We start from the raw sequence: 53,344 nt of genomic DNA on the forward strand, positions 1-53,344 counted from the left end.
GGCGACGGGGTGAAGGACCTGCTCAGCGTCGGCGAGCAGGGCGGCGACCCCGTCGACGGGGCCGACGACCAGGTCGAGGTGCACTTCTTCCGCGGCAACGCGGACCTGACCTTCGAGGCGCCAGTGGCCCTCGCCGACGTCGGCGGCAGCCTGCCCGTGGTCCACGACGTCGACGGGGACGGCGACCCCGACATCGTCAGCTCGCAGTACTTCGACGTCGGCACCGGCCCGGAGTCGGCCGGCAGGGCGACGTTCCTGTGGCTGGAGAACACCCGCGACGCCTCCGCCCCCGGCGGCCTCACCGCGGAGGACTTCACCGCCCACACCATCGCGACCCTCGCGCAGACGGCGGCCGGGCGCGGGATCGGCATGGGCTTCCAGATCCGCCCGGTCCCGGGCTTCCGCGGCCCGGGCACCCTGTCGTGGATCGGCACCAACCACATGAACCGCTGCCTGCAGCCCTACCTCCCGGCCGAGCAGGTCGTCGAGCTGACCCCGCCGGTCGACCCGCGCCAGCAGTGGTCGCTGACCACCCTGTCCACCCCGACCACGCCGTCCGCCTCGCCCACCTGCCCCGCGGACTACACCGACGGCAGCGTGCCGATCTTCCCCGGCGACGAGATCACCTCGCGGCCCACCTACGGCCAGGGCGCCCCCGGCGTCTTCGGGTACGGCGACGTCGACGGTGACGGCGACCTGGACCTCGCGATCTCCGGCGACGGCGACCGCCGGCTGTTCTGGATCGAGCAGCTCTCGGACGGCACGACGCGCCAGCACACGCTCACCAGCCCCGGCGAGGAGTTCGGGCAGTCCGGCGGCGGCGCGGTGGCCGACCTCGACGGCGACGGCGTCAACGAGATGGTCTTCAGCTCCTTCGACCGCAACACCGTCGCGATCTGGAAGCGCCGCCCGGCGGGCACGACCACGCCGCCGGTCACCCGCACCGTCGTCACCTCGGTCCTGCGGGTCACGCCCCCGGCCGGTCGCGTCGTGGGCCGCAAGGCCACCTGGAAGGTGCGCCTCAGCGGTGCCCGGGGCGGCGACGCACGCCGGGTCACCGTCACCTTCGAGCCGCGCCGCGGCACGGCGCGCACCCTGCGCACGCTGCGCCTCACCCGGGTCGGCCCGAGCGCCCACCGGGCCACGCTGACCTGGCGACCGACCGGGCCTGGCCGGCTGCGCCTCGACTACGCCGGCACCGTCGTGAGCCCGACCCTGCGCGACACCGCGGCGCGGGCGCGCGCCCGGCTCACCGTCCGCTGAGCACGGCCGCGGCGTGCTGCGCGGCCCGGCGCTGGGCCGCGTAGCGCGCCGCGAGCAGCAGGTGCACCCCGATCGTGGCGAACATCAGCACGGTCAGCCAGGTGTGCAGCGGCTCGCGGTCGAGGTTGGTCTGGGAGGCCCAGATCAGCACCCCGAGCAGGTAGCCGAGGTAGATGTGCAACACCTTGAGGCTGCGGCGCGGGGCGACGAGCCCGAACACGTAGACCGACAGGGCGATGTGCGCGGTGTTGAGCGCGACGACCGCGCCGACCAGGTACGGCACCCAGGCCTGGAGCGTCGCTCCCCCGGCGTAGTGCGCGGCCGTGGAGGCGACCACGAGCGGCAGCAGCACCCATCCGACCCGGCGTCCCAGCACCCCGGCACGCTGGCGCCGGCGCAGGGCCAGCAGGGCCGGGTGCGGCGCGGTGACGGCCACGGCCAGCGCCCTCAGGCGCCGAAGTGGTCGTCGCCGAGGTCCTCGACGGCGCGGGTCACCTGACGCCACACCGAGCGCGCCGCGGTGACCGCGCTCTCGGCGTCGCGGTCCGCCGCGGCCGCCACGACCGCGGACTGCAGCGAGCCCTGGAGCGCGAGGTAGCCGAAGGGGTCCAGCAGCCGCACCAGGCGCTGCAGCTGCGGCAGCAGGGCGCGGAAGGCGTGCGCGAGCTCGGGGCTGCCGCAGCGCTCCAGCAGCGCGGCGCCGAAGCGGTCGGCCTCGGCGTACGCCGTCGCGACGTCGCCGCTGCGGTAGGCGAGCTCGAAGTCCAGGCTGGTACGCCGCAGGGCCGCGACGTCGCCCGGGGTGTAGCCCGGGACGCCCCAGCGCAGCACGTGCTCGAGGAACAGCGCGCCGAGCCGCAGCACGTCGTGGGCGCCGGCGCGGCTCAGCGGGGCGACCGAGGCGCCGCGGTTGCGCTGCACGACGACGAGGCCCTCGCTCGCCAGCTGGGCGAAGGCCTCGCGCAACGGGGAGTTCGAGACCCCGAAGCGCTGCATGATCGCCTCGGTGCGCAGCGGCTCCCCCGGCTCCAGGCGTCCGTGGATGATGTCGGCGCGCAGCGCGGCGACGACGTTCTCGCGCAGAGAGCCGTGCTCGCGGGTCACCGAGCCCATCGTGGCCTCCTCCTCGGGCGCCGGGCCGGACGGCCCGCCGGGTGCAGGATAGTGCCGGGTGACCGGCTACCGCGCCGGTTCCGGCGCGACCCCGACCATCGCGAGCACCAGCCCGCGGTAGTGCGCGGCCAGGTCGTCGGGCCCCCAGCTGCGGCCCTCGCGGTACCACCGCGCCAGGTCGATGCCGAGGGAGAGCACGGCGGTCGCGGTCATCGCGGGGTCGGGCGTGCTGAGCACCCCCGCCTCGACGCCGCGGCGCAGGACGTCGCGCACCCGCGCGTCGATCGCCGCGCGGAGCCGGTCGATCTCGGCGCGGTGCTCGGGCGCGAGCGCGCCCAGCTCGTAGTTGAGGATCCGGGCGGTCGTGTGCTGCACCGCGTGCCAGCGCACGTAGTCCTCGACCAGCCGGGCCAGCTGCCGCACCGGGTCCGCGGAGGTGGCCACCGCCGCCTCGCACAGCGCCAGGGTCTGCTCGTGGCCGACCAGGGAGATCCGGAACAGCAGCTCCTCCTTGGAGCGGTGGTGCACGTAGAGGGCGGCCGGGCTCATCCCCGCGGCGGCGGCGATGTCGCGCGTCGTGGTGCCGTGGAAGCCCTTGGCCGCGAAGGCCGCCACGCCCGCGGCGAGCAGCCGGTCGCGGGCGTCGCGGCGCGGTGCGCGCACCCCCGTGGGGCCGTTGACGTCCTCGGTCATGGCAGCCATAGTAAGCGAGCGCTTAGTAACCCGGGTCACACCGGACCGCTCGCGGGCCCCGGGCCCCACGGGCCACCCGGGAGCACCCACCGGGCCAGAGCACCGGAGCACAGACGGAGGACGCATGCAGGGTCTGCAGGGCAAGGTCGCGATCGTCACCGGAGCGAGCCGGGGCATCGGCCTCGGCGTCGCGGAACGGCTGGTGGCCGAGGGGGTCCGGGTCTGCGTCACCGCGCGCAAGGCCGAGGCCCTCGAGGAGGCGGTCAAGACCCTCGGCGGGGAGGACCACGCGATCGGGGTCGCCGGCAACGCCGGGGACGCCGCGCACCGCGAGGAGGCGGTGGCGCGCACCCTCGAGGCCTTCGGGAGCGTGGACCTGCTGGTCAACAACACCGGCATCAACCCGGTCTTCGGCCCGCTGGTCGAGATCGACCTCGACGCCGCCCGCAAGATCGTCGAGGTCAACGCGATCGCGGCGCTCGGCTGGGTGCAGGCCGCCCACCGCGCCTGGATGGGCGAGCACGGCGGCGCGGTCGTCAACGTCTCCTCGGTGGCCGGTGTGAAGCCGGCCCCCGGCATCGCGATGTACGGCGCGACGAAGGCGATGCTGGCCAGCCTCACCGAGAGCCTGGCCGTCGAGCTGGGCCCGACCGTGCGCGTCAACGCGGTCGCCCCGGCCGTGGTGAAGACCCGCTTCGCCAGCGCCCTGTACGAGGGCCGCGAGGAGGAGGTCGCGGCGTCGTACCCGCTCAAGCGGCTCGGCGTCCCCGACGACATCGGGAGCGTGGTCGCCTTCCTGCTCTCCGAGGAGGCCGCCTGGCTCACCGGGCAGGTGCTGGTCGTGGACGGCGGGCTCACCCTCACCGGCGGGGTCTGAGGTGGGCGGCTCCCCGCTGGCGGGCGCCGGCGCGGTCGTCACCGGCGCCGGGAACGGCATCGGGCGTGCGCTCGCGCGCCGCCTGGCCGCCGAGGGGGCCCGGGTCGTGGTCAACGACCTCGACGCCGCGGCGGCCACCGCCGTGGCGCACGAGATCGGCGGGCACGCCGCCCCCGGCGACTGCGCCTCGAGCGCCGGCGTCGCCGCGCTCGTCGAGCAGGCGAACGACGCCCTGGGGCGCATCGACGTGTTCTGCGCCAACGCCGGCATCGACGCCGGCCACGCCGCGGACGGGCCGGGCGGCCTCGCCGACCCGCTCGGCGTCCCCGACGAGACCTGGGCGCGGATGCTGGAGACCAACGTGATGGCGCACGTCCGCGCCGCGCGCGCCGTCGTGCCGGGCTGGCTCGCCGACGGGCGCGGCGGCCGGTTCGTGGTCACCGCCTCCGCCGCCGGGCTGCTGACGATGATCGGCAGCGCGCCGTACTCGGTCACCAAGCACGCGGCGGTCGGCTTCGCGGAGTGGCTCTCGGTGACCTACGGCGACCGCGGGGTCGTCGTGCAGGCACTGTGCCCGCAAGGGGTGCGCACCCGGATGCTCGAGGACGCCGGTCCGCTGACCGCGCTGCTCTCCCGCGACGCCGCGCTGGAGCCGGAGGACGTCGCCACGGCCTGGGTCGACTCCCTCGTCGACGACCGGTTCCTGGTGCTCCCCCATCCCGAGGTCGCGGACTACTACCGCGCCCGGGCGCGCGACACCGACCGCTGGCTGGCCGGCATGCGCCGGCTCCAGGCCAAGGTCGACGCGGCCGTCAGCACGCCCGCCACCACCCCGACCACCGGGAGGGACGCATGAGCACCGACCCGAGCACCCCCCTGCCGGCGAGCGGGCTGCCCGGCCTGGACCTGGCCGCCTGGCGACGCTGGTACGACGCGCAGCGGCCCGCTGAGATCGACGGCGAGCTGAGCGGCACGCTGATCGCAGGTGGGAAGTCCAACCTGACCTACGAGGTCAGCGACGGCACCCGCTGGTGGATCGTGCGCCGCCCGCCGCTGGGCCACGTGCAGGCCACTGCCCACGACATGGGCCGCGAGTTCACGGTGATGAGCGGGCTGGCCGACACCGACGTGCCGGTGCCGCGCACCTACGCCCACTGCCCCGACCCCGACGTCCTGGGCGCGCCCTTCTACGTCATGGAGCGCATCGTCGGCACGCCGTACCGCACCGCCGCGGAGCTGGAGGCGATCGGCCCGCAGCACACCGCGGAGCTGGGCGCGGCGATGATCGACGTGCTCGCCCGCCTGCACGCCGTCGATCCCGCCGCCGTCGGGCTCGCCGAGCTCGGCCGCCCGGCCGGGTTCCTGGAGCGCCAGGTGCGCCGCTGGGGCCGGCAGCTGGAGGGCTCGCGCACCCGCGAGCTGCCCGATGCGACCCGGCTGCTGGAGCGGCTGGCCGCGACCGTGCCCGCCGAGGACGGCCGCGCGGCCGGCATCGTGCACGGCGACTACCGCCTCGACAACCTGCTCGCGGTCGCGGGCGACCCACAGCCGGTGCGGGCGGTCGTGGACTGGGAGATGGCCACCCTCGGCGACCCGCTCACCGACGTGGCGCTGCTGCTGGTCTACGACAGCCTCGGCTCGATCAGCGGCGGCGCCGCCGTCGCCGACGCGAGCACCGCCCCGGGCTACCCCTCGGCCGAGAGCCAGCTCGAGCGGTACGCCGCGGCGAGCGGGCGCGACCTGGGCCGGATGGACTTCCACCTCGGCCTGGCCCACCTCAAGCTCGCCGTGATCCTCGAGGGCATCCACCACCGCCACCTGCTCGGCCAGACGGTCGGGGAGGGCTTCGACACCGTCGGCGAGGCCGTCGAGCCGCTGCTCGCGGCCGGGCTCGCCGCCGTCACCGCCGACTCCTGAGCCGACCGCTGAGAGGAACCCCCATGGACTTCGAGTTCGACGAGCGCACCCGCGAGCTCCAGCGCACCCTGCTGGACTTCATGGACAGCCACGTCCACCCGGCGGAGGAGGTGTTCGAGGACCAGCTCGCCGGCCTCGAGGACCCCTTCGCCTGGACCCGCACCGCGGTGCTGAAGGACCTGCAGGCCGAGGCGCGCGAGCGCGGGCTGTGGAACCTCTTCCTGCCCGGGGACACCGGCGGGCGCGGCGCGGGGCTGAGCAACCTGCAGTACGCACCCCTCGCCGAGATCAGCGGACGCAGCGGCAACCTCGCCCCCGCGGCGATGAACTGCGCGGCGCCCGACACCGGCAACATGGAGGTGCTGCACATGTTCGGCACCGCCGAGCAGCAGGAGCGCTGGCTCGACCCGCTGCTGGCCGGGGAGATCCGCTCGGCCTTCGCGATGACCGAGCCCGACGTCGCCTCCTCCGACGCGACCAACATCGCCACCTCGATCGTGCGCGACGGCGACCACTACGTGCTCAACGGGCGCAAGTGGTGGATCACCGGCGCGATGAACCCCGACTGCGAGGTCTTCATCGTGATGGGGCGCACCGACCCCGACGCGCCCCGGCACCGCCAGCAGTCGATGGTGCTGGTCCCCCGCGACACCCCGGGCCTGCACGTCGTACGGCCGATGCACGTGCTGGGCTACGACGACCACGAGCACGGCGGGCACGCCGAGCTGCTCCTCGAGGACGTGCGGGTCCCGGTGACCCACCTGGTCGGCGAGGAGGGCGCCGGGTTCGCGATCGCCCAGGCCCGGCTCGGACCGGGCCGCATCCACCACTGCATGCGCGCCATCGGCGTCGCCGAGCGGGCGATCGAGCTGATGTGCCAGCGCGTGGAGACCCGGGTGGCGTTCGGCCGGCCGCTGTCGCGCCAGGGCGTGATCCGCGAGTGGATCGCCGAGGCCCGCGTCGCCGTCGAGCAGCTGCGGCTGCTGGTGCTCAAGACCGCGTGGCTGATGGACACGGTGGGCAACCGCGGCGCGCACACCGAGATCCAGGCGATCAAGATCGCCACCCCCAAGGTCGTCCAGGAGATCCTGGACCGGGCGATCCAGGCCCACGGCGCGGGTGGGCTGTCCCAGGACTTCCCGCTGGCGAGCAGCCTCGCCGGGATCCGCACCCTGCGCTTCGCCGACGGCCCCGACGAGGTGCACAAGAACTCCCTCGCCAAGGCCGAGCTGGCCCGCCACGCCACCGGGTCCTGAGCCGTGGACCTCACGCTGAGCGGGGAGCAGGTCGCCTTCCGGGGCGTCGTGCGTGACCTGCTGGAGCGCGAGGCCGTCCCGCACCGCCAGGAGTGGGACCGCCGCGAGCGCGTCGACACCGCGATCGTGGGGCGGATGGCGGAGCTCGGGCTGTTCGGCCTCACCATCCCCGAGGAGTACGGCGGGGTGGGCGGCGACCAGCTGACCTCCGTGCTCGCGATGGAGGAGCTCGGTCGCGCCGACTCCGCGCTGCGCGGGATCGTCTCGGTCTCCGCGGGCCTGGTCGCCGGCTCGGTGCTGCGCGCCGGCAGCGAGGAGCAGCGCCGCGAGTGGCTGCCGCGCCTCGCCTCCGGGAGCAGCCTCGGCTGCTTCGGGCTCACCGAGCCCGGCACCGGCTCCGACGCGGGCAGCCTCACCACCCGGGCCCGGCGCGACGGCGCGGACTACGTGCTCGACGGCGAGAAGCTGTTCATCACCAACGGCACCTGGGCCGACCTCGCGCTGGTCTTCGCCCGCACCGGCGGCGAGGGCCCGCGCGGGATCTCCGCGTTCCTGGTGCCCACCGGCACCCCGGGCTTCGAGGCGCGCGAGATCACCGGCAAGCTCGGCCTGCGGGGCCAGGCCACCGCCTCCCTGCACCTGGACGGCGTACGCCTGCCCGCCTCGGCGCTGCTCGGCGAGGAGGGCGAGGGTTTCCGGATCGCGATGACCGCCCTCGACAAGGGCCGGGTCTCGGTGGCCGCGGGCTGCGTCGGCATCGTGCAGGGCTGCCTGGAGGCGGCGGTCTCCTACGCCACCGCGCGCACCCAGTTCGGCAGGCCGATCGCCTCCTTCCAGCTGGTGCAGGACCTGATCGCCGACATCTCCGTGGACGCCGACGCCGCCCGGCTGCTGGTGTGGCGCTGCGCGGACCTGCTGGACCGCGGTGAGCCGGTCGGCGTCGCGGCGTCCAAGGCCAAGCTGTTCGCCTCCGAGGCGGCGGTGCGCGCGGCCAACAACGCCCTGCAGGTGCACGGCGGCTCGGGCTACGTCGAGGACTACCCGGTCGCGAAGTACCTGCGCGACGCGCGCGTGATGACGCTCTACGAGGGCACCAGCCAGATCCAGAAGCTGCTGATCGGTCGCGCCGAGACCGGCATCAGCGCGTTCGTCTGATCCGAGAGGACCACCGTGACCCAGCTCGACCCCCGCCTCGACCCCGAGATCGCCGCGCTGCTCGCCTTCCTCGAGAGCACCGGCAACCCGCCGATGCACGCCGGCACCGCCGAGCAGGCCCGCGCCGCGTTCCGCACCCTGAGCGTCGACCTGCGCGACCCCTCCGTGCTGCCGCAGGTCGCGGAGGTCTCCGAGACCGCCGTGCCCGGCGGCGACGGCGAGCGGCCGGCGCGGCTCTACCGGCCCCGCCCGCGCGACGCCGGAGCACTGCCCACCGTGGTGCTCTTCCACGGCGGCGGCTGGGTGATCGGCGACCTCGACACCCACGACCTGATGGCGCGCACCATCGCCACCGCCTGCGACGCGGTGGTGCTCAGCGTCGACTACCGCCTCGCCCCCGAGCACCCCTTCCCCGCGGCCGTCGACGACGCCCTGGCCGCCGCACGCTGGGCCGCCGCCCACCTCGCCGACCTCGGCGGCGACGAGCGGCTCGGCCTGGCCGGCGACAGCGCCGGCGGCAACCTCGCGGCGGTCGCCGCGCAGGTGCTGCGCGACGAGGGGGCGCCGGTCGCCGCCCAGCTGCTGCTCTACCCCGCCACCGACCTGCTGGGCGAGGGCGCCTCGCGCACCGAGAACGCCGAGGGCTACTTCCTCGACCACGACACCATGGTGTGGTTCGCCCAGCAGTACGTCGGCCACGTGCCGACCGACCGGCTCGCGGACCCGCGACTGTCCCCGCTGCACGGCGACCCGTCCGGAGTCGCCCCTGCAGTGGTGGCGGTCGCGCAGTTCGACCCGCTGCGCGACGAGGGCACCGCCTACGCCGAGGCCCTGCGCGCCGCCGGGGTCCCGGTCCGGCTCGCGTCGTACGACGGGCTGATCCACGGGTTCGTCGACATGGGCCGGTTCTCCGCCGCGGCCCGGGCAGCCGTCGAGGAGACCTGCGCCGCCTTCCGCGACCTCCTGCACCCCTGACCCCCGCGAGCCGGCTCTTGTGGTTGCGCGAGTCGGCCCGTGTGGTTGCGCGAGTCGGCCCGTGTGGTTGCGCGAGTCGGCCCGTGTGGTTGCGCGAGTCGGCCCGTGTGGTTGCGCGAGTCGGCCCGTGTGGTTGCGCGAGTCGGCCCGTGTGGCGGAGCCGTCCACAGGCGACTGGGGAGAGCCCCGCCACAAGCGCCGACTCGGCGCACCATTACCGCCGACTCGGCGCACCATTACAGCCGACTCGGCGCGCCATTAGCGCCGACTCGGCATCAGCGTCCGCCGGCCATCAGCGCGAGGGCGAGGAGCATCTTGTCGCGCGGGTCGGCGAGGCTGCGCCCGGTGAGCTGCTCGAGCTGCTTGAGCCGGTAGATGACGGTGTTGCGGTGGCAGAACAGTTCCGCGGCGGCGTGCGTGGGCGAGCCGTCGTGGCGCAGCAGCGCGGCGAGGGTGTCCAGCAGCGTGCGCGCCTGCCCGCCCGGCAGCGCCAGGACCGGCCCGAGGGTCTGGGCGACCAGCAGCGGAGCGACCTGCGGGCTGCCGGCGAGCAGCACCTCGGGCAGCCGCTCGGAGACCGCGACCGCGCCGCGCGCACCCCGCGGCAGGGTCTCCGCGGCCCGGTGCGCGAGCTGGAAGGCGGTCGCGAAGCCGGCGATGCCGTCCTGGCTGGCCGCCACCCCGGTGCGGCCGGGGCCGTTGTGGGCGAACAGCTCCACGATCCCCGGCTCCCCGGGCAGGTCGCCGGAGAGCAGGGCGTAGGAGACCCCGGAGCGCACGTGCCAGCGCGCGGAGATCCGCAGCCGGTCCAAGCGGTCCTCGGCCGCGCCGAGCGCGTCCACGCCGTCGATCCCGTCGACGAGCACCACCACGCAGGCGACGTCGTCGTCGGGTCCGACCCCGAGCACCGCGCGGGCCTCCTCGGCGAGCTCCGGGTCCGCCCCGCGGCCCTCCAGCAGCGCGTCCAGCATGCTCTGCTGGCGCTGGAGGTCGTGGCGCTGCAGCCGCGCGCTCTCGCGGCGGTAGGCGTCGATGAGCACGCCGTTCTGGACGTCGAGGTTGGCCCACACCCGCCGCGCCGCGGCCAGCAGGATCCCGTCGTCGACGCCCGCGGCGGCCTCGGAGCGGGCCCGGGTGACCAGTGCCTCCCACAGGATCCGGGCGCCCAGCGTGTAGGCGTTGAGCACCACCTCCAGCGGCACCCCCTGCCGGGCCCGGCGGCGCCCGGTGTCGCGCCAGAGCTCGACCGCGGAGGAGCGCCCGTCGCCGTCCTGCCGGCGCCCGGAGAGGATCCGCAGCCCCCGGCGGATGTGCTGGCGGGTGCTCGCCCGCACGTCGGCGCGCAGCTCCGGACCGACCCGTTCGTAGATCTCGGCGTCGCGCTCGAAGAGGGTCAGCGTGATGCTGTCGGCGATCGCGTCCGCGGAGTCCATGAGCAGCAGCCACGCGCGGCGCAGCGCGTCGTCCTCCTCGAGGGGTTCCGCGGCCATGGCGCCACGTTCGCACTCCGCGCACAACGCTGACCAGAGCCGACGGCGTTTCGGGTCCCGCGGACCAACGAGATTTGTGCACTCCGCCCCATGACCAATCTGTGCGGCCACACCAAGGTGGTGCAGGTCACATCGCCCAAATCGCCGCACCACCGCTGGAGGTCCCGTGCCCCGCTCGGTCGCCGCCCCTGCGAGCACCTCGACGTCGACGCCGGTGAGCGTCCTGGAGCTCAGCGACGTGACCGTGACCTTCGGCGGCCTCACGGCGCTCGACGGCGTCGGCCTCGCCGTGGCCCCGCACCAGGTGCACGGTGTGATCGGCCCCAACGGCGCCGGCAAGACCACGCTGTTCAACGTGGCGTGCGGGTTCGTGCGGCCCGACAGCGGCACCCTGCACCACCACGGCACCCCGGTCCGCCGGCTGCGCCCGACCGACCTGGCCGGGCTCGGCGTGGCCCGCACCCTGCAGGGGCTCGGCCTCTTCGACCGGGTCACCGTCCTCGAGAACGTCATGATCGGCGCCGACCGCCACGCCCGCACCGGGTTCCTCGGGAGCCTGCTGGCCCTCCCCCGGGCCCACCGCGAGGACCGGGCGCTGCGCGAGCGGGCGCTGGCGGTGCTCGAGGAGCTCGGCGTGGCGCACGTGGCCGCGCTCCTCCCGCCGAGCCTCCCCTATCCACTGCGCAAGCGGGTCGCGCTCGCCCGGGCGCTCGTCGCCGAGCCCGAGCTGCTGCTGCTCGACGAGCCGGCCAGCGGGCTCTCCGCCGACGAGATGGACGAGCTCGGGACGCTCGTGCGCGGCCTGACCGACCGGATGTCGGTGCTGCTGGTCGAGCACCACATGGACCTGGTGATGCGGGTCTGCGACGAGATCACCGTGCTCGACTTCGGCCGGGTGATCGCCAGTGGCCCACCCGAGCGGGTCCGCGAGGATCCGGCCGTGCTCGCGGCGTACCTCGGGGAGACGGTGTGAGCGCCGCGCCCGCGGCCCTCGCCGTACGCGGCCTGAGTGCGGGCTACGGGCCGGTCACCGCCCTGCACGAGGTGACCTTCAGCGCCGGGCGCGGGCGGATCACCGCGGTCCTGGGGGCGAACGGCGCCGGGAAGACCACCCTGCTGCGCACCCTCTCGGGGCTGCACCGGGCCCGCGCCGGCAGCGTCGAGCTGCACGGGCGCGCCGTCACCGGGGTCCCCGCCGAGCAGATGGCCGGGCTCGGGATGGCCCACGTGCCGGAGGGGCGCGGGGTGATCACCGAGCTCAGCGTCGAGGAGAACCTGCGCCTGGGCGCACTGGGTCGGGGCCGAGGGGTCCGGGCGGACAAGGCTGGTGGACGCGGAGCAAACGATCTGGACCGCGCCTACGCGCTGTTCCCGGTGCTGGCCGACCGGCGCCGCGCCGCCGCGGGCACCCTGTCCGGCGGCGAGCGCCAGATGCTCGTCCTGGCCCGTGCCCTGATGGCCCGCCCGCAGCTGCTGCTGCTCGACGAGCCCTCCCTCGGGCTGGCCCCGCGGATCGTCGCCCAGATCTTCGCGCTGGTGCGCGACCTGGTCCGCGAGGAGGGGCTCAGCGTCCTGCTCGTGGAGCAGAACGCGCGCAGCGCGCTCTCGGTCGCCGACCGCGGCGTCGTCCTCGACCTGGGCCGGGTCGTCGCCGACGAGGACGCCGACGTGCTGGCCCGCGACGACCAGCTCCGCCACGCCTACCTCGGGTTCTAGCCGCCCACGAACTGGAGACCCCGTGCAACAGCTGCTCAACACCTCCCTGGTGGGACTGACCCTCGGGTTCGTCTACGCCGCGTTCGCGCTGGCGCTGGTCCTGGTCTGGCGCTCGACGCGGGTGGTGAACTTCGCGCAGGCCCCGATGGCGATGGTGACCACCTTCGTCGCCCTCGTCGTGATCGAGGGCGGCGCGTCGTGGTGGCTGGGCCTCGCTGCGGCGCTGGCCTCCGGGCTGGTGCTGGGCGCGGTGCTGGAGCGCGCCGTCGTACGACCGGTGCAGGGCGGGTCCCAGATCAACGCGGTGATCTTGACCCTCGGCCTGTTCATCGTGCTGCACGCGCTGGCCGCGGTGGTCTTCGGCAACCGCTACCGCTCCTTCCCCGCGCCGTTCGGCATCCGCGGCCTGGAGGTCGGCGACCGCACGGTGGCGCTGACCCCCACCGGGGTGTTCACGATCGTGGCCGTGCTGGTGGTGATGGCCCTGCTGGTGGCGCTGTTCCGGTTCACCGACCTGGGCCTGCGGATGCGGGCCGCGGCGTTCAACCGCGAGGTGGCGCGGCTGCTCGGTGTCCGGGTCGGGCGGATGCTGACCCTGGGCTGGGCGCTCGCCTCGCTGGTCGGCTCGCTGGCCGGCGTGCTGATCGCCAGCGGCAGCCTGGTGCACCCCGGGTTCATGGACTCGGTGGTGGTCTTCGGCTTCGTCGCCGCCGTGCTCGGCGGCCTCGACAGCCCCGTCGGCTCGGTCGTCGGCGGCCTGGTCCTGGGGCTCTCGCTCAGCTTCGTCAGCGGGTACGTCGGCTCCCAGCTGGTCCCGCTGGCGGCGCTGCTGATCCTGGTGCTGGTGCTGCTGGTGCGCCCCGGCGGGCTCTTCTCCACGACGACGGCGAGGCAGGTCTGATGCGCGCACCCACCCCGGCCCTGCCCGACGCTCCGCTGGCCCGGCACCTGCTGCTGGCCGCCGTCGGGCTGGTCGCGGTCGTCCTGGTGCTCCAGGGGGTCAGCGAGTTCCGTCGCTTCCAGCTCGCGGAGATGGCCTACCTCGGCATCGCGGCCGGCGGGCTGACCGTGCTCACCGGGCTCAACGGCCAGGTCTCCCTCGGCCACGGGGCGCTGATGGCGATCGGCGCCTACACCGCGGCGCTGCTGCTGCCCGACCGCGACGCCTCCGTCCCGCTTCCGCTGGTCCTCCTCGCCGCCACCGTCGTCGCACTCGCCGTCGGCGCGGTCGTCGGTGTCGCCGCCGCCCGGTTGCACGGCCCCTACCTCGCCGGGGCCACGCTGGCGCTCGCGGTCGCGGTCCCCGGGATCGCCCTGTACTTCAAGGACACCCTCGGCGGCGAGCAGGGGCTGCCGGTGGTGCTGCCCGAGCCGCCGGCCTGGGCGCTCGACACGGCGTACTTCCTCACCGGGCAGGAGCTCACGACGAGCGGGTACGTCGCGCTGATCGGGTGGCTGGTGCTGACGGTGACCTACGTGCTGCTGGCGAACCTCTCCCGCAGCCGGGTCGGGCGGCGCTGGCGGGCGGTGCGCGACGACGAGGTCGCCGCCCAGCTGGCCGGCATCGACCTGGGGCGGGCCCGTGTGTCGGCGTTCGTGGTCAGCGCCGCCGCGGCCGGCGCCGCGGGCGCGGTGCTGGCGTTGAGCGTGCGGCTCGCCGCCCCGAGCAGCTTCACGCTGACCCTCAGCCTCACCCTGCTCGCCGCGGTGGTGCTCGGCGGGCTCGGCAGCCTCACCGGGGCGCTGCTCGGCGCCGCCCTGCTCACCTTCCTGCCGCAGGTCGCCACCGGCCTCGGCACCGACGCCGGCCTGAGCGACATCCAGGCCGCGGAGCTGGCCCCGCTGGTCTACGGGCTGGTGATGGTCGCGGTGGTGCTCCTCGCCCCCGCCGGCCTCGCCGGCAGCCTGCGCCTGCTCGCCGTACGCCGCCGCACGCGCGGGGCGCTCTCCACCACCTCGAAGGGAACAGCCAGATGACACCCAGGACAGGGACACCGGTCCCCCACCGCGGGCCTGCAACGCTCGCCGGACTCCTCGCCACGGCGCTCCTGCTGGCGGGCTGCGGCGCGGGCGGGCGCGAGGACGACGGCGAGGACGGCGGGGGCGCCTCCGACACCGGCGTCACCGCCGACACCATCACCATCGGGGCACACTTCCCGCTGACCGGCGTCGCGGCGCCCGGCTACAGCGAGATCCCGACCGGGGCGCAGGCGTACTTCGACTACGTCAACGCCAACGGCGGCGTGCACGGGCGCCAGATCGAGTACCTCGTCAAGGACGACGGCTACAACCCCACCAACACCAGCAAGGTCACCAACGAGCTGGTGCTCCAGGACGAGATCTTCGCGATGGTCGGCGGGCTCGGCACCCCGACGCACAGCGCGGTCGTGGACTTCTTGAACGGCGAGGGGGTGCCGGACCTGTTCGTCTCCTCGGGCTCGCTGATGTGGGGCGACGACGTGGCGGCGCGGCCGATGACGTTCGGCTGGCAGCCCGACTACGAGATCGAGGGCAAGATCATCGGCCAGTACGTCGCGGAGAACCAGCCCGGCGCCCGGGTCGGGCTGTTCCTGCAGGACGACGACTTCGGCGAGGACGCCGAGCAGGGCGTGCGGCGCTACCTCGACGACCAGATCGTGGAGGTGCAGCGCTACACCTCCGGCAGCACCGACGTCGGCCCGCAGATCGCCGCGCTCCAGTCCGCGGGCGTCGACCTGGTGCTGTCGTTCAACACCCCGTCGTACACCGCGCTGAGCCAGCTGGTGGCGCTCAAGCTCGGCTACGACCCGGCGTGGTTCTACTCCAACGTCGGCTCCGACCCGGGCCTGGTCGGCGCGCTGCTCTCGCAGATCTCCGAGGGCGCGGTGCAGGGCGGCACCAACGCGCTCGACGGCGTGCTCACCACCGAGTACATCCCCGGCGTCGACGCCCCCGACGACCCGTGGGTCCAGCTGTGGCAGAAGGTGTGGGACGAGCACGGCGAGAAGGGCGAGCTCACCAACTACCGCGTCTACGGCATGTCGCACGCCTACGCGTTCGTGCAGGCCCTGCAGGAGGCCGGCGAGGACCTGACCCGCGAGGGGCTGGTCGAGGCGCTCGAGAGCGACAGCCAGGACCTGGTGGGCCCGCAGCTCGCGCCGTTCCGCTTCAGCGCCGACAGCCACATGGGCATCTCCGGGATGCGGGTCGTCGAGCTCCAGGGCGGCGTCGGCGAACCCCTCACCCCCATCCTCGTCAGCGACATCGGCGACGCCGAGATCACCGAGGACACCTCCGGCCAGGCCGAGGACGCACCCCCCGAGAGCGGCATCCCCGACTAGTCCCCGAGTCGGCCCGTCTGGTTGCGCGAGTCGGCCCGTCTGGTTGCGCGAGTCGGCCCGTCTGGTTGCGCGAGTCGGCTCTTGTGACGAAGTTCTTCACCGCACCTGGGGAGAATCTCGCCACACGCGCCGACTCGGCGCGCCATTGGCGCCGACTCGGCGAGGGGGATGAGGGTGGGGGACGCAGGGAGGTGGCGCGAGGGGGCGTGGCTGGCGGAGGTCCGGGAATGGGTGGGCGAGCGGCTCGGGGAGCGGGGGCTGAGCGTCACCGGGCCGGTCGAGCAGCCGCACGTCGTGCCCTGGTCGACAGTCCTGCGCTTCCCCACCGACACGGGCCCGGTGTGGTTCAAGGCCAACGACGCCTCCATGCACCACGAGGCCGGCCTGGTCGCCCTGCTCGCGGCCCGCTTCCCCGACCGGGTGCCGCCGCTGCTCGCCACCGACCCGGCCCGCGGCTGGATGCTGATGGCCGACGCCGGCACCCGCCTGCGCGAGGTGATCCCCGTGGAGCGCAGCCTCACGCGGTGGTACGACGTGCTGGACGCCGTCGCCCGGATCCAGGTCGGCACCCTCGACGCGGTCGAGGAGATGCTCGCCCTGGGCGTGCCGGACCTGTGCCTGCCCCGCCTCGTCGAGCGGTACGACGACCTGGTCGGCAGCCTCGACGTACCCGCGCGCTTCCGCTCCGCCACGCCGTACGTCGCGGAGCTGGTCGCCGCCCTGGAGGGCCACGGCGTCCCCGCCGGGCTCAACCACGACGACCTCCACGACGGCCAGGTCTTCCTCGGCGCCGGCCGGCACCTGGTCCTCGACTGGGGCGACGCCTGCATCACCCATCCGTTCTTCGTGCTCTCGGTGGTGCTGGAGGGCCAGGTCGCCTGGGGCCTCGACGACGTCGAGGGCTCCGTCGACATCGCGCCGTTCCGCGACGCCTACCTCGCGCCCTGGGCCGAGGCCCTCCCCGGGACCGACCTGGTCGCGGTCACCGACGCGGCCCTGCGCCTGGGCTGGGCGGCACGCGCCGTCAACGGGCACGTCGCCGCCGACGTCCCCGACGACGCCGAGCGCACCCTCACCAGGCTGCAGATGTTCCTTGACGGCCGGGTCGCGGACTGAGCGCTCAGGCCCGCCGCGACTCCAGCACCCGGAACCCCTTGGCGCTCGCCAGCCGCGTCGTCGGGTAGCCCTGCTCCCCCAGCCAGCGCTGGAGGGAGTCGCCGCCGAGGTTCTTGCCGACCACCATCACCGCGCGCCCGTCCGGCGCGAGCAGCGCGAACCAGGTCAGCAGCAGCGCGTGCAGCGCCTCCTTGCCGATCCGGATGGGCGGGTTCGACCAGATCTCGTCGTACGTCGCGTCCGGGTCGACGGCGTCCGGGGTGAGCGCCCGGTAGCGGTCGGTGACCCCGAGGGCGGCGGCGTTCTCGTTGGCCAGCAGCACCGCGCGCTCGTTGACGTCGACCGCGGTGACGTCCGCGCCGGGGACCACCGTGGCGATGGCGAGCCCGATGACGCCGTATCCGCAGCCGAGGTCGAGGACCCGGCCCGGGCCGGGCGGCTCGGTCTCGCGGAACAGCACCGCGGTCCCGATGTCGAGGCGCCCCTGCGCGAAGACGCCGCTGCCGCTGGTGAGGCGCAGCTCGCGCCCCCAGACGTCGGCCACGACCGGCTTGCGGGTGAACGCGACCGTCGGGTCCGCGCTGAAGTAGTGCTCGTCGTCGGTGCTCACGCGTCGATCGCCTCCCGTCGGGCGCGGGTCATCTCGGCGCGCGCCGCCAGCTCGTCGTCGACCGGGTAGCCGACCTCCTCCAGGGTCAGCCCGTGGGCGTGGGCCACCGTCACCGAGGGGTCGCGCCGGCGCGCGGCCAGCACCTCCCCCGCCCACGGCACCGGGCGCCGCCCCTCGCCGACCGCGATCACGCAGCCGACCATCGCGCGCACCTGGCTGTGGCAGAACGCGTCGGCCTTCACGGTGGCCTCCAGGACGCCGTCGTCGCGGCGCTCCCAGTCGAAGCCGCCCAGCACCCGCACGGTCGTGGCCCCTTCGCGCTGGCGGCAGAACGCCGCGAAGTCGTGGTGGCCGACCAGCAGCGCGGAGGCCTCGCGGAGCAGCTCGACGTCGAGCGGGCGCGGCCAGGCGACGACGTGGTGGCGGGTCAGCGGGTCGAGCGACTCCGCCCGGTCGGCGATGCGGTAGACGTAGCGGCGCCACAGCGCGGAGAACCGGGCGTCGAAGGCGCCGGAGACCTCCCGCACCCGGCGCACCCGGATGTCGGGCGGCAGGATGCCGTTGAGCCGGCGCACCAGCGCCACCGGTGCGGGATCGCGGGAGCGCCCGACGGAGGACGCCAGGGCGTCCGCGGGCACGTCGAGGTGCGCGACCTGCCCGCGTGCGTGCACCCCGGTGTCGGTGCGCCCGGCGCACACGACCCGCACCTGCGGCAGCCGCAGCGTGGTCACCAGTGCCGACGTCAGCTCGCCCTGCACGGTGCGCAGGCCCGGCTGGGCCGCCCAGCCGTGGAAGTCGGTGCCGTCGTAGGCGAGGTCGATCCGGATCCGCACGTGGTGCATCCTCTCAGGCCGCGCAGGCCACCCGCACGCTCAGGTCGGGCTGCCCACCTCGGCGCGGTACGGCGGGTCCGCACCCGGACGCGTCGTGGCCAGGGCGCCCGCGCGCACGGCGTGGGTGAGCACCTTCGTGCGGTGCCGCCGCGGCAGCGCGGCGATCCGCTCCGCGGCGCCGGGTCCGACCAGCCCGCGGGCCCACAGCGCGTCGAGCAGGGCGGCCGAGAAGGTGTCGCCGGCGCCGATCGTGTCGACGACCTCGACCGTGGGCGCCGCCACCGAGACGGACCTCCCGCTGCCGTGCCAGGTCGCGCCCGCCGCGCCGCGGGTGAGGACCACCGCGACCGGTCCGAGGGAGAGCAGCCGCGCAACGGCCTCGTCCTCGCTCAGCTCCGGGTAGACCGCGAGGAGGTCCTCGTCGCTGGCCTTGACCAGGTCGGCCAGCGCCACGACCCGCTCCACGGCGGCGGCGAGCTCCTCGCCCGAGCCGGTGAGCACCGGTCGCGCGTTGACGTCGTAGGTGACCAGCGCGGTGCCGCGCAGCCGGCGCAGCGTCGCGAGCACCTCCTCGGCGCCGGGCGCGAGCACGGCGGCGAGCGAGCAGGCGTGCACCGCCAGCGGCGCCGGCTCGGCGGGCACCGGGGTCAGGACCCACTCGAGGTCGAGCTCGTAGCGCGCGGCGCCCTCGGCGTCGAGCACCGCCCGCGCGCTGGCGGTCCGCTCGATGGTCTCGGGGTCGACGGCCAGCGACACCCGGTCGCGACCCAGGTAGGTCGCGACGATCGCGCCGTAGCGGTCGTCGGCCAGTGCCGTGGCCAGGCGCACCGGTCGGTCCAGCCGCGCCAGGGCGACCGCGACGTTGGCGGCGCTGCCGCCGGGGTGCTCACGCCGACTGCCGTCGGCATGCTCGACCACGTCGACCAGGGACTCCCCCACCACCAGCACGTCACCGTCCGCCACCATGCCTCCTGCCTACCACGCCGCGGCGACGCACCGCGGTCCCGCCCGCCTCCACAGCCCCGGCGCCCGGCTCCGCGGACCGGGGGTGCGCCGGGCTAGCGTGCCCCCATGCCGCCGAGCCCCACGATCCTCCCGCTCGACCCGGACTCCCCCGTCGCGCCGTACGAGCAGCTGCGCGCCCAGGTCGCCAGCCGTGCCGCCGCGGGCGCCCTGCCGGCCGGCACCCGGCTGCCGACGGTGCGGGCGCTCGCCGCCGAGCTCGGGGTCGCCGCCAACACCGTGGCCCGGGCATACCGCGAGCTCGAGGGTGACGGCGTCGTGGTCACCGAGGGCCGGCGCGGCACGTTCGTGGCCTCCGGCGCCCCGGCCGCGAGCGACGCCGCGCAGCGGGCGGCCGCCGCCTACGTCGCCGAGGCCCGGCGCCTGGGCCTGACCCGCGCCGAGGCGGTCCGCCTCCTCGAGTCCGGCTGGGGCGCGTGAGCCGATGAGCACCACCGGTCCGCCCCTGCTCGACGACCAGCACCCGATCCTGGCCAAGGTCCGCAAGCTGCTGGCCAAGGCCGAGGACCCGGCCGCGACCGAGCACGAGGCCGAGGTCTACACCGCCAAGGCGACCGCCCTGATCGCGTCGTACGGCGTGGACGCCGCGCTGCTCTCGCGTGCCGACCCCGCGGCCGATCCGGTCGGCGACCTCCAGGTCGGCGTGGACGCGCCGTACGCCGCCGACAAGGCCGACCTGCTGGCGACCGTGGCCACCGCGCTGCGCTGCCAGGTGGTGATGCGCACCCGCCGCGGCCCGGACGGCAAGGAGATCTCCCTGCACGTCTTCGGTCACCGCAGTGACCTGGAGCGCGCGGAGATCATCTGGACCAGCCTGCTCCTGCAGTCCGCGACCGGCCTGCTGCGCACCCCGGTGCCGCGCGGCGAGCACCCCGCGGCGTTCCGGCGCTCCTGGCTGGCCGGCTTCCGCCTGGCCGTGGGGCGCCGGCTCACCGAGGCCGAGGACCGTGCCCGTCTCGACGCCGACGCGCGCCAGGGTGACGGGCCCGGCGCGAGCCTGGTGCTCGCCGACCGCGGCGAGCTGGTGCGCGGCGCGGTGGAGGCGGCCTACCCCGACGCCCGCGCCGCCCGGGCACGCACGCTCTCGGGCTCCGGCGGCGCCGACGGCTGGGCGGCGGGCCAGCGTGCCGACCTCGGCGCCCGGCGGATGCCGCGCGCACCCCGCGCGCTGCGTCGCTGAGCCCGGGAGCCGACACCCGCCACATGACACCGGCCCGCCACCCCCGAAGGGGCAGCGGGCCGGTGCTCGGCGTGAGCGGTGCTCAGGCCTTGTTCTCGTCCTCGGCGGCCGGGGCGTCCTCGGCGGGGGTCTCCTCCGCAGCAGCGGGGGTCTCCTCGACGGTGGTCTCCTCGGCCGGGGTCTCCTCGGCGACCGGGGCGGCCGGAGCAGCCTTGGTCGTCTTGGGGGCCGACGGGGTGTACGCCTCGGTCACGAGCTCGATGACCGCCATGGGGGCGTTGTCGCCCTTGCGGGGGTTGATCTTCGTGATCCGGGTGTAGCCACCCGGACGCTCGGCGAAGGTCGGCGCGATCTCGGTGAAGAGGTGGTGCACGACACCCTTGTCGCGGATGGTCTTGAGGACCTCGCGACGGTTGTGGATGTCACCCTTCTTCGCCTTGGTGATCAGCTTCTCCGCGTGCGGACGCAGCGCACGCGCCCGCGACTCGGTCGTGGTGATCCGGCCGTGCTCGAAGAGCTGGGTGGCCAGGTTCGCCAGGATCAGGCGCTGGTGCGCCGGGCTGCCGCCGAGGCGGGCGCCCTTGGTGGGCTTCGGCATGTCTCTCTCGTTCCTCCCCGGCCGTACGAGGTACCGGGGTAGTAGGCCGGCGGCAGGCGCCGCCGGTCAGTGGGTCAGTACTGCTCGTCCTCGACGAAGGTGTCGTCGTCGTCGTCGCCGTACGCCGCCAGGGCGGCGTGCGGGTCGAAGCCGGGCGCGCTGTCCTTGAGGGACAGGCCCATCTCGACCAGCTTGGCCTTGACCTCGTCGATCGACTTCGCACCGAAGTTGCGGATGTCGAGCAGGTCCTGCTCCGAGCGGCTGATGAGCTCACCCACGGTGTGGATGCCCTCGCGCTTGAGGCAGTTGTAGGAGCGGACGGTCAGCTGGAGGTCCTCGACCGGGAGGGCGAGGTCCGCAGCCAGCTGCTCGTCGACCGGCGACGGGCCGATGTCGATGCCCTCGGCCTCGACGTTCAGCTCACGCGCCAGGCCGAAGAGCTCGACCAGGGTCTTGCCCGCCGAGGCGATCGCGTCGCGGGGACGGATCGACGGCTTGGTCTCCACATCGATGACCAGCTTGTCGAAGTCGGTGCGCTGCTCGACACGCGTGGCCTCGACCTTGTAGGTCACCTTCAGCACGGGGCTGTAGATCGAGTCGACCGGGATCCGGCCGATCTCGTTGTCGGCACCCTTGTTCTGGACGGCGGAGACGTAGCCACGGCCACGCTCCACGACCAGCTCCATCTCCAGCTTGCCCTTGTCGGACAGCGTGGCGATCTTGAGGTCGGGGTTGTGCACCTCGACACCGGCCGGCGGGGTGATGTCCGCCGCGGTGACGTCGCCCGAGCCCGACTTGCGCAGGTACATGGTGACCGGCTCGTCGTGCTCGGAGGAGACGACCAGGGCCTTGAGGTTGAGGATGATCTCGGTGAGGTCCTCCTTCACACCCTCAACGGTGGAGAACTCGTGCAGCACCCCGTCGACCTTGATGCTCGTGACCGAGGCACCGGGGATCGACGACAGCAGGGTGCGGCGCAGCGAGTTGCCGAGGGTGTAGCCGAAGCCGGGCTCCAGGGGCTCGATCACGAACCGCGAGCGGAACTCGTCGACGGACTCTTCCGACAGGGTGGGGCGCTGTGCGATAAGCACTGGTGGTGTCCTTTCCGGGCCCACCCGCTATTTGACGGGCCCGAACGTGCTGAGTGACGGAAGGGTGGAAGGAGTTACTTCTTCGAGTAGTACTCGACGATGAGCTGCTCCTGCACCGGGAGGTCGATCTGCGCCCGGACGGGAAGCTGGTGGACCAGCACCCGCATGCGAGAGGGAATCGCCTCGAGCCAAGCGGGAACCACGCGCTCGCCGTGGGTCTCGCGAGCCACGATGAACGGGGTCATCTCGAGGGACTTCTCGCGCACGTCGATCACGTCGTACTGCGACACCTGGTACGACGGGATGTCGACCTTCTTGCCGTTGACCAGGAAGTGGCCGTGCACGACGAGCTGACGGGCGTGGCGACGCGTCCGGGCGAACCCGGCACGGTAGACCACGTTGTCGAGGCGGCACTCCAGCAGCTGGAGCAGGTTGTCGCCGGTCTTGCCCGAACGACGCGAGGCCTCGACGTAGTAGTTGTGGAACTGCTTCTCGAGGACGCCGTAGGTGAAGCGAGCCTTCTGCTTCTCCTGCAGCTGCGAGCGGTACTCGCTCTCCTTGATACGCGCGCGGCCGTGCTGGCCGGGAGCGTAGGGACGACGCTCGAAAGCCTGGTCGCCACCAACGAGGTCAACACCGAGACGGCGCGACTTCTTGGTCATGGGGCCGGTGTAACGGGCCATTTCTCAAAGTCTCCTGTTCAGTCTCGGGCGAATCAGACGCGACGGCGCTTGGGCGGCCGGCATCCGTTGTGGGGCGTGGGGGTGACGTCCTGGATGGTGCCGACCTCGAGGCCGATGGCACCAAGCGAACGGATCGCCGTCTCACGACCCGAGCCCGGGCCCTTGACGAAGACGTCGATCTTCTTCATCCCGTGCTCCATCGCCCGACGACCGGCAGCCTCGGCTGCCATCTGCGCGGCGAACGGGGTGGACTTGCGCGAGCCCTTGAAGCCGACGGTGCCGGCGGAGGCCCACGAGATGACCGCACCGGTGGGGTCGGTGATGGTCACGATGGTGTTGTTGAACGTGCTCTTGATGTGGGCTTCGCCCTGAGCGACGTTCTTCTTCTCCTTGCGGCGCACCTTCTTGGCGCCAGCCGCGTTGCGGCTCTTGGGAGGCATTCAGAATCTCCTGGAAGTAGCTGGTCTGGGTGTGCTGAAGATCAGTGGTTCGCCGTGAGGCGGAACGTCACTTGGCCTTCTTCTTGCCGGCAACCGTGCGCTTCGGGCCCTTGCGGGTACGAGCGTTGGTCTTGGTGCGCTGGCCACGGACGGGGAGACCCATGCGGTGGCGGCGACCCTGGTAGCTGCCGATCTCGATCTTGCGACGGATGTCGGCCTGGACCTCGCGACGGAGGTCACCCTCGATCTTGTGGTTGGCTTCGATGGCGTCGCGGAGCTTGACCAGCTCTTCGTCGCCCAGCTCGTGCACGCGGAGGTTCGGGTTGATACCCGTCTCGGCGAGCAGGTTCTGGGCGGAGGTACGGCCGATGCCGTAGATGTAGGTGAGTGCGATCTCGATGCGCTTGTCACGCGGGAGGTCCACACCAACGAGGCGTGCCATGTCTGGCGTTGTCCCTTCGGTTGTTCGCAGAGGTTTCTGGTCGTGCCGCGCCCCCGCCCTCGTCGACGGGGCTCCGGCCCACTGCTCCGGAGGTGGCTGACGGCGGTACCGGGATCCGGTCCTACCGCGTAGCGGTCACGTAGTGATGTTCAGTTGTGGGGCACTGCTGGGTGCTGCGAGGGCGTGAGCCCTCAGCCCTGCCGCTGCTTGTGACGCGGGTTCTCGCAGATCACCATGACCCGGCCGTGGCGACGAATCACCTTGCACTTGTCACAGATGGCCTTGACGCTGGGCTTGACCTTCATCTGAGGTCCTTTCCGGTATCGGCTGCGCTGGTTCGCACAGTGAGACCGCCACTGCGTTCAGTGGACGAGGCTCACTTGTACCGGTAGACGATGCGACCTCGCGTGAGGTCGTACGGGGAGAGCTCCACCACCACGCGGTCCTCGGGGAGGATCCGGATGTAGTGCTGACGCATCTTCCCGCTGATGTGGGCGAGAACCTTGTGGCCATTGCTCAGCTCGACGCGGAACATGGCATTCGGCAGGGCCTCCACGACGGTGCCCTCGATCTCGATCACGCCTTCTTTCTTCGGCATGTCCTCCACAATCTGTAGTGCTGGTGTCTACCGCTCTGTGCACCGGACGGCGGCCATGGGACCGCATCCGGGTGGCCCGGGAACCTCCCGCGACGGGTGTCGCGGGTGGACCTCGTGCGGCCGCTCCTGGAACCTCTAGCCGACCACGCCGCACCGCTCACGAGGAGAGATGAGGCGCCGATCGGGCAGCCACGAGGCACCAGACAGCAGACCCACGTTGGGCCGACACGCCAGTCTAGTCAAAGGCTGTGACGAAAGACCAATCCGTGCCTGTGTGCGTGCCGCTGGCGCCACGCCGGGTCGGTTCAGCCGGCGAGCAGGCGCAGTGTGGTCTCACGGGCGGGCGCGCTCGCCCGCGGGGCGCCCTCGTGGGCGGCCGCGACCGGGTGGACCATGACCTCGTCCACGCCGTGCTCCGCGGCCAGCGCGGCGATCCGCTCGCGGGCGGCGGCGGGCTCGTCGATCACCCAGCGCGCGGCCATCGCGTCGAGCAGCTGCTGGTGCGCCTCGGGGAGCACCACCTTCTCCGCGTCCTCGACGCTGATCTGCGAGGTGAGCGGCTGACCGGTGCGCAGCGAGAGCATCATCTGCAGCTGCGGCAGCGCGAGGCGGTAGGCCTCCTCGGCGGTCTCGGCGACGGAGGCGTTCACGGTCAGGAAGGTGCGCGGCTCCGCGAGCTCCGGCGAGGGCTGGAAGCCGGAGCGGTACAGCTCGAGCGCCTGCGCGGTGCCGGTGCCGGCGAAGTGGTGGGCGAAGACGTAGGGCATCCCCTTCTCCGCGGCCAGGCGCGCGGAGTAGTCGGAGGAGCCGAGCAGCCAGATGGTGGGGACCGAGGCGGCCGCGGGCGTCGCGTGCAGCACGTGGCGCCGACCCTGCACCGAGAGGCCCACGCCGGCGGTGTCCATCATCGCCAGGACGTTGTCGACGTACTCGGGGAACCGGGCGACCGCCTCGTCACTCACTCCCCCGGCGCCGTGGCGCAGCGCCCAGGAGGTGACCGGGTCGGTGCCCGGCGCACGGCCGATGCCGAGGTCGATGCGACCGGGGTACGCCGCCTCGAGCAGCGCGAACTGCTCCGCGACGACCAGCGGGGCGTGGTTGGGCAGCATCACGCCGCCCGAGCCGACCCGGATCCGGCGGGTCGCGCCGGCGATCACACCGATCAGCACCGGCGGGTTGGTCGCGGCCACGGCCGGCATGTTGTGGTGCTCGGCGATCCAGTAGCGCTGGTAGCCGAGCTCGTCGGCGGTCCGGGCGAGCGAGATGCTCGCGGCCACCGCGTCGGCGGAGGTCTGGTCACCACGGACGGGGACCAGGTCGAGCACGGACAGGGACGGGCGTGGGGCACTCACGGACGGGTCAACCCCCGCGGGTGGCCCGCTATTCCGAGGAGCGTGCGACGGCGGGCCGGTCCACGGGGCCCGGCCGGGCGACGAACGATGCGGTCAGTCCCGCCCGCCGTAGGGCACGCCGAGCGCGGTGAGCGCCTCGCGGCCGCCGTCCAGGGCGGTCAGCACCCACGCGCCCTCGGGCATCAGGGTGAAGGTGTGCTCGAAGTGCGCGGCCCACGTGCCGTCGGTGGTGACGACGGTCCACTCGTCCTCGAGGACGTCGGTCTCCTTGGTGCCGAGGGTGATCATCGGCTCCACCGCGAGCGCGAGCCCGCGGACCAGCTTGGGGCCGCGGCGGGCGCGCCCGAAGTTCGGGACGTTCGGCGGCAGGTGCATCTGCGAGCCGATGCCGTGCCCGACGTAGTCCTCGAGGATGCCGTAGCTGCCCTGGCTGCGCACGTGGGTCTCGATGGCGTGGGAGATGTCGGTGACCCGACCGCCCAGCCGCGCCGCGGCGATGCCGCGCCACATGGCCTCCTCGGTGACCCGCATCAGCTCGGTCACCTCGGCGGGCACCTCACCCACCGCGACCGTGATCGCGGAGTCGCCGTGCCAGCCGTCGACGATGGCGCCGCAGTCGATCGAGATCACGTCGCCCTCCGCCAGGACCCGCGGGCCGGGGATCCCGTGCACGACCTCGTCGTTGACCGACGCGCAGATCGAGGCGGGGAAGCCGTGGTAGCCGAGGAACGACGGGGTCGCACCCGCGCTGCGGATGCAGTCCTCCGCGAGCGCGTCGAGCTCGGCCGTGGTCACGCCGGCCCGGACCGAGGAGCGCAGCAGCTCCAGGGTCCGGCCGACGACCAGGCCGGCTCGACGCATCGCGTCGATCTGCTCGGGGGTCTTGATCTCCAGACCCCGGTCGAGGAAGCCCATCTGCGGTGCGGTCCGATCAGCTCTGGGTGACGTCGTCGAGCGCGGCGAACAGACGTCCGGTCACCTCGGCGACCTCGCCCATGCCGTCGACCTCGCGGAGGATGCCGCGCTCGCGGTAGACGTCGATCAGCGGCTCGGTCTGCTCGGCGTACACCTCCTGGCGGCGCCGGATGACGTCCTCGGTGTCGTCGGCGCGACCCTCGACCTGGGCCCGCTGGAGCAGCCGGCTGACGATCTCGTCCTGGTCGACCGTGAGCACGACGACGGCGTCGAGCTCGTGGCCGGTGTGGGAGATCATCGCGTCGAGCTCCTCGACCTGGGCGAGCGTGCGCGGGTAGCCGTCGAGCAGGAAGCCCGGCTTCGCGTCGTCCTCGGCGATGCGGTCGCGGACCATGAGGTTGGTGACCTCGTCCGGCACGTACTCGCCGGCGTCCATGTAGCGCTTGGCCTCGACACCGAGAGGCGTGCCCTCGGAGACGTTGCGGCGGAAGATGTCGCCGGTGGAGATCGCGGGGATGCCGAAGTGCTCGGCGATGTGCGTGGCCTGAGTGCCCTTACCGGCTCCGGGCGGGCCCATGATGATCAGTCGCATTTCAGCGCAGGAATCCTTCGTAGTTGCGCTGCTGGAGCTGGCTCTCGATCTGCTTCACCGTGTCGAGGGCGACGCCGACCATGATGAGGATGGACGTGCCTCCGAAGGGGAAGTTCTGGTTCGCGTCGATGAGAACCAGCGCGATCAACGGGATCAGGGAGATGAGCCCGAGATAGAGCGCGCCCGGCAGGGTGATGCGGGACAGGACGTAGGACAGGTAGTCCTCGGTCGGCTTACCGGCCCGGATCCCGGGGATGAAGCCGCCGTACTTCTTCATGTTGTCGGCCACCTCGTGCGGGTTGAAGGTGATCGACACGTAGAAGTAGGTGAAGAAGACGATGAGGAGGAAGAAGGTCGCCATGTAGAGCGGGTGGCCGCCGTCGACGAAGTAGTCGCCGAGGAAGCTGACCCAGCCCGAGCTGCTGTTCTGGTTGAACTGCACCGCCATGGCGGGCAGGTAGAGCAGCGAGGAGGCGAAGATGACCGGGATGATGCCGGCCTGGTTGACCTTGAGCGGGATGTAGGTGGAGCTGCCGCCGAACATCTTGCGCCCGACCATCCGTCGGGCGTACTGCACCGGGATCCGGCGCTGCGCCTGCTCGATGAAGATGACCGCGGCGATGATGACGAGACCGACGGCGAGCACGACGCCGAAGACCCACCAGCCCTGGCTCTTGCCGACCTGCCAGAGCGCGGCCGGGAAGGTCGCGACGACCTGGCAGAAGATCAGGATCGACATGCCGTTGCCGATGCCGCGGTCGGTGATCAGCTCGCCCAGCCACATGATCACGGCGGTGCCGGCGGTCATGGTGATGACCAGGATCAAGAAGGTGCTGGTCGCGTCGCTGTGCAGCAGCGGGAGCGTGCAGCCCTCGAGCAGGTTGCCGGAGCGCGCGAGCGCCACGATGCCGGTCGCCTGGAGGACGGCGAGGCCGAGGGTGAGGTAGCGGGTGTACTGCGTGATCTTCGTCTGGCCCGCCTGGCCCTCCTTCTTCAGCGCCTCGAGCCGTGGGATCACCACGACGAGCAGCTGCAGGATGATGCTGGCGGTGATGTAGGGCATGATGCCCAGCGCGAAGATGGTCAGCTGGAGCAGTGCTCCGCCGGAGAAGAGGTTGATCAGGCTGTACAGGCTGCTGTCCTCGACCTGGCTGATGCACGTCTGCACGTTGGCGACGTGGACACCCGGTGCGGGGATCTGGGAGCCGGCCCGGAAGATCACGATGACTCCCAGCACGAACAGCAGCTTGCGCCGCAGGTCCGGTGTCCGGAAAGCGTTGGCGAACGCGCCTAGCACGAGACGATCCTCTTTCCTCAGCAAAAGATCAGGGCCCCTGCGCCAACCGGCGGGAAACCCCGGGAAGCCTAACAGGGGACGTACAGGGAGATGCGGTCGACGGCGCTCTTCGTGACTATCCGTTCGAACTGCTCAGCCGGCCTGGCCGGTCGGCGTCCCACCCGCAGGTACGACGGGGAACGCGGGATGAGCCACAGCGTAGGGCTCACCGGGAAACACAGAGGGCGCGGCCCGGCTGCTGAGAGCAGCCCGACCGCGCCCTTGGTGCGACAACGTGTCAGACGAGCGAGGTGGTCCCGCCCGCGGACTCGATCTTCGACTTGGCCGACGCCGAGAACGCCTGGGCGCTCACGTCGACCTTCACCGAGATCTCGCCCTGGCCGAGCACCTTGACCGGCTGGCCCTTGCGGACCGCGCCACGCGCGACGAGCTCGTCGACGGTGACGGTGCCACCCTCGGGGAAGAGCTCGTTGAGCTTGTCGAGGTTCACGACCTGGAACTCCACCTTGAAGGGGTTCTTGAACCCCTTCAGCTTGGGGAGCCGCATGTGGATCGGCATCTGGCCACCCTCGAAGGCGACCGGAACCTGGTAGCGAGCCTTGGTGCCCTTGGTACCGCGGCCCGAGGTCTTGCCCTTGGAGGCCTCACCACGACCCACGCGGGTCTTGGCGGTCTTGGCTCCGGGGGCCGGACGCAGGTGGTGCAGCTTGAGCGTCATGTCAGTCGACCTCCTCGACCGTCACCAGGTGACGGACCGTGTTGACCATGCCGCGGATCTCCGGGCGGTCTTCCTTGACGACCACGTCGCCGATCCGCTTGAGACCGAGCGTGCGCAGGGTCTCGCGCTGGTTCTTCTTCAGACCGACGAGGCCACGGTTCTGCTGGACCTTCAGCTGGGCCATCAGGAGACACCCCCTGCCGTCGCGATGCCCTCGGCGCGAGCCTTGAGCAGCGCGGCCGGGGCGACGGACTCGACCGGAAGACCACGACGGGCCGCAACGGCCTCGGGCTCCTCCAGCATCCGCAGCGCCTCGACGGTCGCGTGGACGATGTTGATCTGGTTCGACGACCCGAGCGACTTGCTCAGGATGTCGTGGATGCCGGCGCACTCCAGCACCGCACGCACCGGGCCACCGGCGATGACACCGGTACCAGGGGCGGCAGGACGCAGCATGACGACGCCAGCCGCCTTCTCGCCCTGCACCGGGTGCGGGATGGTGCCCTGGACGCGAGGGACGCGGAAGAATGCCTTCTTCGCCTCCTCGACGCCCTTGGCGATCGCTGCCGGGACTTCCTTGGCCTTGCCGTAGCCGACGCCGACCAGACCGTCGCCGTCACCGACGACCACGAGGGCGGTGAAGCTGAAGCGACGACCACCCTTCACGACCTTGGCGACACGGTTGATCGCAACGACGCGCTCGATGTAGGCGGTCTTGTCAGCAGCCTGGCCGCCGCGACGGTCGTCGCGATTGCCTCGGCGCTCGCCACCGCGCTGTCCGCGCTGGGCTCCGCTCATGAGACTGTTCCTCTTCTCTCTCTTGCAGCTCTTGCGATCAGAAGGTCAGGCCGCCCTCGCGGGCGCCGTCGGCCAGGGCCGCGATGCGGCCGTGGTACTTGTTGCCGGCACGGTCGAAGACCACGCCGTCGACTCCGGCCGCCTTGGCGCGCTCAGCAACGAGCTCGCCGACCTTCTTCGCCTTCGCGGTCTTGTCACCGTCGAAGGCCCGCAGGTCCGCCTCGAGCGTGGACGCCGAGACGAGGGTCTTGCCGACGAGGTCGTCGACAACCTGAGCGGACATGTGCTTGGCCGACCGGGTCACGACCAGGCGCGGACGCTCGGCAGTGCCCTGGAGCTTCTTGCGGCCCCGGACCTGCCGACGCAGACGCGACTTGACGCGCGACGCGGTGTGCTTGTTGTTCGAAAGCGAGATCGCCATCACTTACCAGCCTTTCCGACCTTGCGGCGGACGTTCTCGCCGGCGTACCGGACACCCTTGCCCTTGTACGGCTCGGGCTTGCGGAGCTTGCGAATGTTGGCGGCGACCTCACCGACGAGCTGCTTGTCGATGCCCTGGACGCCGAACTTGGTGGGACCGTCGACGGCGAAGGTGATGCCCTCCGGCGCGTCGAAGATGATCGGGTGGGAGTACCCGAGCTGGAACTCCACCTGGGTCGGCGTCTTCGGGAGGACGCGGTAACCGACGCCCACGATCTCCAGACGCTTCTCGTAGCCGTCGGTGACACCGACGACCATGTTGTTGACCAGCGTGCGAGTCAGGCCGTGGAGGGCCTTGCTCGTGCGCTCGTCGTCGGGGCGCTTGACGTCCAGGACGCCATCACCCTTCTCGACGGTGATCGGGGCCGCCACCGTGTGGGTCAGGGTCCCCTTGGGGCCCTTGACCGTCACGACTGCGCCGTCGACCGAAACATCCACACCGGACGGGACCGGGACGGGGAGCTTGCCAATACGCGACATGCTGTCTTCTCTCCTTACGGTCTCGTCGTCACCAGACGTAGGCGAGGACTTCCCCACCCACGCCCTTCTGGTTGGCCTGTCGGTCGGTCAGCAGGCCCTGGCTGGTCGAGATGATCGCGACCCCCAGGCCGCCGAGCACCTTCGGGAGACCCGTGTGCTTGGCGTAGACCCGCAGACCGGGCTTGCTGATGCGGCGCACGCCAGCGATGGAACGCTCGCGGCTGCGGCCGTACTTCAGGGTGATGGTCAGCGTCTTGCCGACCTCGCCCTCGGGAGCGTCCGCGACGTCGTAGGAGGTGATGTAGCCCTCCTGCTTGAGGATGTCCGCAACGCCCTGCTTGAGCTTGCTGTAGGGCATGGACACCGAGTCGTGGTACGCCTGGTTGGCATTGCGCAGACGCGTGAGCATGTCTGCGATCGGGTCAGTCATCGTCATGGCCGTGAGGCCCTTTCTCCACCGTGGTTTCGCACCTGCACCTCAGATGCGACCTGCAGCGACTTGTGTGTGAAGTGAGGAATGGTCACCAGGAGGACTTGGTCACGCCGGGCAGCTCGCCACGGTGCGCCATTTCCCGCAGGCAGATGCGGCAGAGCCCGAACTTGCGGTAGACGGCCTTGGGCCGGCCGCAACGCTGGCAGCGGGTGTAGCCACGCACCGCGAACTTCGGCTTGCGGGCGGCCTTGACCTTGAGAGCGGTCTTCGCCATGTCAGTTCTCCTTGAACGGGAAGCCGAGCTTCTTCAGCAGGGCGCGACCCTCGTCGTCGTTGGTGGCCGTGGTGACGATGGTGATGTCCATGCCACGCGAGCGGTCGATCTTGTCCTGGTTGATCTCGTGGAACATGACCTGCTCGGTGAGACCGAAGGTGTAGTTGCCGCGACCGTCGAACTGCTTCGGGGAGAGACCGCGGAAGTCGCGGATCCGGGGCAGCGCCAGCGAGAGCAGGCGGTCCAGGAACTCCCACATGCGGTCGCCGCGCAGCGTGGTGTGCGCACCGATCGGCATGCCCTCGCGCAGCTTGAACTGCGCGATGGACTTGCGGGCCTTCGTGACCAGCGGCTTCTGGCCGGTGATCGCGGTGAGGTCCCTGACCGCACCCTCGATCAGCTTCGAGTCACGAGCAGCCTCGCCGACACCCATGTTGACCACGATCTTGACCAGGCCGGGCACCTGCATGACGTTCTTGATCTCGAACTCGGACTGAAGCGCCGGGAGGATCTCCTCGCGGTACCTCGTCTTCAGACGCGGCGTCGCGTTCGTCTGGGTCTCGGTCATCAGATTTCCTTGCCGGTCTTGCGCGAGATGCGAACGCTGCGCTGAGCGGTGTACGTCGAACCGTCGGGACGGCGCTTGGTGACCTCGTCACGGCGGAAGCCGATCCGGGTCACGCCGTCGTCCTCGACCAGCATGACGTTCGAGACGTGGATCGGGGCCTCGGCGGTGATGATGCCACCGGTGTTGCCGGCGCGACCGCCCTGGTTCACGACCTTGGTGTGCTTCTTGACGCGGTTGACACCCTCGACGATCACCCGCTGCTCCTCGCGGAGCACCTGGATGACCTTGCCTTCGGCGCCCTTGTCCTTGCCAGCGATCACCTTGACGGTGTCGCCCTTCTTGATGTTGACCGACGGGTTCTTGGCCATCACAGCACCTCCGGGGCGAGCGAGATGATCTTCATGAACTTCTTCTCGCGCAGCTCGCGGCCCACGGGGCCGAAGATGCGGGTGCCGCGGGGCTCGCCGTCGTTCTTCAGAATGACGGCGGCGTTCTCGTCGAAACGGATGTACGAGCCGTCGGGACGGCGACGCTCCTTGACGGTGCGCACGATGACGGCCTTGACGACGTCACCCTTCTTCACGTTGCCACCGGGGATCGCGTCCTTGACGGTCGCGACGATGACGTCGCCGATGCCGGCGTAGCGCCGACCAGAGCCACCGAGAACACGGATGCAGAGGATTTCCTTTGCACCGGTGTTGTCGGCGACCTTGAGTCGCGACTCCTGCTGGATCATTGTTTCTCCTGGTTGTCGAGCTGGTTCTCGCGGTCTCGACGGACCGCGAGCCTGGCCGAACTAGTGGGTGGGTCCTCGCCTGCGAAGGCGAAGTGACTTACTTGGCCTTCTCGAGGATCTCGATGACGCGCCAGCGCTTCGTCGCCGACAGCGGGCGGGTCTCCATGAGGAGGACCCGGTCGCCGATGCCGCAGGCGTTGGCCTCGTCGTGCGCCTTCAGCTTGCTGGTCTTGCGCAGCACCTTGCCGTACAGCGCGTGCTTCACGCGGTCCTCGACGGACACGACCACGGTCTTGTCCATCTTGTCGCTGACGACCAGGCCCTCGCGGACCTTGCGGGCCTTGCGGTCCGCGGTCGGGGTCTGCTCGCTCATGCGGCACCATCCTCGTTCGACTCGTTGCTGCCCGCGGCGGAGCGGATGCCGAGCTCGCGCTCGCGCACCACGGTGTAGATCCGGGCAATGTCCTTCTTGACCGCACGCAGGCGGCCGTGGCTCTCCAGCTGACCGGTCGCGGCCTGGAAGCGGAGGTTGAACAGCTCCTCCTTGGCCTCGCGGAGCTTGGCCTCCAGGTCGACGTCGTTCAGCTCGTCGAGCTCGTGAGCGTTAGCCATCAGAAGTCGCCCGCCTCTCGGGAGATGAACCGGCACTTCATCGGGAGCTTGTGCATCGCCCGGCGCATGGCCTCGCGGGCGACGTCCTCGGTGACACCGGAGAGTTCGAACATGACGCGACCGGGCTTGACGTTCGCGACCCACCACTCGGGCGAGCCCTTACCGGAACCCATGCGGGTCTCGGCGGGCTTCTTGGTCAGCGGGCGGTCGGGGTAGATGTTGATCCACACCTTGCCACCACGCTTGATGTGGCGGGTCATCGCGATACGCGCCGACTCGATCTGGCGGTTGGTCACGTAGTGGCCCTCGACCGCCTGGATGCCGAAGTCGCCGAAGGCGAGCTTCGTGCCACCCTTCGCCGCACCGGTCCGCTTGGGGTGGTGCTGCTTGCGGTGCTTGACACGACGGGGCATCAGCATGGGTCAGCCCTCCTTGGGGGTCTCAGCCGAGGGGGTCGCCAGGGCGGTGTCGCCACCGGCCGGCGCCTCGGTCACGGCAGGGGAACCCTCGCCACCGCGGTCCGCACGCGTCGGACGCTCGCCGCGCGAGCCACGGCTCGGGCGCTCGCCACCGCGCTGCGGGCGGCCACCGCGACCGGGAACACCGGCGCGGGCAGCGGCCTGGGCCTGGCGCTCGGCACGGGAGCCGGCGACCTCGCCCTTGTAGATCCAGACCTTCACGCCGATGCGGCCGAAGGTCGTCTTGGCCTCGTAGAAGCCGTAGTCGATGTCCGCACGCAGGGTGTGCAGCGGCACGCGGCCCTCGCGGTAGAACTCGGTGCGCGACATCTCGGCGCCGTTGAGTCGACCGGAGCACTGGATCCGGATGCCCTTGGCACCCGAGCGCATCGTGGTCTGCATGGCCTTGCGCATGGCGCGGCGGAACTGCACGCGACCGGCGAGCTGCTCGGCGACACCCTGGGCGACCAGCTGGGCGTCCATCTCGGGGCTCTTGACCTCGAGGATGTTCAGCTGGACCTGCTTGCCCGTGAGCTTCTCGAGCTCACCGCGGATGCGGTCGGCCTCGGCGCCACGGCGACCGATGACGATGCCCGGGCGCGCCGTGTGGATGTCCACGCGGACGCGGTCACGGGTGCGCTCGATCTCGACCTTGGCGATACCGGCCCGCTCCATGCCCTTCGAGAGCAGCTTGCGGATGGCGACGTCCTCGCCGACGTACGACTTGTACAGCTTGTCGGCGTACCAGCGGGACTTGTGGTCCGTGGAGATACCGAGGCGGAAGCCGTTCGGGTTGATCTTCTGGCCCATCAGGCCTTCCGTCCCTTCTTCTCAGCGACCACGGCGGCCGGCTGGACCGCCAGCGTGATGTGGCTGGTGCGCTTGTTGATACGCGTCGCGCGCCCCTGGGCACGCGGACGCCAGCGCTTCATGGTCGGGCCCTCGTCCACACGGGCGACGGAGACGACCAGGTCACCGCGGTCGAGACCCTCAGTGGTCTCGGCGTTGGCGACGGCGCTCTCCAGCACCTTGTAGATGGTCTCCGAGGCGGCCTGCGGCGCGAACTGCAGCAGCGCCAGGGCCTCGTCGACGGGCATGCCGCGGACGAGGTCGACGACGCGGCGGGCCTTCATCGGGGTGATCCGCACGAAGCGGGCGCTCGCGAAGGCACCCTGCTCGTCGCCGAGCAGCGACTCGCGGCGGGCGCTCGTGCGCTGACGCTCAGTGGTGCTCATCGACGACGTCCCTTCCGGTCTTCCTTGACGTGCCCGCGGTAAGTGCGGGTCGGGGCGAACTCGCCCAGCTTGTGGCCGACCATCGAGTCGGTCACGAAGACCGGGACGTGCTTGCGGCCGTCGTGGACGGCGATGGTGTGGCCGATCATCGAGGGGATGATCATCGACCGGCGCGACCACGTCTTGATGACGTTGTGGCTCCCCTTGTCGTTCTCGGCATCCACCTTCTTGAGGAGGTGGCCGTCGACAAAGGGGCCCTTCTTCAGGCTGCGAGGCATCTGTCTACTTCCCTATCAGCGCTTGTTCTTGCCGGTCTTGCGACGGCGGATGATCTGGGAGTCGCTGGCCTTGCGCTTGCGCGTGCGGCCCTCGGGCTTGCCCCAGGGGGAGACGGGGTGGCGACCACCGGACGTCTTGCCCTCACCACCACCGTGCGGGTGGTCGACCGGGTTCATCACGACACCGCGGACGGTCGGGCGCTTGCCCTTCCAGCGCATGCGGCCGGCCTTGCCCCAGTTGATGTTCGACTGCTCGGCGTTGCCGACCTCGCCGATGGTGGCGCGGCAGCGCACGTCGACGAAGCGCATCTCGCCCGAGGGCATGCGCAGCGTGGCGCGCGAGCCCTCACGGGCGACCAGCTGGGCGCTGATGCCCGCGGAGCGAGCGATCTTCGCACCGCCGCCGGGACGAAGCTCCACGTTGTGGATCGTCGTACCGACCGGGATGTTGCGCAGCGGGAGGTTGTTGCCGGGCTTGATGTCGGCAGTGGGGCCCGACTCGACCGGAGTGCCCTGGGTGAGGCCCTTCGGCGCGATGATGTAGCGCTTCTCGCCGTCCGCGTAGTGCAGCAGCGCGATGCGGGCGGTGCGGTTGGGGTCGTACTCGATGTGAGCGACCTTGGCCGGCACGCCGTCCTTGTCGTACCGGCGGAAGTCGATGACGCGGTAGGCACGCTTGTGACCGCCACCCTGGTGCCGGGTGGTGATCCGGCCCTGGTTGTTGCGGCCGCCCTTCTTGGGCAGCGGACGCGTCAGCGACTTCTCCGGAGTGGTCCGGGTGATCTCGACGAAGTCGGCCACCGAGGAGCCACGACGGCCCGGGGTGGTCGGCTTGTACTTGCGGATAGCCATGTGTCTTAGTCCTCGTGATCCGGTGGCTCTCAGGCCCCGAAGATGTCGATGCGGTGGCCCTCAGCGAGCGAGACGATCGCGCGCTTGGTGTCCTTGCGCTTGCCGAGACCGGTACGGGTACGACGGGTCTTGCCGGGACGGTTCAGCGTGTTGACCGACGTGACCTTGACGTTGAACACCTTCTCGACCGCGATCTTGATCTCGGTCTTGTTGGCGTCCGGGCGGACGATGAAGGTGTACTTGTTGGCGTCGAGGAGGCCGTAGCTCTTCTCGGACACGACCGGCGCGATCAGGATGTCGCGGTGGTCCTTGTGCAGGGTGCTCACTTGGAGGCCTCCTTCGAGGTGCCGCTCACGAACGCGTCGTAGGCGCCCTTGGTGAAGACCACGTCGTCGGACGCGAGCACGTCGTAGGTGTTCAGCTGGTCGACCGCGACGATGTGCACCTTCGGGACGTTGCGCAGCGACAGCCAGGTGACGGTGTCGGCACGCTCGAGGACCACGAGGAAGCGGCTGCGCTCGGAGAGCGAGGTCAGCGCGGCGAGGGCGACCTTCGTCGACGGCTTGTCGGCGGAGATCAGGGCGTCCACGACGTGGATGCGGTCGTTGCGGGCCCGGTCGGAGAGGGCACCGCGCAGGGCGGCGGCCTTCATCTTCTTGGGGGTCCGCTGGTCGTAGTCGCGCGGCTTGGGGCCGTGCACGACGCCACCACCGACGAACTGCGGCGCACGGGTCGAGCCCTGGCGGGCGCGGCCGGTGCCCTTCTGCTTGTAGGGCTTGCGGCCACCACCGCGGACTTCACCGCGGCGCTTGGTGGAGTGCGTGCCCTGACGAGCGGCGGCCTGCTGGGCCACGACGACCTGGTGGATCAGGGGGATGTTCGTCTCCACGCCGAAGATCTCGGTGGGGAGGTCGACCTTCACGGTCTTGGTAGCCATGCTCAGGCCTCCTGCGTCTGCTTGGCAGCCGAGCGGAGCACCACGAGACCACCCTTGGGGCCGGGAACGGCACCCTTGAGGAGGATCAGGCCCTTCTCGACGTCGACGGCGTGCACGGTGACGTTCTGGGTCGTGACGGTGTCGTGACCCATCCGGCCGGCCATGCGGACGCCCTTGAACACGCGACCGGGCGTGGCGCAGGCGCCGATCGAGCCCGGCTTGCGGTGGTTGCGGTGAGCACCGTGCGAGGCGGAGACGCCGGCGAAGCCGTGACGCTTCATGACGCCGGCGAAGCCCTTGCCCTTGCTGGTGCCGGTCACGTCGATCTCCTCGCCAGCGGCGAAGGTGTCGACGGGCAGCTCCTGGCCCACGGTGTACTCGGAGGCCGCGGTGGTCCGGATCTCGACGATGTGGCGACGGGGGGTGACCCCGGCCTTGTCGAAGTGGCCCGCCTGCGGCTTGGTGACCTTGCGGCCCTCGATCTCGCCGAACCCGATCTGGACGGCGTTGTAGCCGTCGATCTCGGGCGTGCGGACCTGGGTGACCACGTTGGTGTTGGCAGCGATCACGGTCACGGGGACGACTCGGTTGTTCTCGTCCCAGACCTGGGTCATGCCGAGCTTCGCGCCCAGCAGTCCCTTGGCATTGCGTTCGAAAGTCATGTCCGGAACCTCAGAGCTTGATCTCGATGTCGACGCCGGCAGGCAGGTCGAGCCGCATGAGCGAGTCGACGGTCTTCGGCGTGGGGTCGATGATGTCGATGAGGCGCTTGTGGGTGCGCATCTCGAAGTGCTCGCGAGAGTCCTTGTACTTGTGGGGCGAGCGGATGACGCAGTACACGTTCTTCTCGGTCGGCAGCGGCACCGGGCCGGCGACCTTGGCACCCGTGCGGGTGACCGTGTCCACGATCTTGCGTGCCGAGGTGTCGATCACCTCGTGGTCATAGGCCTTGAGCCTGATGCGGATCTTCTGTCCCGCCATAGGTCTCTCTCGTCCTTCTACTCATCTGCCGCGTGCTTGTCCGGAACGTCCCCCGGTTTGGGTCTGTCCCGCCCTGGTGCTCACCACCTGCCGGCCCCCTGGCCGACCCCCGCGGTCGGGCGTGTCGCCCAGTGGAGGCGCAACACGAGACCGGGGTCTCACTTATTCATAGTGGTGCCCGACGGTTCGTCAGGCTGATCGGGTCTCCTCGGATGCGGACGCATGCCGACCACCGAGCTCACACTCCTTGCGAAGCGGGGAGACGCGATTCAGTAGTCAAGATGTTCCGTACCCCGGCGGACCCGTCGGAGCAACCGGATCATCTTGGCAGACTTCAGGCACGGGACCAAATCGAACCTCGACCGTGCGCAGGCGCCCGCGAGGGGGCGCGCAGCAGGGAGGGAGAAGCCGCGCCAGAAGCGGCAAGTGTACGCCGCCCGGGCCGTGTCGGCCTGACAGGATGCAGACCACGGCGTGCCCTGCTCCGGGCCGCCGCCGGACAGCGACGGGGGTAGCAGCAGATGTCGGGACCCGAGGACACACCGCCGGGGTGGCAGGCGCCGCCGCCGGGCTGGCAGGCCGCTCCCCCGCCGTACCCTCCCCCGTCGTACGCCGCGGCGCCGCAGCCCGGGCAGGCGCCCGGCGCCTGGCCGCCGGGCCCGCCCGGGGTCTGGCCGGCCGCGCACAAGCCCGGCATCATCGCGCTGCGCCCTCTCGGCCTCGGCGACCTCTACGACGGGGCGTTTCGCGCCATCCGGCACAACGCCGGCGCCACGGTCGGTGCCTCCGTGCTGCTCGCCGGACTGGCGATGGCCATCCCGGTGCTGGCGACCGCGCTGCTGACGGCGGCCGGCCAGCTCACCGTGGGCGTCGCCGACGACACCGGGGACGCCGCCACGACGGCGGGGGTCGCGCTGTCGATCGGCTCCCTCGGTCTCGGGACGATGCTCCAGGGCCTCGGCACCATCCTGGTCACCGCGATGGTCGCCCGGGTGGTCGGCGCCGCGGTCCTGGGGCGCACCCTGACCCTGACCCAGGCATGGGCCGAGACCCGCGGGCGGCGCTGGCGGCTGGTGGGGCTGGGTCTCCTGCTCGGGCTGGTCGCGATGCTGGTCGTCGGCGCCTACGTGGGGCTGTGGGCGCTGCTCGCCGTCCTCTCCGGCGACCTGGTCGTGCTGCTCCTGTTCGGGCTCCTCAGCGTCCCGGCGTTCCTCGCCCTGCTCGCGTGGTTCTGGGTGCGGCTGGCGTTGCTGGCGCCGTCCGTGCTGAGCCTGGAGGACATCGGCGTCCTGGGGGCGATCGGCCGGGGACGGCGCCTGACCCGCGGCCACTTCTGGCGGGTGTTCGGCGTCGCCGTGCTCACGGTGGTGATCACCCAGACCGTGGGCGGGGTGCTGTCGCTGCCGTTCGTCGTCCTGGGCGAGATCGGGATGGTCGTCGTCGGCCCGGAGCACGAGGCCCTGGTGCTGGTGCTGAGCCAGGCCGTCGCCACCGTGCTCGCCGCTGCCTTCGTCACCCCGTTCCTGACCGCCGTGACCACGCTGCAGTACGTCGACCTGCGGATCCGCCAGGAGGCGTTCGGCGTCGAGCTGCTCGCCCGCACGGGGGCGCCCGTCCGGTGAGCCTGCTGGCCCGGGCCGTGCGCGCGGCCGACCGCCCCCTGGACCCGTCGCCCGACGAGGCCCGGGACCTGGTGCGCCGCGAGCTGGTGCGCCCGGAGTACCACGACCGCGACGTCGTGGCGCGCCTGCTCGACTGGCTCGAGCACCAGCTGGACCGGGTCGTCGACGCGGCGAGCGCCGCCCCGCCCGTCGCCACGCTGGCCGCGATGCTGGTGCTGCTGGTCCTGGTGGGTGCACTCGGCTGGCTGCTGACACGGGCGCGCCGTTCGGGCCCCCGGCGGCGCGGGGAGGCCCCGGTCCTCACCGCCGAGCAGGTCTCCGCCGACGAGCTGCGCCGGCGGGCCGAGGCGGCCCTGGCCGCCGGGCGCCACGAGGAGGCGGTGCTCGAGGCCTTCCGTGCGATCGCGCTGTCGCAGGTGGAGCGCGGCGAGCTGTCGCCGGCGCCGGGCCGCACCGCCCACGAGGTCGCCGAGGCGCTCGCGGCCGCCCGTCCCCCGCTGGCCGCACGGGCCCGCGACGCCGGGCTCCTCTTCGACCGGGTGCGGTACGGCGAGCGCCCGGCCGACGCCGCGCAGGCGGCCGCCGTGCTCGCGCTCGACGCGGACCTGGCGCAGGCGGGCGTGCGATGAGCACGGTGGGCGCTCCCCCGCCCGGACCCGCGGCTCCCGCTGCCGCGGCTCCCGCCGCAGCGGGGACGGCCCGCTCGCGGCGCGGGACCTGGCTGCTCGTGGGTGCCGGGCTGGTGGTCGCGGTCGCGGTGGCGGTCGTGGTCGCCGGCGGCCCGCGCAGCTCCGAGCGTCTCGACCCCGACAACCCCGACCGCGACGGCGCGCAGGCGCTCGCCCGGGTGCTGGACGGCGAGGGCGTCGACGTCGTGGTCGCGCGCGGCGCCGACGAGCTCGACGCGACCCCGGTCGACGCGGGCACGACCGTGCTCCTCACCCGTCCCGACCTGCTCGGCCGCGAGAGCGCCGAGCGCCTGGTCGCCCACGCCGGTGACGCCCAGCTCGTCGTCGCCGGGGCGCGGCCCGGCGCCCTCGCGGTGCTCGGGGTCGAGACCGGGTCCAGCAGCCTGCCCCCGGGCTTCGCCACCGAGGCGGCCTGCACACTGCCCGACCTCGCCGAGCGCCTCGACGGCCTCCGGCTCGATGTGGACGACGCCGTCGGGCACGACCTGCCGGGCTGCTTCGCCGCCCCGAGCCTCACCGCGGCCGGGAGCACCACCGGCACGGTCCTCTCCCGGGCACGCCCCGGGCTGCTGCTGCTCGGTGCGGCCGACCTGCTCGCCAACGACCGGCTGCTGCGCGCCGACCACGCCGCGATCGCGCTGCGCCTGCTCGGCGGCGGGGACCGGCTGGTCTGGTACGTGCCCTCCGCCGCCGACCTCGGCGCCGAGGACGGGGTCGCCCTCAGCGCGCTGCTGCCCCGGTGGGTGGTCCCGGCACTGGTGCTGGCGGTGCTCGCCCTGGGCGCCCTGATGCTCTGGCGCGGGCGTCGCCTCGGGCCGCTGGCCACCGAGCCGCTGCCGGTCGTGGTGCGGGCCAGCGAGACCGTGCACAGCCGCGGCCGGCTCTACCGACGCTCCGGGGACCGCGCGCACGCCGCGCACGCGCTGCGCGAGGCGACCCGGAGCGCCCTCGCGCGCCGCCTGCGGGTGGGCGCCGCGCCCGGCGGTGTACCGCCCGAGGAGCTGGTGCGCGCCGTCGCCCGCGCGACCGGGCACGGCGAGGACGACGTCGCCACGCTGGTCGGCTCCGACGCGCCCGACCCGACCACCGACCACGACCTGATCGCCCTGGCGGCCGCCCTGGCCGCGCTCGAGGAAGAGGTACGCCGCGCATGACCCCACCCACGACCGGACCCGCCACCGGACAGGCCTCCCCGCCGGACGCCCTCAGCGGCCCCAGTGCCTCCGCTGCACCCAGCGCCCCCAGCGCCGAGGAGGCCCGGGCCCGCCTGGGCGCCGTGCGCGCCGAGGTCGCGAAGGCCGTCGTCGGCCAGGACGCCGCGGTCTCGGGCCTGCTGGTCGCCCTGCTGTGCGGTGGCCACGTGCTGATGGAGGGCGTGCCCGGCACCGCGAAGACCCTGCTGGTGCGCTCGCTGGCGGGCGCCCTCGACGTCGACACCCGGCGGGTGCAGTTCACGCCCGACCTGATGCCGGGCGACATCACCGGCTCGATGGTGATCGACGGCCAGCGCGGCGAGCTGGCCTTCCGCGAGGGCCCCGTCTTCACCCACCTGCTGCTCGCCGACGAGATCAACCGGACCCCGCCCAAGACCCAGTCGGCGCTGCTGGAGGCGATGGAGGAGGGCCAGGTCTCCGTCGACGGCACCACGCACCGCCTGCCCGCGCCCTTCCTGGTCGCCGCCACCCAGAACCCGGTCGAGCACGAGGGCACCTACCCGTTGCCGGAGGCCCAGCTGGACCGGTTCCTGCTCAAGGTGGTGCTTCCGGTGCCCGAGCGCGACGAGGAGCTGGAGATCCTGCGCCGGCACGCGACCGGGTTCGACCCGCGCGACGTCGCGGCGGCCGGGGTGCGGCCCGTGGCGGGCGCAGCGGACGTGCTCGCCGGGCGTCGCGCGGTCGCCGCCGTGCAGATCGCCCCGGAGATCCTGGGCTACGTCGTCGACATCGCCCGCGCGACCCGGCGCCTGCCCTCCCTCAGCCTCGGCGTCAGCCCGCGCGGGGCGACCGCGCTGCTGCACGCCGCCCGTGCCTGGGCGTGGCTGACCGGGCGGGACTTCGTCACCCCCGACGACGTCAAGGCCCTCGCGCACGCCACCCTTGCCCACCGCCTCGGGCTGCGGCCGGAGGCGGAGCTGGAGGGCGTCGACGTGGCCCAGGTGCTCTCGGCGGCGCTCGACGCCGTGCCGGTCCCCCGCTGAGCGCCGTGGTCGTCACCGGGCGTGTGCCCCTGCTGCTCCTGCTCGGCCTGGTGCCGGTGGTGCTGCGACCCCTGCCCTCCACCCCGTGGCTGTGGCTGCTCCTCGTCGTGGCTGCCTGCGGTGCGGACGCCCTGCTGGCGGCGCCTCCCCGGGCCCTGGAGGTCGTGCGCGGGCCGGTGCCCGGCGTACGGCTCGGCACGCCGGGTCGCAGCGAGCTGGTCGTCCACAACACCACGCGGCGTCGCCTGCGCGGCCTCGTGCGCGACGCCTGGGTGCCCAGCGCCGGCGCCCACGACAACCGGCACCCGGTGCGGGTCGCGCCCGGTGACCGGCCGCTGCTGCGCACCCCGCTCCTGCCCCGGCGTCGCGGCGACCTGCGCGCCGTCGGGGTGACCGTGCGCAGCCTGGGCCCGCTCGGCCTCGCCGGGCGCCAGCGCACGCTCCTCGTGCCGGGCACGCTGCGCTCCCTGCCGCCGTTCGCCTCCCGGCGCCACCTGCCCTCGCGCCTGGCCCGCCTGCGCGAGCTCGACGGCCGCGCCGCCGTGCGGGTGCGCGGCCAGGGCACCGAGTTCGACTCCCTGCGCGAGTACGTCCGCGGCGACGACGTGCGCGCGATCGACTGGCGCGCCTCGAGCCGCAGCCGTCACGTCGTGGTGCGCACCTGGCAGCCCGAGCGGCACCGTCGCGTCGTCCTGGTCCTCGACACCTCGCGCACCTCCGCCGGCCGGGTCGGCGACGTGCCGCGCCTGGACCCGGCGATGGACGCCGCCCTGCTGCTGGGCGCGCTCGCGACGCGGGCCGGCGACCGTGTCGACCTGGTCGCCGGCGATCGCCGGGTCCGGACCCGGCTGCGCACCCACGGCGCGCCCGACCTCGTCGCCCGTCTCCAGGACGCGCTCGCCGACCTGGAGCCGGTGCTCGCCGAGGCGGACTGGCCCGGCCTGGTCGGTGCCGTCGCGGCGCTCGGTCGCCAGCGGGCGCTGGTGGTGCTGCTGACCCCGGTGGAGCCGACGGCCGTCGAGGCCGGCCTGCTGCCCGCGCTGCCGGCCCTGACCCGTCACCACCGGGTCGTGGTGGCCTCGGTGCGCGACCCCGCGCTGGAGGAGCTGGTGGCCGGACGCGGCACCCTCGAGGAGGTGTACGACGCGGCGGCGGCCGCCCGGGCGAGCGCGCGCCGCGAGCGCACCATCGCCCTGCTCCGCGCGCTCGGCGTCGACGTGGTCGACGCCGAGCCGGACCGGCTGGCCCCCGCGCTGGCCGACCACTACCTGTCGCTGAAGGCGCGCGGTCTGCTCTGAGCGGTGGCACACCGCACAACGCGCACTGCGCGTCGTGCACCGTTCCCCGCCGCTGCGAGGGGCCTCGATAGCATCGCCGCATCGATCAGGCAGGGAAGGGAAACCATGCACGCACTCCTGCTCGCCGCCAGCGGCAGCACCTCGGCGACCGACAACCCGGGGCTGCACACCCTGATCCTGGGGCTGATCATGGTGGTCGGCACCGGCGTGGCGATCTGGCTGTTCTCCCGCATGGGCGGGCGCTGACCGCAGCGACGAGCCACGCGGCCACCGGGCAGGGAACGCTCAGGCCTGGGTGGCCACCCGGTCCTCCAGCAGCGCGGCGTCCAGGTCGCCGGTGTGGCCGCGCGCGGCGGCCGCGCGTCCCAGGACGAAGACGTAGGCCAGGAAGAGCACCTCGGCGAGCACGCCGATCGCCACGCGCGCCCAGGTGGGCAGGCCCGAGGGGGTCACGTAGGCCTCGATCACGCCGCTGACGAACAGCACCACGACCAGTCCGAGCGCGACGGTGCCGGCCGTGCGGCCCTCCCGGGCGAGCGACTGGCTGCGCGACAGTGCCCCGGGCTCCACCCACGCCCAGAACAGCCGCAGCCCGACCCCGCCGGCGACGAAGACCGCGGTGAGCTCCAGCAGGCCGTGCGGGAGCAGCAGCCCCCAGAAGTGCTGGCCGTGCTCGTGGCGGTGCATGATCGAGCCGATCACGGCGAGGTTGGCGATGTTGGTGAACAGCAGGTACACCACCGGTAGCCCGAGGACCCCCAGCGCCAGGCAGAGCGCCGTCACCCAGGCGTTGTTGACCCAGACCTGGGCGGCGAAGTGGCTGGCGGCGTGCTCGCTGTAGTAGGCCTCGAAATCCTGCTCGACCAGCCGGTCCACCTCCGCCGGGCTCAGCATGCCCTGCTCGACCGCCGGGTTGCCCAGCAGCCACAGCAGCATCACGGCGGTGACCACCACGTTGGCGGCCAGGCAGCCCAGCCACCACCAGCGCAGCCGGTAGAGGGCCGCGGGGAACCGACCGGTGAGGAACCCGCCCACCGAGCGCCACGAGCCGGTGCGGGTGCCGACGATGCGCCCGCGTGCCCGGGCCAGGACCGAGGACAGGTGGGCGACCAGGCCGGGGTCGGGTGCCGAGGTGCGCACGACGGACAGGTGGGTGGCCACCTGCTGGTAGAGCTCCACGAGCTCGTCGCCGTCGGCGCCGGAGAGCCGGCGCCTGCCCACCAGCTCCTCGACGCGGCGCCACTCCTCGGCGTGGGCGAGCACGTAGGCGTCCAGGTCCACGGCGCCACCCTAGTCTGGGCGCCGTGACCGCCGACGAGCCCGCGACCCTGACCGACGACGACCTCGTCACCGGGGAGGCCGTCGCCCTCGACCTGCCGCCGGCCAGCCTCGCGCTGCGCATCGCCTCCGGGCTGATGGACGTCTCCCTGGCCGCGGTCCTGCTGGTCGCCGTGGGGCTGGTCGCCACGACCGCGACGCTGCGCACCGACGAGGCCCTCGCCTGGGTCGCGTTCATCGCCACGCTGGTGACGGTCCTGGTCGTCGTCCCGGCCGCGACGGAGACGCTCACCCGCGGCCGCACGCTCGGGAAGTGGGCGCTGGGCCTGCGCACGGTGCGCGACGACGCGGGCCCGATCTCCTTCCACCACGCGTTCGTCCGTGCACTGCTCGGCGTCGTGGAGGTCTACGCGCTCTCCGGCGCCCCGGCGTTCCTCTCCGCGCTGGTGAACGGCCGCGGCAAGCGGCTCGGCGACCATGCCGCGGGCACGTACGTCGTGCGCGAGCGGGTCCGCCTGCACCTGCCGCCACCGCCCGTGCTCCCGCCCGAGCTGGCCGGCTGGGCGCGGACCGCGGACATCCGGCCGCTGCCCACCGGGCTGGCCCTCGCGGTGCGCCAGTACCTCGGCCGCGCGGCCACGCTGACCCCGCCGGCACGCGCCGAGGTGGGCGGCCGGCTGGCCGGACAGGTGCTCGAGCGGGTCGCACCGCCCCCGCCGCCGGGCACGCCGCCCGAGGCGTTCCTCGCCGCCGTGGTCGCCACCCGGCGCGAGCGCGACACCGAGCGCCTGGCCCGCGAGGCGGCGCTGGTGCGGCGCCTCACCGGCCGCGGGTGAGCCGGGGCCGCGCGCTGCGTCAGTCGGCCACGCGCCGGTAGGCGAGGTCGATGATCGTGCGGCCGACCGCGAGGCCCTTGCGCTCGAACTTGGTGACCGGCCGTTCGGCCCAGCGCTCCACGACGCCGCCCTCGAGCGTGGGCTCGGCGTCGAGCACCTGGATCATCTGCTCGGCGTAGTCGGCCCAGTCGGTCGCCAGCCGCCAGGTCCCGCCGGGCACCAGCCGGGAGGCGGCCAGGCGGGCGAACTCGGCGTCGACCAGCCGGCGCTTGTGGTGGCGGGTCTTGTGCCACGGGTCGGGGAAGAACGTCCACAGCTCCTGCAGGCTGGCGGGCTCGATGAGGTGCTCCATCGTCCACACCGCGTCCACGCTGCACAGCCGCACGTTCGAAGCGCCGGCCTCGGCCACGCGCCACAGCGTGTCGGCCACACCGGGTCGCCACACCTCGAGCGCGAGCACGTTGATCTCCGGACGCGCCGCGGCCAGCGCCGCGGTCGCCTCGCCCACCCCGGAGCCGATCTCGACGATCATCGGGGCCTCGCGGCCGAACCACTGCGTCCAGGAGAACCCCGGCCGGTCGACGGCCTCGTCGGGCACCACCCAGTCCGCCTGGTGCGCGGCCCAGGCCGCGGCCTGGTTGGGGGTGAAGCGGTTCCCGCGCCGCGAGTAGCTCAGCACCTCCCGCATCCGGCGTCCGTCCTCGGTGAGCTTCAGGTGCGGGCGCGCGGGACGGACGGGTTCAACGGCATCGTTCACGGCCCCATTGTCGCCGGGGCGGCCTAGGATCGTGCGGGTGGCCCCCTCCCCCGGCCCGGCACCCCGCAGCGCGCCTCCCCGGACACAGCGCCGGGTCCCCGGCGACGTGCTGGTGCACCTGCGCCGCGCCCGCGACCACCTCGACCGGCACTTCGCCGGCGCGCTGGTCCTGGACGACGTCGCCCGGGTGGCGGGGATGAGCAAGTTCCACTTCCTGCGCTCGTTCGCCACGACGTACGCCACCACCCCCGCGGCCTACCTCGCAGAGCGCCGCATCGAGCGCGCCCAGGACCTGCTGCGCGCCACCAACCTCACGGTGACCGAGGTCTGCCACGCCGTCGGCTACACCAGCCTCGGCTCGTTCAGCAGCCGGTTCAGCGCGATCGTGGGCGAGTCGCCGAGCGCCTTCCAGCGCCGCTACGCCGTGACGGGGGCGCCGCGCATCCCCGGCTGCCACCTGTTCATGGCCGGTCTGGTCGAGCGCAGGAGCGCAATCCAGGAGAAGCCGCCGGGGTCTCCGGCTCCCTAGGCTCGGCCCATGATCACCAACATCTCGCTCGTGTCCGTGTGGGTGAAGGACATCGAGGCGTCCCTCGCCTTCTACACCGACGTCCTCGGCTTCACGGTCGGCGACGACCTCACGCTGGGTCCGGACTTCCGCTGGTGCACGGTCTTCCACCCCTCGCAGCCCGAGCTGCACCTGCACCTCACCACTCCCAGCGGCCCGCTGCCGGACTACCTGATCGAGGCGATGCAGCGCGCCCAGGCCGAGGGCGGCCTGCCCGGCGTCGGGCTCAACGTCGAGGACTGCCGCAAGGCCTACGAGGAGCTGTCCGCGAAGGGCGTGGAGTTCCTCCAGGAGCCCCAGGAGCGGCCGTACGGCGTGGAGGCCCTGATGCGCGACAACTCCGGCAACTGGATGGTCCTGGTCGAGCCGCGCGACTACACCCCCGAGGACTTCGAGGGCGTCGACATGTCCTGACCCGCTCGACGCCCGGCCCCGGCAGCCGGGGAGGCGGGTGAATGCAACAAGGCCCCGGACCGTGAGGTCCGGGGCCTTGCTGGTGGATCGACCGGTCAGAGACCGGCGGTGATCACTTGGTGATCTTGGTGACGCGACCCGCGCCGACCGTCCGGCCACCCTCACGGATGGCGAACTTCAGGCCCTCGTCCATCGCGATGGGCTGGATGAGCTCGACCGACATCTCGGTGTTGTCACCCGGCATGACCATCTCGGTGCCCTCGGGAAGGGTCACGACGCCCGTCACGTCCGTGGTACGGAAGTAGAACTGCGGGCGGTAGTTGTTGAAGAACGGCGTGTGGCGGCCGCCCTCCTCCTTCGAGAGGATGTAGACCGAGGCCTCGAAGTTGGTGTGCGGGGTGGTCGTGCCCGGCTTGATCACGACCATGCCGCGCTCGACGTCCTCGCGCTTGGTGCCACGGAGGAGCAGACCGACGTTCTCGCCCGCCTGGCCCTCGTCGAGGAGCTTGCGGAACATCTCGACACCGGTGACGGTGCTCTTCATGGAGCCCTCGCGGATGCCGACGATCTCGACCTCCTCGTTGACCTTCACGATGCCACGCTCGATGCGGCCGGTGATGACCGTGCCGCGACCGGTGATGGTGAAGACGTCCTCGACGGGCATGAGGAACGGCTTGTCCGTCTCACGGGCCGGGGTCGGGATGTACTCGTCGATCGCGTCCATGAGCTCGACGATGGAGTTCGCCCACTTCTCGTCGCCCATGAGGGCGGGGTGAGCAGCGATGCGAACGACCGGAACGTCGTCGCCCGGGAACTCGTACTCCGAGAGGAGCTCGCGCACCTCCATCTCGACGAGCTCGATGAGCTCCTCGTCGTCGACCATGTCGCACTTGTTGAGCGCGACCACCAGGGCGGGAACGCCGACCTGGCGGGCGAGCAGCACGTGCTCACGGGTCTGCGGCATCGGGCCGTCGGTCGCGGCAACCACCAGGATCGCGCCGTCCATCTGCGCGGCACCGGTGATCATGTTCTTGATGTAGTCCGCGTGACCGGGGCAGTCGACGTGCGCGTAGTGGCGCGACTCGGTCTGGTACTCGACGTGCGCGATCGAGATCGTGATGCCGCGCTGACGCTCCTCGGGAGCCTTGTCGATCTCGTCGAACGCCGAGGCAGCGTTGAGGTCGGGGTGCTTGTCGTGCAGCACCTTCGTGATCGCCGCGGTAAGGGTCGTCTTACCGTGGTCGATGTGACCGATGGTGCCGATGTTGACGTGCGGCTTGGTCCGCTCGAACTTCGCCTTAGCCACTGGGGGCTCCTCCTGGTGTGGTTGTTACTTGACTCGTACTTGCTGGGTGGTGGTGCCGAGGGTCCGCGTCGGTAGCCGGTTGGCTACTCGCCGCGCACCTTCTTGATGATCTCGTCGGCGATGTTCGTGGGAACCTCGGCGTACGAGTCGAACTCCATCGAGTACGACGCCTGACCGGAGGTCTTGGACCTCAGGTCGCCAACGTACCCGAACATCTCGGACAGCGGCACGAGGGCGTTGATGACCATGTCACCGTGCCGCTCCTCCTGCGCCTGGATCTGGCCGCGTCGGCTGTTGATGTCGCCGATGACCGTGCCGAGGAAGCTCTCCGGCGTGGTCACCTCTACGGCGAACATCGGCTCGAGCAGGACCGGCTTCGCCTGGCGGGCGGCCTCCTTGAAGGCCTGGTTGCCGGCGATCTTGAAGGCCAGCTCGGAGGAGTCGACGTCGTGGTAGGCGCCGTCCTCGAGCGTGAACTTCACGTCGACCATCGGGAACCCGGCGAGCACGCCGAACTCCATGGCGTCCTGGCCGCCCTGGTCGACGGAGGGGATGTACTCGCGGGGCACGCGGCCACCGGAGACGTTGTTGACGAACTCATAGCCCGCACCGGTGCCGGTCTCGGGGTCGATGTTCGGGCCGAGGGAGATGACGACCTTCGCGAACTGACCCGAACCACCGGTCTGCTTCTTGTGGGTGTAGCTGTGGTTCTTGACCTCGCGGCGCACGGTCTCGCGGTAGGCGACCTGCGGCTTGCCGACGGTGGCCTCGACGCGGAACTCGCGCTTCATCCGGTCGACGAGGATCTCCAGGTGGAGCTCGCCCATGCCGGCGATGATCGTCTGGCCGGTCTCCTCGTCGGACTTGACCGTGAAGGTCGGGTCCTCGTCGGAGAGGCGCTGGATCGCGGTGCCCAGCTTCTCCTGGTCGCTCTTCGTCTTCGGCTCGATCGCGACCTCGATCACGGGGGCCGGGAAGGTCATCGACTCGAGGACGACCTGGTTCGAGGAGTCACACAGGGTGTGGCCGGTCTTGGTGTCCTTGAGGCCCATGACGGCCACGATCTGGCCGGCGCCGACCGACGCGATCTCCTCACGCTTGTTCGCGTGCATCTGGTAGACCTTGCCGATCCGCTCCTTGCGGCCGTTGACCGAGTTGACCACGGACGCGCCGGCCTCGAGCTTGCCGGAGTACACCCGGACGTAGATCAGCTTGCCGAGGTGCGGGTCGCTGGCGATCTTGTAGGCCAGGCCGGAGAAGGGCTCGTCGTCGCTGGGCTTGCGGACGATCTCCTTCTCCTCGTCGCGCGGGTCGTGACCGACGATCGCGTCGATGTCGAGCGGCGAGGGGAGGTACTTGACGACCGCGTCGAGCAGGGGCTGCACGCCCTTGTTCTTGAACGCGGTGCCGCACAGGACCGGGTTGAGCTTGTCGGCGAGGGTGGCGCGACGGATCGCGGCCTCGAGCTCCTCGACGGTGAAGTCCTCGCCCTCGAGGTACTTCTCCATGATGGCGTCATCGGCCTCGGAGAGGGTCTCGAGGAGCTTCTCGCGGTACTCCGCGGCCTGCTCGGCGAGCTCGGCCGGGATCTCCTCGACCTCGTAGTCCTCACCCATCTTGGTCTCGCCGCGCCAGGTCAGGGCACGCATGCCGACCAGGTCGACGACACCGAGGAAGTCCGACTCAGCGCCGATCGGCAGCTGCAGGACCAGCGGGGTGGAGTTGAGGCGCTCGACCATCATGTCGACGCAGCGGAAGAAGTCCGCGCCGGTGCGGTCCAGCTTGTTGACGAAGCACATGCGGGGCACCGAGTACTTGTTCGCCTGGCGCCACACCGTCATGGTCTGCGGCTCGACACCGGCCACGCCGTCGAAGACCGCGACCGCGCCGTCGAGGACGCGCAGCGAGCGCTCGACCTCGGCGGTGAAGTCCACGTGCCCGGGGGTGTCGATGATGTTGATCTGGTGGTTCTTCCACCAGCAGGTCGTCGCGGCCGACGTGATGGTGATGCCGCGCTCCTGCTCCTGCTCCATCCAGTCCATCGTGGCGCCGCCCTCGTGGACCTCGCCGATCTTGTACGTGATGCCGGTGTAGAACAGGATCCGCTCGGTGGTGGTGGTCTTGCCGGCGTCGATGTGCGCCATGATGCCGATGTTGCGGACCTTGTTCAGGTCCGTGGTGATGTCGACTGCCACGTTAGTTCAGCGTCCCTTGAAAGAGTTGGATGGGCGGTGGAGCGAGGGCCGCCCGGAGCCGGCCCCCGCCCGTGGTCACCAGCGGTAGTGCGCGAAGGCCTTGTTCGACTCGGCCATCTTGTGGGTGTCCTCGCGCTTCTTCACAGCGGCACCGAGGCCGTTGGAGGCGTCGAGGATCTCGTTCATCAGGCGCTCGGCCATCGTCTTCTCACGACGGGCCTGGGCGTACCCGACGAGCCAGCGCAGCGCGAGCGTGGTGCCGCGCGTGCCCTTGACCTCGATCGGGACCTGGTAGGTGGCGCCACCGACGCGGCGGGACTTGACCTCGAGGGCCGGCTTCACGTTGTCCAGGGCACGCTTCAGCGTGACCACCGGGTCGGTGCCGGTCTTCTCGCGGCAGCCCTCGAGCGCGGAGTAGACGATGCGCTGAGCGACCTGCTTCTTGCCGTCCTGAAGCACCTTGCTGACGAGCTGGGTGACCAGCTGCGACCCGTAGACCGGGTCGACGTCGATCGGGCGCTTGGGAGCGGGACCCTTGCGCGGCATATCAGCTCTTCTCCTTCTTGGCGCCGTAACGGCTGCGGGCCTGCTTGCGGTTCTTCACGCCCTGGGTGTCGAGCGTGCCGCGGATGATCTTGTAGCGGACACCGGGGAGGTCCTTCACCCGGCCGCCGCGCACGAGCACGATCGAGTGCTCCTGAAGGTTGTGACCGACACCCGGGATGTAGGCCGTGACCTCGACGCCGCTCGACAGGCGCACACGGGCGACCTTGCGGAGGGCGGAGTTCGGCTTCTTCGGGGTGGTGGTGTAGACGCGGGTGCAGACGCCTCGGCGCTGCGGCGAACCCTTGAGGGCAGGCGTCTTGCTCTTCGACACCTTGTCCTGGCGGCCCTTGCGGACCAGCTGCTGAATGGTGGGCACCGGGTGGTTCCCCTTCTTTTTCGCTCTTCAGTACGTGGCACGGTGCCTCGCACGATGGAACTGCCGTGTCCGAGATGGTGCGGACCCAACCTCCGTCGCTCACCCCCGCGGTCGGGCGTGTCGCCCTTCCGTGGCACCTGGCACGGGGTGGTCACCCCATGGAGGATCGTGCGGCTTTGACGTGCGGTCAGGACGGCTGCCTTGCTGCCATTCGTTTCCGAGCACGCGCAACGGCCTGGTTGTCCCAGACACGGAGACCGAGATTACCCGCCGCCCGAACGGGGGTCAAAACGGTGACGGAGGGACCCGCGACACCCTCGCGGACGGCCACCGGGACCGGGCGCCGCGCCCGCTGGTCGGCGGACTTCTCCACCGGCCCGTCGAGCACCGCCGGGGACGGCCCCGAGCCCGGCCCGTCGTGGTCGTGGTCGTGACGGCGCTCGTTCATCCGGGCGAACACCAGGACCGCGAGCACCGCGCCGAGCAGCGTCATCACACCGCCGACCAGGAAGGTCCAGCGCGGCCCGAAGGTCTCGCCGATCCAGCCGATGATGGGCGAGCCGATCGGGGTGCCGCCCATGACGATGGTCATGTACAGCGCCACCGCACGGCCGCGCATCTCCGGCGGGGCCTCGAGCTGGATGGTGGCGTTGGCGGAGTTCAGCAGGGTCAGGGTGAAGAACCCGATCACCGGGGAGAACAGCGCGAAGGTCAGGTACGACGGGAGCATGCCGGCCACGATCGAGGCGACGCCGAACCCGACGGTCGCGAGCACCAGCAGGCGCAGCCGGATCTTGACCCGGCGCGCGGCCAGCAGCGCACCGGTCAGCGAGCCGACCGCCAGCGCCGAGCCGAGGATGCCGTACTCCCCCGCGCC

70 protein-coding genes (2 of these 70 only partly in view) are annotated in these 53,344 nt (G+C 72.0%); 24 read left to right on the forward strand and 46 right to left on the reverse strand.

The window, feature by feature from the left end; all coding sequences use genetic code 11:
• A protein-coding gene (locus tag HOQ23_RS14605) for a VCBS repeat-containing protein (RefSeq protein WP_172215340.1) crosses the window boundary here: on the forward strand, window positions 1-1,263 show its 3' portion. Its footprint begins 579 nt before the window's first position; 1,263 of the gene's 1,842 nt are visible here — the last part of the coding sequence; its start codon lies beyond the left edge, outside the window; the stop codon is at window positions 1,261-1,263.
• Here HOQ23_RS14605 and HOQ23_RS14610 read toward each other — a convergent pair.
• From HOQ23_RS14610 to HOQ23_RS14620, 3 genes are all read right to left on the reverse strand, one after another.
• Window positions 1,250-1,699, reverse strand: a complete 450-nt coding sequence (locus HOQ23_RS14610) for a hypothetical protein (protein ID WP_172215341.1) — start codon at window positions 1,697-1,699, stop codon at window positions 1,250-1,252. The genes HOQ23_RS14605 and HOQ23_RS14610 overlap by 14 nt on opposite strands.
• An 11-nt stretch (window positions 1,700-1,710) precedes the next feature.
• Entirely contained in the window at window positions 1,711-2,376 is a 666-nt protein-coding gene (locus tag HOQ23_RS14615) for a GntR family transcriptional regulator (RefSeq protein WP_172215342.1), read from the reverse strand.
• 66 nt (window positions 2,377-2,442) lie between these two features.
• Window positions 2,443-3,069, reverse strand: a complete 627-nt coding sequence (locus tag HOQ23_RS14620; RefSeq protein ID WP_172215343.1) for a TetR family transcriptional regulator — start codon at window positions 3,067-3,069, stop codon at window positions 2,443-2,445.
• Between the two features lie 124 nt (window positions 3,070-3,193).
• Between HOQ23_RS14620 and HOQ23_RS14625 the strand changes: the two genes are divergently transcribed.
• The 6 genes from HOQ23_RS14625 to HOQ23_RS14650 are packed head-to-tail and all read left to right on the forward strand — an operon-like array spanning window position 3,194 to window position 9,249.
• A complete protein-coding gene (locus tag HOQ23_RS14625; RefSeq protein ID WP_172215344.1) occupies window positions 3,194-3,946 on the forward strand; it encodes an SDR family oxidoreductase in 753 nt (250 codons plus the stop codon).
• 1 nt (window position 3,947) lies between these two features.
• Window positions 3,948-4,802: an SDR family oxidoreductase gene (locus tag HOQ23_RS14630; protein ID WP_367650504.1), complete on the forward strand. Its 855-nt coding sequence runs from the start codon at window positions 3,948-3,950 to the stop codon at window positions 4,800-4,802.
• Window positions 4,799-5,863: a phosphotransferase family protein gene (locus HOQ23_RS14635; RefSeq protein WP_172215345.1), complete on the forward strand. Its 1,065-nt coding sequence runs from the start codon at window positions 4,799-4,801 to the stop codon at window positions 5,861-5,863. Before HOQ23_RS14630 ends, HOQ23_RS14635 begins: the two co-directional genes overlap by 4 nt.
• A gap of 23 nt (window positions 5,864-5,886) precedes the next feature.
• A complete protein-coding gene (locus HOQ23_RS14640; RefSeq protein WP_172215346.1) occupies window positions 5,887-7,119 on the forward strand; it encodes an acyl-CoA dehydrogenase family protein in 1,233 nt (410 codons plus the stop codon).
• A gap of 3 nt (window positions 7,120-7,122) precedes the next feature.
• Window positions 7,123-8,274 carry an acyl-CoA dehydrogenase family protein gene (locus tag HOQ23_RS14645; protein ID WP_172215347.1) on the forward strand — a complete coding sequence of 384 codons (1,152 nt, stop codon included), beginning with the start codon at window positions 7,123-7,125 and terminating at the stop codon, window positions 8,272-8,274.
• A gap of 15 nt (window positions 8,275-8,289) precedes the next feature.
• A complete protein-coding gene (locus HOQ23_RS14650; protein ID WP_367650505.1) occupies window positions 8,290-9,249 on the forward strand; it encodes an alpha/beta hydrolase in 960 nt (319 codons plus the stop codon).
• Between the two features lie 275 nt (window positions 9,250-9,524).
• Here the strand turns inward: HOQ23_RS14650 and HOQ23_RS21285 are convergent, their stop codons facing one another.
• Complete coding sequence (locus HOQ23_RS21285) at window positions 9,525-10,739, reverse strand: CdaR family transcriptional regulator (protein ID WP_216654237.1); 1,215 nt, start codon at window positions 10,737-10,739, stop codon at window positions 9,525-9,527.
• Window positions 10,740-10,905: 166 nt separating this feature from the next.
• Between HOQ23_RS21285 and HOQ23_RS14660 the strand changes: the two genes are divergently transcribed.
• The 6 genes from HOQ23_RS14660 (at window position 10,906) to HOQ23_RS14685 (ending at window position 16,891) form a co-directional block, all read left to right on the forward strand.
• Complete coding sequence (locus HOQ23_RS14660; protein ID WP_172215348.1) at window positions 10,906-11,712, forward strand: ABC transporter ATP-binding protein; 807 nt, start codon at window positions 10,906-10,908, stop codon at window positions 11,710-11,712.
• Entirely contained in the window at window positions 11,709-12,455 is a 747-nt protein-coding gene (locus tag HOQ23_RS14665; protein WP_172215349.1) for an ABC transporter ATP-binding protein, read from the forward strand. Before HOQ23_RS14660 ends, HOQ23_RS14665 begins: the two co-directional genes overlap by 4 nt.
• Window positions 12,456-12,477: 22 nt before the next feature.
• On the forward strand, window positions 12,478-13,356 hold the full coding sequence (locus HOQ23_RS14670; protein ID WP_172215350.1) for a branched-chain amino acid ABC transporter permease: 879 nt from the start codon (window positions 12,478-12,480) through the stop codon (window positions 13,354-13,356).
• Window positions 13,356-14,432 (forward strand): branched-chain amino acid ABC transporter permease, encoded by a 1,077-nt coding sequence (locus HOQ23_RS14675; RefSeq protein WP_172215351.1) that lies wholly within the window; start codon window positions 13,356-13,358, stop codon window positions 14,430-14,432. Before HOQ23_RS14670 ends, HOQ23_RS14675 begins: the two co-directional genes overlap by 1 nt.
• Window positions 14,429-15,775, forward strand: coding sequence for an ABC transporter substrate-binding protein (locus tag HOQ23_RS14680; protein WP_172215352.1), 1,347 nt, complete (start codon window positions 14,429-14,431; stop codon window positions 15,773-15,775). The genes HOQ23_RS14675 and HOQ23_RS14680 overlap by 4 nt, the downstream gene beginning before the upstream one ends.
• 174 nt (window positions 15,776-15,949) lie before the next feature.
• Window positions 15,950-16,891, forward strand: coding sequence for a phosphotransferase (locus HOQ23_RS14685; protein WP_172215353.1), 942 nt, complete (start codon window positions 15,950-15,952; stop codon window positions 16,889-16,891).
• Window positions 16,892-16,895: 4 nt separating this feature from the next.
• On the opposite strand, the gene HOQ23_RS14690 is transcribed toward HOQ23_RS14685, so the two are convergent.
• Genes HOQ23_RS14690 through HOQ23_RS14700 form a run of 3 tightly spaced genes read right to left on the reverse strand, consistent with a single transcriptional unit; the run spans window position 16,896 to window position 19,300 of the window.
• Window positions 16,896-17,501 (reverse strand): methyltransferase, encoded by a 606-nt coding sequence (locus tag HOQ23_RS14690; protein ID WP_172215354.1) that lies wholly within the window; start codon window positions 17,499-17,501, stop codon window positions 16,896-16,898.
• Window positions 17,498-18,334, reverse strand: a complete 837-nt coding sequence (gene truA, locus HOQ23_RS14695) for a tRNA pseudouridine(38-40) synthase TruA (RefSeq protein WP_367650507.1) — start codon at window positions 18,332-18,334, stop codon at window positions 17,498-17,500. The genes HOQ23_RS14690 and truA overlap by 4 nt, the downstream gene beginning before the upstream one ends.
• 39 nt (window positions 18,335-18,373) lie before the next feature.
• Window positions 18,374-19,300: a PfkB family carbohydrate kinase gene (locus tag HOQ23_RS14700; RefSeq protein WP_216654238.1), complete on the reverse strand. Its 927-nt coding sequence runs from the start codon at window positions 19,298-19,300 to the stop codon at window positions 18,374-18,376.
• 105 nt (window positions 19,301-19,405) lie between these two features.
• Between HOQ23_RS14700 and HOQ23_RS14705 the strand changes: the two genes are divergently transcribed.
• Complete coding sequence (locus tag HOQ23_RS14705) at window positions 19,406-19,777, forward strand: GntR family transcriptional regulator (RefSeq protein ID WP_172215356.1); 372 nt, start codon at window positions 19,406-19,408, stop codon at window positions 19,775-19,777.
• 4 nt (window positions 19,778-19,781) lie between these two features.
• Window positions 19,782-20,537, forward strand: coding sequence for a DUF2786 domain-containing protein (locus tag HOQ23_RS14710; protein ID WP_172215357.1), 756 nt, complete (start codon window positions 19,782-19,784; stop codon window positions 20,535-20,537).
• Between the two features lie 82 nt (window positions 20,538-20,619).
• Here HOQ23_RS14710 and rplQ read toward each other — a convergent pair whose 3' ends face one another.
• The 32 genes from rplQ to rpsJ all read right to left on the reverse strand — a co-directional run bounded on the left by rplQ (window position 20,620) and on the right by rpsJ (window position 38,385).
• Window positions 20,620-21,135, reverse strand: coding sequence for a 50S ribosomal protein L17 (gene rplQ, locus HOQ23_RS14715; RefSeq protein WP_172215358.1), 516 nt, complete (start codon window positions 21,133-21,135; stop codon window positions 20,620-20,622).
• Window positions 21,136-21,209: 74 nt separating this feature from the next.
• The gene (locus tag HOQ23_RS14720) at window positions 21,210-22,226 is read right to left on the reverse strand and encodes a DNA-directed RNA polymerase subunit alpha (protein WP_172215359.1); all 1,017 of its coding nucleotides are present in this window, start codon (window positions 22,224-22,226) and stop codon (window positions 21,210-21,212) included.
• Between the two features lie 74 nt (window positions 22,227-22,300).
• Window positions 22,301-22,909 (reverse strand): 30S ribosomal protein S4, encoded by a 609-nt coding sequence (rpsD, locus tag HOQ23_RS14725; protein ID WP_153322113.1) that lies wholly within the window; start codon window positions 22,907-22,909, stop codon window positions 22,301-22,303.
• Window positions 22,910-22,941: 32 nt separating this feature from the next.
• Entirely contained in the window at window positions 22,942-23,349 is a 408-nt protein-coding gene (gene rpsK / locus HOQ23_RS14730; RefSeq protein WP_166136860.1) for a 30S ribosomal protein S11, read from the reverse strand.
• Window positions 23,350-23,416: 67 nt separating this feature from the next.
• Entirely contained in the window at window positions 23,417-23,791 is a 375-nt protein-coding gene (gene rpsM, locus HOQ23_RS14735; protein ID WP_172215360.1) for a 30S ribosomal protein S13, read from the reverse strand.
• A 191-nt stretch (window positions 23,792-23,982) separates the two neighbouring features.
• On the reverse strand, window positions 23,983-24,096 hold the full coding sequence (gene rpmJ / locus HOQ23_RS14740; RefSeq protein WP_028644817.1) for a 50S ribosomal protein L36: 114 nt from the start codon (window positions 24,094-24,096) through the stop codon (window positions 23,983-23,985).
• A 71-nt stretch (window positions 24,097-24,167) separates the two neighbouring features.
• The gene (gene infA / locus HOQ23_RS14745) at window positions 24,168-24,389 is read right to left on the reverse strand and encodes a translation initiation factor IF-1 (RefSeq protein WP_011757309.1); all 222 of its coding nucleotides are present in this window, start codon (window positions 24,387-24,389) and stop codon (window positions 24,168-24,170) included.
• Between the two features lie 305 nt (window positions 24,390-24,694).
• Window positions 24,695-25,741: an LLM class flavin-dependent oxidoreductase gene (locus tag HOQ23_RS14750; protein WP_172215361.1), complete on the reverse strand. Its 1,047-nt coding sequence runs from the start codon at window positions 25,739-25,741 to the stop codon at window positions 24,695-24,697.
• 93 nt (window positions 25,742-25,834) lie between these two features.
• Entirely contained in the window at window positions 25,835-26,656 is an 822-nt protein-coding gene (gene map, locus HOQ23_RS14755; protein WP_172215362.1) for a type I methionyl aminopeptidase, read from the reverse strand.
• Between the two features lie 16 nt (window positions 26,657-26,672).
• Window positions 26,673-27,248 carry an adenylate kinase gene (locus tag HOQ23_RS14760; protein WP_172215363.1) on the reverse strand — a complete coding sequence of 192 codons (576 nt, stop codon included), beginning with the start codon at window positions 27,246-27,248 and terminating at the stop codon, window positions 26,673-26,675.
• Window position 27,249: 1 nt separating this feature from the next.
• Window positions 27,250-28,545, reverse strand: a complete 1,296-nt coding sequence (secY, locus tag HOQ23_RS14765) for a preprotein translocase subunit SecY (protein ID WP_172215364.1) — start codon at window positions 28,543-28,545, stop codon at window positions 27,250-27,252.
• A 277-nt stretch (window positions 28,546-28,822) separates the two neighbouring features.
• A complete protein-coding gene (gene rplO / locus HOQ23_RS14770) occupies window positions 28,823-29,263 on the reverse strand; it encodes a 50S ribosomal protein L15 (protein WP_172215365.1) in 441 nt (146 codons plus the stop codon).
• Between the two features lies 1 nt (window position 29,264).
• Entirely contained in the window at window positions 29,265-29,447 is a 183-nt protein-coding gene (gene rpmD, locus HOQ23_RS14775) for a 50S ribosomal protein L30 (protein ID WP_122818641.1), read from the reverse strand.
• A complete protein-coding gene (rpsE, locus tag HOQ23_RS14780; RefSeq protein WP_153322107.1) occupies window positions 29,447-30,061 on the reverse strand; it encodes a 30S ribosomal protein S5 in 615 nt (204 codons plus the stop codon). Before rpsE ends, rpmD begins: the two co-directional genes overlap by 1 nt.
• A gap of 37 nt (window positions 30,062-30,098) precedes the next feature.
• A complete protein-coding gene (rplR, locus tag HOQ23_RS14785) occupies window positions 30,099-30,482 on the reverse strand; it encodes a 50S ribosomal protein L18 (protein ID WP_172215366.1) in 384 nt (127 codons plus the stop codon).
• Window positions 30,482-31,021 carry a 50S ribosomal protein L6 gene (rplF, locus tag HOQ23_RS14790; protein ID WP_153322105.1) on the reverse strand — a complete coding sequence of 180 codons (540 nt, stop codon included), beginning with the start codon at window positions 31,019-31,021 and terminating at the stop codon, window positions 30,482-30,484. The genes rplR and rplF overlap by 1 nt, the downstream gene beginning before the upstream one ends.
• Before the next feature lie 28 nt (window positions 31,022-31,049).
• Window positions 31,050-31,457 carry a 30S ribosomal protein S8 gene (gene rpsH / locus HOQ23_RS14795; protein WP_172215367.1) on the reverse strand — a complete coding sequence of 136 codons (408 nt, stop codon included), beginning with the start codon at window positions 31,455-31,457 and terminating at the stop codon, window positions 31,050-31,052.
• An 85-nt stretch (window positions 31,458-31,542) separates the two neighbouring features.
• On the reverse strand, window positions 31,543-31,728 hold the full coding sequence (locus HOQ23_RS14800) for a type Z 30S ribosomal protein S14 (RefSeq protein ID WP_011757321.1): 186 nt from the start codon (window positions 31,726-31,728) through the stop codon (window positions 31,543-31,545).
• Window position 31,729: 1 nt separating this feature from the next.
• Window positions 31,730-32,296, reverse strand: a complete 567-nt coding sequence (gene rplE, locus HOQ23_RS14805; RefSeq protein ID WP_172215368.1) for a 50S ribosomal protein L5 — start codon at window positions 32,294-32,296, stop codon at window positions 31,730-31,732.
• Complete coding sequence (gene rplX, locus HOQ23_RS14810; RefSeq protein ID WP_172215369.1) at window positions 32,296-32,664, reverse strand: 50S ribosomal protein L24; 369 nt, start codon at window positions 32,662-32,664, stop codon at window positions 32,296-32,298. The genes rplE and rplX overlap by 1 nt, the downstream gene beginning before the upstream one ends.
• The gene (gene rplN, locus HOQ23_RS14815) at window positions 32,664-33,032 is read right to left on the reverse strand and encodes a 50S ribosomal protein L14 (RefSeq protein WP_017932847.1); all 369 of its coding nucleotides are present in this window, start codon (window positions 33,030-33,032) and stop codon (window positions 32,664-32,666) included. Before rplN ends, rplX begins: the two co-directional genes overlap by 1 nt.
• A 97-nt stretch (window positions 33,033-33,129) precedes the next feature.
• Entirely contained in the window at window positions 33,130-33,405 is a 276-nt protein-coding gene (gene rpsQ, locus HOQ23_RS14820; RefSeq protein WP_153322101.1) for a 30S ribosomal protein S17, read from the reverse strand.
• Window positions 33,402-33,644, reverse strand: a complete 243-nt coding sequence (gene rpmC / locus HOQ23_RS14825; RefSeq protein ID WP_153322100.1) for a 50S ribosomal protein L29 — start codon at window positions 33,642-33,644, stop codon at window positions 33,402-33,404. The genes rpsQ and rpmC overlap by 4 nt, the downstream gene beginning before the upstream one ends.
• Window positions 33,644-34,063, reverse strand: coding sequence for a 50S ribosomal protein L16 (gene rplP / locus HOQ23_RS14830; RefSeq protein ID WP_153322099.1), 420 nt, complete (start codon window positions 34,061-34,063; stop codon window positions 33,644-33,646). Before rplP ends, rpmC begins: the two co-directional genes overlap by 1 nt.
• A gap of 3 nt (window positions 34,064-34,066) precedes the next feature.
• Window positions 34,067-34,912: a 30S ribosomal protein S3 gene (gene rpsC / locus HOQ23_RS14835; RefSeq protein WP_253945537.1), complete on the reverse strand. Its 846-nt coding sequence runs from the start codon at window positions 34,910-34,912 to the stop codon at window positions 34,067-34,069.
• Window positions 34,912-35,337, reverse strand: coding sequence for a 50S ribosomal protein L22 (rplV, locus tag HOQ23_RS14840; protein ID WP_172215370.1), 426 nt, complete (start codon window positions 35,335-35,337; stop codon window positions 34,912-34,914). Before rplV ends, rpsC begins: the two co-directional genes overlap by 1 nt.
• Window positions 35,334-35,615 carry a 30S ribosomal protein S19 gene (gene rpsS / locus HOQ23_RS14845; RefSeq protein WP_153322097.1) on the reverse strand — a complete coding sequence of 94 codons (282 nt, stop codon included), beginning with the start codon at window positions 35,613-35,615 and terminating at the stop codon, window positions 35,334-35,336. The genes rplV and rpsS overlap by 4 nt, the downstream gene beginning before the upstream one ends.
• Before the next feature lie 15 nt (window positions 35,616-35,630).
• Window positions 35,631-36,467: a 50S ribosomal protein L2 gene (gene rplB / locus HOQ23_RS14850; protein ID WP_172215371.1), complete on the reverse strand. Its 837-nt coding sequence runs from the start codon at window positions 36,465-36,467 to the stop codon at window positions 35,631-35,633.
• A gap of 29 nt (window positions 36,468-36,496) precedes the next feature.
• Window positions 36,497-36,793, reverse strand: coding sequence for a 50S ribosomal protein L23 (gene rplW / locus HOQ23_RS14855; protein ID WP_172215372.1), 297 nt, complete (start codon window positions 36,791-36,793; stop codon window positions 36,497-36,499).
• Window positions 36,790-37,404, reverse strand: coding sequence for a 50S ribosomal protein L4 (gene rplD, locus HOQ23_RS14860; protein WP_172215373.1), 615 nt, complete (start codon window positions 37,402-37,404; stop codon window positions 36,790-36,792). The genes rplW and rplD overlap by 4 nt, the downstream gene beginning before the upstream one ends.
• A 2-nt stretch (window positions 37,405-37,406) precedes the next feature.
• The gene (gene rplC, locus HOQ23_RS14865; RefSeq protein WP_153322093.1) at window positions 37,407-38,066 is read right to left on the reverse strand and encodes a 50S ribosomal protein L3; all 660 of its coding nucleotides are present in this window, start codon (window positions 38,064-38,066) and stop codon (window positions 37,407-37,409) included.
• Between the two features lie 10 nt (window positions 38,067-38,076).
• Entirely contained in the window at window positions 38,077-38,385 is a 309-nt protein-coding gene (rpsJ, locus tag HOQ23_RS14870; protein ID WP_008360994.1) for a 30S ribosomal protein S10, read from the reverse strand.
• 521 nt (window positions 38,386-38,906) lie between these two features.
• On the opposite strand from rpsJ, the gene HOQ23_RS14875 reads away from it, so the two are divergent.
• The 6 genes from HOQ23_RS14875 to HOQ23_RS14900 all read left to right on the forward strand — a co-directional run bounded on the left by HOQ23_RS14875 (window position 38,907) and on the right by HOQ23_RS14900 (window position 44,437).
• Window positions 38,907-40,007, forward strand: coding sequence for a hypothetical protein (locus HOQ23_RS14875; protein WP_172215374.1), 1,101 nt, complete (start codon window positions 38,907-38,909; stop codon window positions 40,005-40,007).
• On the forward strand, window positions 40,004-40,636 hold the full coding sequence (locus tag HOQ23_RS14880) for a DUF4129 domain-containing protein (protein ID WP_172215375.1): 633 nt from the start codon (window positions 40,004-40,006) through the stop codon (window positions 40,634-40,636). The genes HOQ23_RS14875 and HOQ23_RS14880 overlap by 4 nt, the downstream gene beginning before the upstream one ends.
• On the forward strand, window positions 40,633-41,850 hold the full coding sequence (locus HOQ23_RS14885; RefSeq protein WP_172215376.1) for a DUF4350 domain-containing protein: 1,218 nt from the start codon (window positions 40,633-40,635) through the stop codon (window positions 41,848-41,850). The genes HOQ23_RS14880 and HOQ23_RS14885 overlap by 4 nt, the downstream gene beginning before the upstream one ends.
• Entirely contained in the window at window positions 41,847-42,893 is a 1,047-nt protein-coding gene (locus HOQ23_RS14890; RefSeq protein ID WP_172215377.1) for a MoxR family ATPase, read from the forward strand. Before HOQ23_RS14885 ends, HOQ23_RS14890 begins: the two co-directional genes overlap by 4 nt.
• A gap of 23 nt (window positions 42,894-42,916) precedes the next feature.
• Window positions 42,917-44,191, forward strand: a complete 1,275-nt coding sequence (locus HOQ23_RS14895; RefSeq protein WP_367650508.1) for a DUF58 domain-containing protein — start codon at window positions 42,917-42,919, stop codon at window positions 44,189-44,191.
• A gap of 105 nt (window positions 44,192-44,296) precedes the next feature.
• Window positions 44,297-44,437, forward strand: a complete 141-nt coding sequence (locus HOQ23_RS14900) for a hypothetical protein (protein WP_172215379.1) — start codon at window positions 44,297-44,299, stop codon at window positions 44,435-44,437.
• 39 nt (window positions 44,438-44,476) lie between these two features.
• Here the strand turns inward: HOQ23_RS14900 and HOQ23_RS14905 are convergent, their stop codons facing one another.
• Window positions 44,477-45,472 carry a stage II sporulation protein M gene (locus tag HOQ23_RS14905; RefSeq protein WP_172215380.1) on the reverse strand — a complete coding sequence of 332 codons (996 nt, stop codon included), beginning with the start codon at window positions 45,470-45,472 and terminating at the stop codon, window positions 44,477-44,479.
• A gap of 23 nt (window positions 45,473-45,495) precedes the next feature.
• On the opposite strand from HOQ23_RS14905, the gene HOQ23_RS14910 reads away from it, so the two are divergent.
• Entirely contained in the window at window positions 45,496-46,305 is an 810-nt protein-coding gene (locus tag HOQ23_RS14910) for an RDD family protein (protein WP_172215381.1), read from the forward strand.
• Between the two features lie 19 nt (window positions 46,306-46,324).
• Here the strand turns inward: HOQ23_RS14910 and trmB are convergent, their stop codons facing one another.
• The gene (gene trmB / locus HOQ23_RS14915) at window positions 46,325-47,062 is read right to left on the reverse strand and encodes a tRNA (guanosine(46)-N7)-methyltransferase TrmB (protein WP_367650509.1); all 738 of its coding nucleotides are present in this window, start codon (window positions 47,060-47,062) and stop codon (window positions 46,325-46,327) included.
• A gap of 37 nt (window positions 47,063-47,099) precedes the next feature.
• On the opposite strand from trmB, the gene HOQ23_RS14920 reads away from it, so the two are divergent.
• Both HOQ23_RS14920 and HOQ23_RS14925 read left to right on the forward strand, forming a co-directional pair.
• Entirely contained in the window at window positions 47,100-47,591 is a 492-nt protein-coding gene (locus HOQ23_RS14920) for an AraC family transcriptional regulator (RefSeq protein ID WP_172215382.1), read from the forward strand.
• A gap of 9 nt (window positions 47,592-47,600) precedes the next feature.
• Window positions 47,601-48,044, forward strand: a complete 444-nt coding sequence (locus tag HOQ23_RS14925; protein ID WP_172215383.1) for a VOC family protein — start codon at window positions 47,601-47,603, stop codon at window positions 48,042-48,044.
• 112 nt (window positions 48,045-48,156) lie between these two features.
• Here the strand turns inward: HOQ23_RS14925 and tuf are convergent, their stop codons facing one another.
• From tuf to HOQ23_RS14950, 5 genes are all read right to left on the reverse strand, one after another.
• Window positions 48,157-49,350 (reverse strand): elongation factor Tu, encoded by a 1,194-nt coding sequence (tuf, locus tag HOQ23_RS14930; protein WP_153322086.1) that lies wholly within the window; start codon window positions 49,348-49,350, stop codon window positions 48,157-48,159.
• Between the two features lie 83 nt (window positions 49,351-49,433).
• Complete coding sequence (fusA, locus tag HOQ23_RS14935) at window positions 49,434-51,545, reverse strand: elongation factor G (protein WP_172215384.1); 2,112 nt, start codon at window positions 51,543-51,545, stop codon at window positions 49,434-49,436.
• A 75-nt stretch (window positions 51,546-51,620) separates the two neighbouring features.
• Complete coding sequence (gene rpsG, locus HOQ23_RS14940) at window positions 51,621-52,091, reverse strand: 30S ribosomal protein S7 (protein ID WP_172215385.1); 471 nt, start codon at window positions 52,089-52,091, stop codon at window positions 51,621-51,623.
• Between the two features lies 1 nt (window position 52,092).
• The gene (rpsL, locus tag HOQ23_RS14945) at window positions 52,093-52,467 is read right to left on the reverse strand and encodes a 30S ribosomal protein S12 (protein WP_101526259.1); all 375 of its coding nucleotides are present in this window, start codon (window positions 52,465-52,467) and stop codon (window positions 52,093-52,095) included.
• A 187-nt stretch (window positions 52,468-52,654) separates the two neighbouring features.
• A protein-coding gene (locus HOQ23_RS14950; protein ID WP_253945538.1) for an MFS transporter crosses the window boundary here: on the reverse strand, window positions 52,655-53,344 show its final stretch. Its footprint extends 774 nt past the window's final position; 690 of the gene's 1,464 nt are visible here — the last part of the coding sequence; the start codon falls outside the window, past its right edge; the stop codon is at window positions 52,655-52,657.

The organism is Nocardioides sp. zg-DK7169 (assembly GCF_013155365.1).
GTDB lineage: Bacteria > Actinomycetota > Actinomycetes > Propionibacteriales > Nocardioidaceae > Nocardioides.

Coding starts and splice junctions, on each gene's coding strand:
- HOQ23_RS14615 (WP_172215342.1), bottom strand. CDS start 2,376: ATGGGCTCGGTGACCCGCGAGCACGGCTCTCTGCGCGAGAACGTCGTC.
- HOQ23_RS14620 (WP_172215343.1), bottom strand. CDS start 3,069: ATGACCGAGGACGTCAACGGCCCCACGGGGGTGCGCGCACCGCGCCGC.
- HOQ23_RS14625 (WP_172215344.1), top strand. CDS start 3,194: ATGCAGGGTCTGCAGGGCAAGGTCGCGATCGTCACCGGAGCGAGCCGG.
- HOQ23_RS14635 (WP_172215345.1), top strand. CDS start 4,799: ATGAGCACCGACCCGAGCACCCCCCTGCCGGCGAGCGGGCTGCCCGGC.
- HOQ23_RS14640 (WP_172215346.1), top strand. CDS start 5,887: ATGGACTTCGAGTTCGACGAGCGCACCCGCGAGCTCCAGCGCACCCTG.
- HOQ23_RS21285 (WP_216654237.1), bottom strand. CDS start 10,739: ATGGCCGCGGAACCCCTCGAGGAGGACGACGCGCTGCGCCGCGCGTGG.
- HOQ23_RS14675 (WP_172215351.1), top strand. CDS start 13,356: ATGCGCGCACCCACCCCGGCCCTGCCCGACGCTCCGCTGGCCCGGCAC.
- HOQ23_RS14680 (WP_172215352.1), top strand. CDS start 14,429: ATGACACCCAGGACAGGGACACCGGTCCCCCACCGCGGGCCTGCAACG.
- HOQ23_RS14700 (WP_216654238.1), bottom strand. CDS start 19,300: ATGGTGGCGGACGGTGACGTGCTGGTGGTGGGGGAGTCCCTGGTCGAC.
- HOQ23_RS14705 (WP_172215356.1), top strand. CDS start 19,406: ATGCCGCCGAGCCCCACGATCCTCCCGCTCGACCCGGACTCCCCCGTC.
- HOQ23_RS14710 (WP_172215357.1), top strand. CDS start 19,782: ATGAGCACCACCGGTCCGCCCCTGCTCGACGACCAGCACCCGATCCTG.
- rplQ (WP_172215358.1), bottom strand. CDS start 21,135: ATGCCGAAGCCCACCAAGGGCGCCCGCCTCGGCGGCAGCCCGGCGCAC.
- rpsD (WP_153322113.1), bottom strand. CDS start 22,909: ATGGCCCGTTACACCGGCCCCATGACCAAGAAGTCGCGCCGTCTCGGT.
- rpsK (WP_166136860.1), bottom strand. CDS start 23,349: ATGCCTCCCAAGAGCCGCAACGCGGCTGGCGCCAAGAAGGTGCGCCGC.
- rpsM (WP_172215360.1), bottom strand. CDS start 23,791: ATGGCACGCCTCGTTGGTGTGGACCTCCCGCGTGACAAGCGCATCGAG.
- rpmJ (WP_028644817.1), bottom strand. CDS start 24,096: ATGAAGGTCAAGCCCAGCGTCAAGGCCATCTGTGACAAGTGCAAGGTG.
- infA (WP_011757309.1), bottom strand. CDS start 24,389: ATGCCGAAGAAAGAAGGCGTGATCGAGATCGAGGGCACCGTCGTGGAG.
- map (WP_172215362.1), bottom strand. CDS start 26,656: ATGGGCTTCCTCGACCGGGGTCTGGAGATCAAGACCCCCGAGCAGATC.
- HOQ23_RS14760 (WP_172215363.1), bottom strand. CDS start 27,248: ATGCGACTGATCATCATGGGCCCGCCCGGAGCCGGTAAGGGCACTCAG.
- rplO (WP_172215365.1), bottom strand. CDS start 29,263: ATGACGCTCAAGCTGCACCACCTGCGTCCGGCCCCCGGAGCCAAGACC.
- rpmD (WP_122818641.1), bottom strand. CDS start 29,447: ATGGCCCAGCTGAAGGTCCAGCAGAACCGTGGCCTCGTCGGTCTGAAG.
- rpsE (WP_153322107.1), bottom strand. CDS start 30,061: ATGAGCGGAGCCCAGCGCGGACAGCGCGGTGGCGAGCGCCGAGGCAAT.
- rplR (WP_172215366.1), bottom strand. CDS start 30,482: ATGGCGATCTCGCTTTCGAACAACAAGCACACCGCGTCGCGCGTCAAG.
- rplF (WP_153322105.1), bottom strand. CDS start 31,021: ATGTCGCGTATTGGCAAGCTCCCCGTCCCGGTCCCGTCCGGTGTGGAT.
- rpsH (WP_172215367.1), bottom strand. CDS start 31,457: ATGACGATGACTGACCCGATCGCAGACATGCTCACGCGTCTGCGCAAT.
- HOQ23_RS14800 (WP_011757321.1), bottom strand. CDS start 31,728: ATGGCGAAGACCGCTCTCAAGGTCAAGGCCGCCCGCAAGCCGAAGTTC.
- rplE (WP_172215368.1), bottom strand. CDS start 32,296: ATGACCGAGACCCAGACGAACGCGACGCCGCGTCTGAAGACGAGGTAC.
- rplX (WP_172215369.1), bottom strand. CDS start 32,664: ATGGCCAAGAACCCGTCGGTCAACATCAAGAAGGGCGACACCGTCAAG.
- rplN (WP_017932847.1), bottom strand. CDS start 33,032: ATGATCCAGCAGGAGTCGCGACTCAAGGTCGCCGACAACACCGGTGCA.
- rpsQ (WP_153322101.1), bottom strand. CDS start 33,405: ATGAGCGAGCAGACCCCGACCGCGGACCGCAAGGCCCGCAAGGTCCGC.
- rpmC (WP_153322100.1), bottom strand. CDS start 33,644: ATGGCTAACGCTCACGAGCTCGACGAGCTGAACGACGTCGACCTGGAG.
- rplP (WP_153322099.1), bottom strand. CDS start 34,063: ATGCTGATGCCCCGTCGTGTCAAGCACCGCAAGCAGCACCACCCCAAG.
- rpsC (WP_253945537.1), bottom strand. CDS start 34,912: ATGGGCCAGAAGATCAACCCGAACGGCTTCCGCCTCGGTATCTCCACG.
- rplV (WP_172215370.1), bottom strand. CDS start 35,337: ATGAGCACCACTGAGCGTCAGCGCACGAGCGCCCGCCGCGAGTCGCTG.
- rpsS (WP_153322097.1), bottom strand. CDS start 35,615: ATGCCTCGCAGCCTGAAGAAGGGCCCCTTTGTCGACGGCCACCTCCTC.
- rplB (WP_172215371.1), bottom strand. CDS start 36,467: ATGGCTATCCGCAAGTACAAGCCGACCACCCCGGGCCGTCGTGGCTCC.
- rplD (WP_172215373.1), bottom strand. CDS start 37,404: ATGGCTACCAAGACCGTGAAGGTCGACCTCCCCACCGAGATCTTCGGC.
- rplC (WP_153322093.1), bottom strand. CDS start 38,066: ATGACTTTCGAACGCAATGCCAAGGGACTGCTGGGCGCGAAGCTCGGC.
- rpsJ (WP_008360994.1), bottom strand. CDS start 38,385: ATGGCGGGACAGAAGATCCGCATCAGGCTCAAGGCCTATGACCACGAG.
- HOQ23_RS14875 (WP_172215374.1), top strand. CDS start 38,907: ATGTCGGGACCCGAGGACACACCGCCGGGGTGGCAGGCGCCGCCGCCG.
- HOQ23_RS14885 (WP_172215376.1), top strand. CDS start 40,633: ATGAGCACGGTGGGCGCTCCCCCGCCCGGACCCGCGGCTCCCGCTGCC.
- HOQ23_RS14890 (WP_172215377.1), top strand. CDS start 41,847: ATGACCCCACCCACGACCGGACCCGCCACCGGACAGGCCTCCCCGCCG.
- HOQ23_RS14900 (WP_172215379.1), top strand. CDS start 44,297: ATGCACGCACTCCTGCTCGCCGCCAGCGGCAGCACCTCGGCGACCGAC.
- HOQ23_RS14925 (WP_172215383.1), top strand. CDS start 47,601: ATGATCACCAACATCTCGCTCGTGTCCGTGTGGGTGAAGGACATCGAG.
- rpsG (WP_172215385.1), bottom strand. CDS start 52,091: ATGCCGCGCAAGGGTCCCGCTCCCAAGCGCCCGATCGACGTCGACCCG.